Here is a 57,671-nt window from a genome sequence, read left to right on the forward strand (position 1 = left end):
CGCTACTGATTACGCTTGCGAGCTTTGCTCTCGGCCAGCTTGTCGCCCTTCCACTAGCTTTAGCGCTCACCTCTGCCTCGAAGTCGCTTCAATATTGTGCATCAACCTATACGTTCTTGGTGCGCGGTAGCCCGCTTCTGGTTCAATTGTTCATTGTCTATTATGGTTTTGGACAAGTTGAAGCTATCCGGGAAAGCATTTTGTGGCCTGTCTTGAGAAGCGCGCTTTACTGCTCAATCTTAACAATTGGATTAAATTCTGCTGCATACACATCTGAGGTCATCGCCGGTGCAATCCGTCAGCTTCCCAAAGGCCAGTTTGAAGCTGCGAGTGCATTAGGTCTGAAATATACAGTCTCCCTCATGAAGGTCGTACTTCCGCAGGTGTACCGATCGATACTGCCGGCGATCGGCAACGAACTTGTGCTCGTTATGAAGGGATCGACGCTTGCGAGTGCGGTGACTGTGATGGAAATGACTGGAGCAGCTCGCATTTTTGTCTCGAAGACATATGCTCCCTTTGAAACATTCCTAATTGCCGGCGCAATTTATCTGGTTATGGGAGCGATGTTCGGAAGGATTATCCGCTTTATCGAAAACCGTGTGTCTATTCCGGAAAGATAAACACCATCTACGGCTGGGATGGTTGCCAACAACGGACTGAGGAAGAATCTAGGATGATACAAGCAGCGAAAAAAGACACGTCGCCAAATCATGTTATAAGTATTGCCGGGATGCATAAGTGGTACGGGGCATTCCATGTGCTTAGAGACATTAATCTTTCCGTTGCTCAGGGTGAACGTATTGTCGTTGCCGGTCCTTCGGGTTCCGGCAAGTCAACCATGATCCGTTGCGTCAATCGTCTGGAAGAGCACCAGAAGGGCCAGATCATTGTTGATGGCATTGAGCTCACCAATGATCTCAAGAAGATCGACGAAGTGCGCCGCGAAGTCGGCATGGTGTTCCAGCACTTCAACCTCTTCCCGCATCTGACCATTTTGGAGAACTGCACGCTCGCACCGATCTGGGTTCGCAAAATGCCAAAGAAGCAGGCGGAAGAAATCGCGATGCACTATCTGGCACGCGTGAAAATTCCAGAACAGGCCAACAAGTATCCGGGCCAGCTTTCAGGCGGTCAGCAGCAGCGTGTGGCAATTGCCCGTGCGCTTTGCATGAGCCCGAAAGTCATGCTGTTCGATGAGCCGACCTCGGCACTTGATCCGGAAATGGTCAAGGAAGTGCTTGATACAATGGTGAGCCTTGCAGATGAAGGCATGACGATGATCTGCGTAACGCATGAAATGGGCTTTGCCCGTCAGGTCGCAAACCGCGTGATCTTTATGGATCAGGGCCAGATTGTTGAGCAGAATTCGCCAGCCGAGTTCTTCGACAACCCGCAGCATGAACGCACCAAGCTGTTTTTGAGCCAGATACTCCACTAAGGCCCTACCGGTGGCAGCGCCCGCGCATCGCGCGGCCACTTCAAGCTCGCAAAGCAGCGATCGCATTGGCGATCAAAACAGCGCAGACGCAGATTTTTGAATGGGAGCCAAAGTAATGAGGAAAGTCGCGCTACGAAGGATTGCGTTTATTTCCTCTATCTTGGTTGTGGGTATTTCCGTTACGAGCTGTGCAGAACGCTCGGGCAGGGATTGGCCGGGAAGCTGCATCATTCAGTGAACTTAAGCTGGGTCAACGATCAGGTTTTCTCTACCAGCGGGCAGGCCAGGACATAAAACTGCAGATCGATGATCTCCAGGAGAGATCTGCTTGTTACGCTGCGGCTCGGCCCGTTGATTGCTGGAAAAAAATAAGTCGACGCTGTTCCAAATCACTGCACGCGTTTAGGCTCGGCTCACTTGGCGACGATAGGGCTGCAGAGATACGAATATTCCCCGACCATGAGAACCTGGCAACATCTATTGCTGGATTGCCTCCTCACCCACGAAGACCTCTCGTCTGGACATTAACGATTTCTCTTGCCAACGCGATTCTGTCGCTTTCGGTTTCAGCACTTCTAGGTTGATACCAGATCGATAGCCAGTTGACCGCGCCCAAGACTGCCTTGGTCGCGATCGACACATCGACGTGGCGAATGCTGCCGTCTTCAATCCCCTCCCGAATGACTTGTTTGAACAAATCCTCGAAACGGCGTCTCACAGAAATAAGGTCGTTGAGCGTACGGCGCTGATCTGGGGTGGTCGCCGCGAGCTTATGCATGTGAACACCTTGCACCACGACCGCTTCGAAAGCGACGTTGTTCATCATGGCGAGCGCGTGCGCCATGAGCATCTCCTCAAGTCGGTGCAGGCCGGAACCGTTGAGCACCATGACGGGTTCAACGGCTTTGAACAGTCGATCCATGCCTTCACGATGAACGTCGAAAAAAAGATCTGTCTTTGATGAGTAGTAATGATAAATGCGCCCCTTCGTCGAGCCCATCCTGCGCGCCACGTCATCAATGCTAGTAGTTGAAAAGCCTTGCTCCATGAAGCACTGAGCGGCTGTTTCTAGGATGACGACATTCCCAGTACTGTCTGTTCGGTTACTTCGGCGGCTTTCAGCCATCTGCTACTCCAATTTTATGCGTCGATAAGCGGCACCTTAAGCCTAGCAAATTTCGACAGTAAAATGCCACTAGACAAACCCATGTTCAAGTGCATACTACTCGGTATGTTGTTGATTAGTGTGTCCATCGACCATTTTTCAACGCTCGGAGGATGATATTTTGGAACTAAGCCCGAATTCTGCAGCGTCGGCTTCCCCGGCAGGTATAGAAAGCGAAGTCCTTTATTCGGACTGGGTCAAGATCGATCAACAGCTTGTTGATCGATTTGCGGATGTGATCGATGATCAACAGTTCATTCATACCGACCCTGTGCGTGCAGCAAAAGAAAGTGATTTCGGAGGAACTATTGCACATGGTTTCCTGATCCTTGGTTTGTTGACCAAGCTCAGCCGCGCGGTTTTACCGGAAGCTACCACGGGTACTGTCGAAATCAATTATGGCTTCGACAAGGTCCGCTTCCTCGCTCCAGTGAGAGTGGGGTCATCTATCCGTGGTGTGTTCAGTTCGAAATCAATTCAGTCGAAGGGGAATGGTAAACTTCAGACCCTGAATGCGACTGTTGAAATCAAAGGCGAAGCCAAGGCGGCGCTGGTCGCTGAATGGCTTATTCTTACGGTAGGTTGAGGATCATAAAATGGCTATCTCCTTTGAAAATTCCGTCGCAATCATAACAGGCGCGGGAGGCGGGCTTGGACGTGCATACGCGCTCGAACTGGCAGACCGCGGCGCAAAAGTTGTTGTTAACGATTTTGGCGGTAGCCGCGACGGAAAAGGTGGCGCGTCTGAGGCCGCTGAAAGTGTTGTCGCAGAAATCAGAGCCAACGGCGGCGTTGCTATTGCAGACGCAGGCAACGTTACAAAATTCGAAGATATGCAGGCGCTGGCCAAGCGCGTAGTTGAGGAATTCGGACGCATCGATATCCTCATTAACAACGCGGGTATCTTGCGCGACAAAAGCTTTGCGAAGATGGAGATGGCTGATTTCCAGGCAGTGGTCGACGTGCACCTTTTTGGTTCAGCTAATGCAAGCCGCGCTGTTTGGGACATCATGAAGAGCCAGACCTATGGCCGCATCCTGATGACAACATCTACGTCGGGCGTCTATGGTAATTTCGGTCAGTCCAACTACGGAGCGGCGAAGGCTGGGTTGGTCGGCCTGATGAATGTCTTGCACTTTGAAGGCGAAAAGTACGGCATCCACGTCAACGCGATTGCGCCAACGGCTGCCACGCGCATGACTGGTGATGTACTTGACGAGGAGATGCTAGTACGTCTCGCACCCGAAAATGTCGTTCCGGCCGCTCTCTTTCTCGTCAGTGAACAAGCACCAAGTCGGACTGTTCTGCTCGCAGGAGCAGGTACAGTGTCCCGTATGGCGATTGTGGAAAGCGAGGGCATTTATCTGCCGAAAGGCGAGCGTACGCCCGAGGCGGTAGCCGCGGCTTTCACTAAAGTTGACGACTTGACCAGTTTTATTGAAACTGGGGCCGGGTTGGCGCATGTTGAACGCATCATCGCAAGGTCGAGGGCGCAAGAGGTTGTCAAATGACGACCTCACGACCCCGCCTGAAGGCCGAATCTCGTTCGGCTTTTCGAGAATTTTACGAAATGCAGACGCGCTGGAGCGATATGGACATTTATGGCCACGTCAATAACGTCGTCTATTTGCAATATTGTGATGCAGCATTGAACCGGTCATTGATCGCCGCCGGCGCTCTGGAGCTGAATGGTTCCACGCCAATTGGTGTAGTGGCGCGCAATTCAACAACCTATTTTTCCGAGATTTCATATCCTGGTAATATCGTCGTTGGGGTTCGCGTCGAGCACATCGGTAACACGAGTCTGCTTTGGGGCTTTGGCATTTTCAAGGATGGTGAAGAATTGACGGCTGCCGCAAGCGAATATGTGCATGTCTATGTCAACCGAGAAACCCGACGGCCAGTTCCGCTTACCACGGAACTTAAAGAATTAGCCGCAAGGCTTTACGTTCAAGGATCGGTGGAGGAATTGTGATGAGAGAAGCTGTAATCGTATCAACGGCTCGGACGCCTATTGGCAAAGCCTATCGCGGAGCTTTCAATGATACCACAGCTCCCGCGCTGGCGGGACATGCAATTGCGGCGGCTGTCGAGCGCGCAGGCATCGATGGAGCTGAGATTGAGGACGTCGTCATTGGCGCAGCGCTTCAGCAAGGAACGACCCACATGAATATCGCACGCACATCGTTGCTGCGGTCGGGTCTTCCTGCCTCAGTTCCTGGCCAATCGATGGATCGTCAATGCGCGTCTGGGTTGATGGCTATCGCAACTGCTGCCAAGCAGATTACGGGCGATGGCATGATGATTACCATTGGTGGCGGCGTTGAGCAGATATCCCTGGTGCAAAACGAGCATATGAACGTGCATCGCTGGAACGATGCGTGGCTGACTGAGCGTCTTCCTGCTACTTACATGAGCATGATCGAAACGGCTGAGATCGTTTCTGCGCGCTATGGCGTCTCACGTGAGGCGCAAGACGAATATGCACTGCAGTCACAGCAGCGTACTGCTGCGGCCCAGTTGGCGGGACGGCTCGACGCCGAGATTGTACCCCTTCGGTCGATCATGTCGGTCAAAGATAAGGTTTCAGGTGAGGTTTCGGCGAAACCCGTCGAACTGACCAGGGACGAAGGTAACCGGCCCGATACCACATTGGCGGGTTTGGCGGGACTGAAACCGGTTTTTGCTGGCGGCCAGACAATCAGCCAAGGTGGTTATGTTACCGCTGGCAACGCCTCGCAACTATCTGACGGAGCGTCCGCATCTGTTCTTATGGAAGCGAAGGAAGCGGAAAGACGTGGTCTTTCTCCGCTCGGCATTTATCGCGGGATGGCTGTTGCTGGATGCGAGCCTGATGAGATGGGCATTGGCCCGGTATATGCCGTTCCGAAACTTTTGAAGCAACATGGTCTGACGGTCGATGATATCGATCTGTGGGAGTTGAATGAGGCCTTCGCAGCACAGGTTCTTTATTGCCGCGATAAGCTTGGCATTGATAATGAGAAACTCAATGTGAATGGCGGCGCTATTTCGATTGGTCATCCTTACGGAATGTCTGGTGCGCGTATGACGGGGCATGCGCTCATTGAGGGCAAGAGGCGTAACGGGCATTATGTAGTAGTCACCATGTGCGTTGGCGGCGGCATGGGCGCTGCAGGCCTTTTCGAAATTTGTTGAGTCAAAAAAAGGCCGATTTATTCGGCCTTTTTACGGTATTAACGGCGGTTTTGATTAATATGCGGCCTGATAAATCGTCAGCGCATCAGCCTCAGTTACCTTGCGCGGATTGTTGACCAGAAGGCGGGTCTGTTTCATTGCATCGCGCGCAAGCTTGGGCAGATCATCTTTCGCAATATTCACGTCGCGCAATCGCTGGGGCACTCCAAGTTCACGGCTAAGCTCCGCCAGCCTTTCTACAAAAGCTTCTCCCCGCAATTCCGCAGATATAGCGCCGAGTTCGGGAAAGACATCTGTCGCAATTTCCGCGTAGACATGGCTCGCCTCCGGGAGATTGAACCGCAGCACATGCGCAAGCACGAGCGCATTGGATAAACCATGCGGGACATGGAAATGCCCGCCAATCGGATAGGCCAACGCATGAACAGCCGCAACCGGCGAATTGGCGAAAGCTTGGCCAGCGAGCAGTGAGCCGAGCAGCATGGCGGCCCGTGCGTCGCGATTTTGTCCTTCAAAGACCGCTGTACGGATATTGGCACCAAGCAGTTGCAGGGCATTGCGCGCCAATGAACGAGACAAAGGGTTATTGTTGGAGGAAGCAGACGTGTATGCTTCGATGGCGTGCACCATTGCATCAATGCCGGTGGCAGCTGTTACCGCTGCTGGCAAGCCGACAGTCAAGTCAGCATCGAGAACTGCCATATCTGGAAGCAGAAGGGGCGAGACGACCCCCTTCTTTTCGGACGCTCCAGTTGTGATGATCGATATGGGGGTAACTTCCGACCCTGTTCCTGCCGTTGTTGGAATTAAAACGAGCGGCAAGCGCGGCCCGCGTGCGATATTGACACCATAAATGTCGTTCAGCGCTTCACCGCTCTTTGCAAGCAGTGCCGCAACCTTTGCAACATCCATCGAGGAGCCGCCGCCGATGGCGAGGACGCCAGTAGTTTCATGCGCTACAATCTGATCCTTCAGGGCGATAACATTGCTTTCGGGCGGGTCAGCCTGCACATCATCAAAAATTGAAATGGCAATCCCTGCCTGCTCCAAGGCTTTTGTCGCAGGGGTAAGCAGCCCAAGGTTTCGCAACCCCTTGTCGGTCACGAGCACAACGCGCTTGCCCAACAGATGCCCGGCAATCTCGACAATCTTTGTCAGGCCGCCGTTTTGCAGGACGATTGATGGCGTTGTGTTGAATACGAAGTTTTCCATGATGTCTGGGTCTTTCGAATAATAGATAGTGGGCGTGCGGAGCTCAACTTGCCCGCGTCACTCTCAGCTCGCGATCGACCGTGTTTTCGGTAACTCCTTCGCTACGCAAAACATGTTTCTGGATTTTGCCACTGGAAGTCTTTGGAAGAGATTCCTCAATCCGTACATATCTTGGTACCATAAAGCGAGGCAGCCGGCCTGAAAGAAACTCGAGCAATTCATCCGCAAAAATCTCCTCCCCTTCCACCGGTGTAACGACGATCAGGACTTCGTCTTCGCTCAATTCGCTCGGAACAGCTATTGCTGCGCATTCTTTGACACTATCGTGGAAAAGTACTTCGGCCTCTAAAGCGAAAGACGATATATTCTCACCTCGTCGCCGAATTACGTCTTTTAGGCGATCAACAAAAAAATAGACCCCATTTTCGTCTTTGCGGAAGCTATCGCCGGTGTGAAACCAGCCGTTGCGCATGGCTTCGACTGTGGCTTTCGGATTGTTGTAGTAGCCCTTCATTAAAGCCCAGGGGCGGTCAGAGCGAATGACCAGCTCACCTGCATTGCCGTCGGGCACTTCGATATCGTTTTCGTCAACGACGCGTAGCTGATACCATGGACGCGGCTTGCCCGCGATGCCCTTTTGTGTAATGCCGGGCCCAGCAACCAATGGGCTCGCAATCTCGGTCATGTTGTAGATAGTCCATGCTTCTACGCCAAATCTCTTTGCGAATAATGGGCCATCTTCTCCAAATGGAGTAATGAAGGCGCGGCGCAGCGGGTGGTTCCGATCATCCGGTGATGCAGGCTGCTTTAAGAGGAAGCTGGCCATTACACCCAACAACAGACAGTAGGTCGAGTTCGTTTCCCGAACAGCCTGCCAGAAATGTTGGGTTTTAAACTCGCGCATCATGCCAATTGAAAGTCCGCGCGCCAGCATCGCATAGACATAAAGTGTAGAGCCGCAATGGAAGATTGGACCGCAAATCATACAGCGATCCGCTTCATCCACGCAATCAAAGGCGTCAGGCCCCATCGTAAAAAGCTGCACATACGAGGTTATGACACCCTTGGCATTGCCCGTTGTGCCTGACGTGTACATTATTGCAAGCGTGTCCCAGGGTTCAATCGGCGTTTCGAGGGAGAGCTCAGCCTCGCTGACCGTACTAACATCAGTCAGAGGTAGGATTTCCACATCAGCAATTGAGTGATTTTTCCAGCCTTCAACCACCAAAACTTTCTGTAATTTTCCAGGAGCGACGTCATGCAGCCGGTCTATCAGATCGGCCTGTGCGACCATGAGCGCCGCGTCCGCGTCGTTGAGAATATGCTCCAATGGACGTCCGAGGGCGGCGGTATTTATCGGAACATAGACAGCGCCAATATAGCAAATTGCAAACCATGTAGTGAGCAAGTCCGGACCATTGCCCATAAAGCAGAGGACGTGATCGCCACGCTTTACGCCATGGGATTGCAGAGTAGCTGCTCGTTGTCGAACGCGGTCTCGGGTCGTCTTGTAATCCCATTCTGTCGATGGCCAAAAATGTACGAATGGTGCCGTGGGGCGCTCCGTTGCGTGCTTATCGAGAAGATAGCGTAATACGCAATGGTTACGGTTAAGCGCGCGCTGGTCTGGCGTCATGTTGTGTGTTCCTCCTACCCTGGCCGGAACTAAACCTCAAAAGAGGCCAGTTGCAAACCCATTCGGAATATGCAACATACTCGGTAGTATGTCAAAGCGAAAACATCAAGGATGAGGGAAATGGCCATAGTCGATATCAAAAGCGAGGGAGCCATTGCGGTGGTGCGCTATGATCGTGGCGGCAAGGCCAACGCTCTCAATGAAGAATCGATTAATGAGCTCATACGAGCGGCGGATGGTTTATCGGCCGACGATAGCGTCCAGGTCGTTATCATTACCGGCACTGAAAGCCGTTTTTCAGGTGGAGTAGATCTTAAGGACGATAATCTATGGCGCAATGATGCCGATGCTACATCTCGTCATCGGGCTATGTCGCTCGGTGGCGTCATGTGTGATCGTTGGCGTTTGTTACCGCAAATCACAATTGCAGCTGTCGAAGGGCCAGCTGTGGGTGGTGGCGGAATTCTGGCCCTTGCCGCAGATTTTCGCGTTATGGCTCAGGGTGCCTTCTTTCAGTTTCCAGAAGTCCGACTGGGCATGACACTGGGCTGGGGCGGACTTCCCTTGTTGTCATCGCTTATAGGCCCGACACGCGCGAAGCGTGTGCTTTTTGCCAATGAGCGGATTGGCGAGCATGACGCGCTCAATATGGGTCTTTGCGACAAGGTTGCTCCATTGGGCGGTGCGGTCGACGCCGCAAAAATTTTTGCGCAGACAATCGCTGAATGCTCGCCGTTGGCTTTGCGGATGACAAAAAGGGCTATTGATCAGCAACACCGCGGCAACTGGGCTGCGCCTTATGAAGCAGATCAGTTTTATCTGGCGAGGTTGATTGCGGAAAGCAACAGCCAGTCGGGTTAACACCGTTATTACTTTGGGAGGAGGAAAACCATGATTATGAATTCAAGGATGCTCATTGGTGCGCTTGCCGCAATGATGCTTGCGAGCCCAGCTTTAGCGGAGCCCGTTCGACTGGGCGTACTGACCGATATGTCCGGTATGAACTTCGACCTTGCGGGGGACGGCTCAGTCGTTGCCGCTAAGATGGCAGTAGAGGATTTTGGGGGCAAGTTGAATGGCGAGCCGATTGAAATCATCGTTGGCGACCATCAAAATAAGCCGGATATCGGTTCCACTCTGGCGCGCAGCTGGATTGATGAGAAGAACGTAAAAGCCATTATCGACGTGCCAACATCGTCGGTTGCGATGGCCGTCCAGGAAATAACACGCAACAAGGATGTGGCATTTCTTGCATCTACTGCGGGCTCCTCGGATCTGACGGGGAAAGCTTGTTCTCCGACAACGGCGCAATGGACCTGGGACACTTATTCTCTGGCTAATGGCACTGGACGCGCCATGACGCAGGAGGGCGGTAAGAAATGGTACTTTATTACGGTCGACTATACGTTCGGTCATGCCCTTGAGCGAGATACCGCAGAAGCAGTCAAGGCAAGTGGCGGGGAGGTGGTGGGCTCGGTTCGTCATCCGCGCGAAACCACTGACTTTTCTTCTTTTCTGCTTCAGGCCCAAGCTTCAGGCGCTGATGTGATTGCGCTCGCAAACTCTTCGGGCGATACGATGACCGCTCTCAAGCAGGCCAGTGAATATGGCGTTACTGAGGGCGGGCAGAAGATTGCGGGTATGTTGCTCTTTCTCTCGGACGTCCACAGCGTCGGCCTCGAGACTGCAAAAGGCCTGACACTGACGACTGGCTTTTACTGGGATTATGATGACCAGACACGCAACTGGTCGAAGCGATTTGGCGAACGCATGAACGGCAAAATGCCGACAATGGTACATGCCGGAGTTTACTCAGTCGTTATGAATTACCTAAAGGCCTCTGAGGCGGCAAAATCGACAAGTGGTAAAGCGGTGCTCGACAAGATGCGCACGATGGATATCAACGATTTCTTCGCCCGCAATGCCAAGCTGCGAGCTGACGGCCGAATGGTGCACGACATGTATCTTGTTCAAGTCAAGTCGCCAGAGGAATCCAAGGGGCCGTGGGATTACTACAAGGTGCTTCGCACCATTCCGGGCGACGAAGCATTCCGTCAACTCGATAAGGGCGGCTGTCCTCTGGTCACGCAGTAAGAGGCTGATGGCATGAACACAGCAACTCAAAATACTACGGCTCTGCGAGAAGCAGAGCCGTCGAGGATTGTTCTTTCTGCTCGTGGGCTAGGCAAATCTTTTGGCGGCTTTCATGCGGTGAAGAATGTCGATCTTGATGTAGAGCACGCCCGCGTTCATGCCCTGATCGGGCCAAATGGTGCAGGCAAGACGACCGTTTTCAACCTGCTCACCAAATTCCTCCAGCCGACAAGCGGCGAGATTACGCTTCTTGGCGAAAACATCACCAAAACCAACCCTGCCAAGGTGGCGCGGATGGGTCTGGTGCGCTCGTTCCAGATTTCCGCAACCTTCCCGCATCTGACGGTGCTGGAAAACGTGAAGGTCGCGCTTCAACGCCCAAATGGTCTCGCAACGCAGTTCTGGCGTTCGCTGTCTGCACTGGATCAGCTCGACGCAAAAGCGATTGATCTTCTTGAGCGCGTGGGCCTTAGCGATGCCCGCCATGCGCTGGCCGCCGATCTTTCCTATGGCCGCAAGCGCGCGCTTGAAATCGCCACCACACTGGCACTCGATCCGAAAGTTCTGCTGCTTGATGAGCCAATGGCAGGCATGGGGCACGAAGACGTGCACATCATTGCCGCCCTCATCACCGATGTAGCAAAAGATCGTGCGGTGCTGATGGTCGAACACAATCTCAAAGTGGTGGCCGACATCGCCCATCACGTCACGGTGCTGCAACGCGGCGAAATCCTCGCATCGGGCAATTATGCCACCGTCGCACAAGACGAGCGCGTCCGCACCGCTTATATGGGAACTGAACATGAATAGAGGCCAACCCCTGCTCTCAGTGCGCGGGCTTAATGCCTGGTATGGCGAAAGCCATGCGCTGCACGGCGTCGATCTCGATATCTGGCCCGGTGAAACCATCACGCTTTTGGGTCGCAATGGCGTCGGAAAGACCACAACGCTGCGCGCGATCATGGGCATTATCCGCAAGCGCACTGGAACCATCACGCTTGATGGCAAAGATATTCTGCGCGTGCCGCTGCATCGCATAGCGCGCACGGGCCTTGGCTTCGTGCCGGAAGAACGCGGAATTTTTGCGACGCTCAACGTGCATGAAAATCTGCTGCTGCCACCCGTCGTCGGCAAGGGCAGCGGAGCCATGTCACTCGACGAGATTTACGAGCTCTTCCCCAATCTCTATGAGCGCCGCAACAGCCCCGGCACCAAGCTTTCGGGTGGCGAACAGCAGATGCTGGCGATTGCCCGCATCCTGCGCACCGGCGTCAAAGTTCTGCTGCTTGATGAGCCAACTGAGGGGCTTGCACCCGTCATCATCCAGCGCATCGGTGATGTGCTGGTGGAACTTAAAAAGCGCGGCATGACTGTGTTGCTGGTCGAGCAGAACTTCCGCTTTGCAGCCAAAGTCGCGGACCGCTTTTATCTGATGGATCATGGTGTGGTGACGGAAAACTTCCCAACCGCCGAGCTGCCAGCACGGATGGCATCGCTCACGCAAGCTCTGGGGGTTTGAATCAATGACAATGATTTTTGGAATACCTTTGCAAGCGCTTCTTGGGCAGTTGCTCGTAGGCCTCATCAATGGCTCTTTCTACGCCATGCTTAGCCTCGGCCTCGCCATCATCTTCGGGCTTTTGCGCATCATCAATTTTGCCCATGGCGCGCAATATATGCTCGGCGCATTTGTTGGCTACCTGCTGTTAAGCGGCCTTGGCATCGGCTATTGGCCAGCGCTTATTCTCGCTCCACTGATCGTGGGTCTGGGCGGTGCCATCATCGAGCGCGTTGCACTTTCAAGGCTCTATAATCTTGATCCGCTCTATGGCCTGCTGTTCACTTTTGGTCTGGCGCTCGTGATCGAAGGCACTTTCCGCTATTATTATGGTGCTGCCGGTCAACCCTATGCCGTCCCGCCATCACTTGCAGGCGGCAATAATCTCGGCTTCATGTTCCTGCCCAACTATCGCGCATGGGTGGTGGTGGCGTCACTCGTCATCTGTATCGGCACATGGCTGCTGATCGAGAAGACCAAGCTTGGCGCTTACTTACGCGCCGCAACCGAAAACCCGACACTGGTCAAAGCCTTCGGCATCAATGTGCCACTGCTGCTCACCTTCACTTATGCGCTCGGTGCAGCTCTCGCTGGCTTTGCCGGAATTCTGGCGGCTCCCATCTATCAGGTCAGCCCGCTGATGGGGTCAAACATCATCATCGTGGTCTTTGCCGTGGTCGTGGTCGGCGGAATGGGTTCGATCCTTGGCGCCATCATCACCGGCTATGTGCTGGGGCTGGCAGAAGGTTTGACCAAGGTGTTCTATCCCGAAGCTTCCAGCATCGTCATCTTCGTTATCATGGCTATCGTCCTTCTGGTGCGACCCGCCGGACTGTTCGGGAAGGAGGCCTGATATGACTGATACTGTTCTCAAAGCAACGGCGGCAAACCATCAGGCAAAAGCGCCAGCCCTCAACAGCCTTTCGGCGGTCGTTCTGGCGATTGCGGTGGCTGGATTGATCGTAGCACCCTTCATGGTCTACCCGATCTTCCTGATGAAGATGCTGTGCTTTGCGCTCTTTGCCTCCGCATTCAATCTGCTGCTCGGCTATACCGGCATTCTATCATTTGGCCATGCAGCCTTCTTTGGCGGTGCTGCCTATGTGACGGCTCATGCGGTCAAGGAATGGGGTGTAACGCCCGAAATCGGCATCCTGCTTGGCGTGCTGGCCGCGGCATTACTCGGCCTGATCATCGGCTATCTCGCCATCCGTCGTCAGGGCATCTATTCAACGATGATCACGCTTGCGCTTGCGCAGATGTTCTTCTTCTTCTGTCTGCAAGCGGCCTTTACACACGGCGAAGATGGTCTTCAGGGTGTGCCACGCGGCTATCTCTTTGGCTTCATCGACCTTAATCAGCCGATGAATATGTATTATTTTGTGCTGGCTGTGTTTGTGATCGGGGTCTTTGCGATCTGGCGCATCATCAATTCGCCTTTCGGCATGATCCTCAAATCAGTCCGCGAAAACGAAAACCGCGCCGTATCGCTGGGCTATTCCGTCAATCACTACAAGCTTGCAGCCTTTGTCATGTCGGCAGCGCTTGCAGGCCTTGCAGGCGGCATGAAGGCACTTGTCTTCCAGTTTGCAACACTCACCGATGTGGGCTGGCAGATGTCGGGCGAAGTGATCCTGATGACGCTGCTTGGCGGCATCGGTACACTGATCGGCCCTATCGTCGGCGCAGCCTTCGTAGTCGCTCTTCAGAACTATCTCGCAACCTCGGACTTCCCCGTGACAATCGTCACTGGTGTCATCTTCATGGCCTGCGTTCTGCTCTTCCGTAGAGGCATCGTAGGCGAGTTTTATGCTCGGTTCGAGCGAGGCAGAAAGCAATGACAATTGGAAAGCTCATCTACGGCACTCGCGTAGCAAACGAATGGATTGACTATAACGGCCATATGGCGGATTACGCCTATGGCATCGTATTTTCGCACGCCGCCACCGCTTATATGGAGCGAATTGGCGTTGATACAGCATATCGTGAGGCGACGGATGCCACGCTCTATACCTTAGACAGTCGTATCGGTTATTTGAAAGAATGCCATATCAACGAAGCGTTAAACGTTGAAGTGTCTATCCTGGATGCTGACTACAAACGTATGCATGTGTTTATGCGGCTGTTCAACGCGAATGGAGAAACATTAGCGCTCTGCGAGCAGCTTTTGATGCACGTGAGTAGAGCGAACGAAGTTCCACGGGCTGTCGATCTGCCGCAAGAAGTGCTTGATTTTGTATTGGCGGACATGGAATATTCGAAGACCGTGGAAAAGCCGGAGTGGCTTAAAGGGCGTGTCGGTCTGCGAAGAAAGCAGTTTTAGACGTTTCATCGTCAGACGAACGTATGGCGATGGGAAAGCGAGTTTATCCGTTCGTGATCCTTCAAAGCGGAGAGCGAATGTTAGGGATGGCGGTCCGCGGTGTTTCTTATTTGCAATCGGCACCGCTGGTACCTCCTAATTAGTAGAAGTCAGGGGCGGGCTTTCTATTTAGCTTTCTTCGCTACAGTATCAGCGCTGTTGCGTTTTGGTCTGCCCAAAAGGTTGTTGAATGCTGCATCCTCAACGATATAGTGGGGCAAGCTTTTTGGTGGAATCGCGAGTGGAAGAGTATTCCAGTAGTGTCGTAGGAGGTTTCTTTGGGAAAGAATCCACCAGATCGAGGCGATAAGCCGCTTCCACATCGTAGGTCGCCTTCTATATGGCCCTATATCGTTCTGCTAATCCTCGCATTTTCAGGTGTATACGCGTATCACCAAATAACGATGATGATCGCAGATTTTGGGAGAATGGCGAATGACTTCGGCCAATTGTTCAAGTGGTTGTGGTCGTTCATTGGCGAAAAAGATGGTATGTAGATTCATTATCCCGGTACAGCGCTAATCTGAAAAAGAGAAACGCCTGCAAATCAGACCCCGATAGCTTAACAATGCTATCGCCAGCGGAATAAGAGATGCGTGGCGTCCGTCCCTGAGCCTGGTTCTTGTCGGGAATGGGACTTGATGGCGGTGGTCGGGCACATCATACTTCGTCAGTACGTCGGTACTCCGCTGTACGATGCCTGTCTGAAGAGTTGACCAATAATGGCAATACAGTCGTTCATCAAATACTAATACTTCTTGTCGCTATGAAGCTGGGAAGGTATCGCTCGATCTTAAATCTCGGATCGGGATGCCGTTCCTCGAAAAAGTGCGTCATCATGAAGCCGGCGGCGAGTTGCGCACCGATCTGAGACTGTAAGTCGTGCCCGAAAATAATTGGCTCTTTCCGTCTTATTTTCTCATTCAGCTCACGCGGGCTTAAGTCAGTGAGGTCGGAATAGGGTGTTGGAAAGCGTAGACGAATGAGATCATTGTCATCGGTGGAGTGAGTGCGGTCGGCGATAAAAATCGCAGGATTAAAGAAACTGCTCATCAGCGCGCCCCCCGTGCGCAATACACGGCGGCATTGATGCCAGACTGGTTTGATATCCTGCACATACTGGTTCGATATCGGATGCAGGATGTAGTCGAAAGCACCGGTGGGGAGAGACGAGAGGTCACACATGTCGCCATGCACGATCGCGATCGACAGATCATCGCGGCGAGCAACGATCGCATCCTTGTTTAACTGCTCCTCCGACAGGTCAAAAACGGTTACTTCTGCACCCGCTGCAGCGAGCACCGGTGCCTGCTGACCACCGGCGGATGCCAGGCAGAGCACTTTCTTGCCTTTCACGTCACCAAGCCAATCGGAAGGCAATGGCTGCGGAGTGAGGTATATTTGCCAGACGCCTTGCTTTGCAGCCGCGATGACATGTTGGCTTACCGGTTGAGACCAGGGGCTGCCCTGTCGAGCCTGATGATCCCAGGCAGAGGCGTTGTGAGCGAGAATTTCAAAATTATTGAATTTTTGTTCCATGAAATCCATTCTTGCTCATCAAGGAAGTCGAAACTACCTTGTCTTTGCCAAAATATACCGTGGAATTGCCATGTCGGAACCTCATCTCACTCTTGCCGATGTCGCAAGCGTCACGCAGCCAGATAATATCCGGGCGATAGAATGGCAGGAGGAGCAGCCGCGCACCACATTATTGCACTCACATTCGCAAGGGCAACTCATCGGCAGTCTTGCGGGCATGTTGTCAATCAGCACGCCGCTCGGTTGGTGGGTCGTGCCTACCTCACATGCAATCTGGATCCCACCTAACATCTCGCATGCGGTGTGCTCTCATGGGCCGTTCAGAGGATGGAGTGTATATGTCAGCGAACCTGATTGTAAAAAATTGCGTTCAACACCTCAAACACTGCGTGTCACAACCCTGTTGAAGGAACTTGTTCACCGAGTGGCGTTTTGGAATGAAAAGCCTCGGACGGAAAAACAGAAGCGGTTAGGGAGAATTGTAATTGACGAAATTGGCGATCTGGTCGAGGAGCCCTTAGGGCTTTCCAATCCAACCGACCCGCGTCTTCGACGGATAGCCGACGCGATATTGGCCGATCTCGCAGACACGCGATCAGTCGAAGATTTGGCGAGGTGGGGAGGGATTTCCCCACGTACGTTGGCGCGGCGCTTTCAAGCTGAAACCGGCTTGGGTATTGTCGCCTGGCGACAGCGAGCACGCACGCTAAAGGCGGTCACGATGCTCGCCGATGGCCTTGGGGTCACCACTGTCGCTTTGGATCTCGGTTATAGTAATGTCAGTGCGTTCATTGCGATGTTTCGCCGCGTAACTGGGCTGACACCTGGGGAGTATCACCATCGTCAACGGTGAATTCGATGGTCATCACCGCGCTTCCAACAATTTCCAGCCATTACCAGATGGGTCGCGAAAGCTTGCGTCGACGCCGCCGAAGCGGCTAATGGGCTCCTGGGTGAATTCGACGCCTTTTGCCGTCAAAATTTCATGCGCGGCGCGACAATCATCGACCACCATCACCAGCGGCGGCATTGCACCCTTAGCGACGATCTCGTCAAGCAGATCTGAAGTTGCGCCGTTTACTGTGGGCGGTTGCGGCCGGAACAACCCGAGTTGGAAGCCGGGCTGGTCTGGAAGCTGAACTGTCAACCAACGATAGTCCCCGCTTTTTGCATCAGTGTGAATTGTAAATCCTAGTTTCCCGACATAAAAATCGAGCGCCTCTTCCTGGTCGCGTACATAAATGCCCGCCACCGCTATTGCTTGATTTGTAATTGCTCTGTCCATGACTGCTCTCCTGTTTGTCATAGACCGCGTTTAGCAGCCTTATCCTGTCGCCGCTTCTCCGAAACTGCTATTGTGAGGTCGGGACGTTGAGCCGCACTGACGAAGCAGTGTGGCACACGATTGAGTGGGGGCGTGCCCGCTCTTTCGCTGCTGCGGTGTTCGGAGGGGTTTTCACCTGTGATGTCGTGGAAAACGCGACCGAATGTGCCTAGGCTTGCCCAGCCAGTCTGAAACGCTATTTCGGTTACCGGCTCTTCGGTATCCCGCAGCATTGCCTTCGCGCGCTCGATCCGGCGGGAAAGAAGATAGCGATGCGGTGGCACCCCAAACGCCGTCTTGAACGCGCGGGCGAAGTGAGCCTCTGAGACACCGCTTACCTGTGCTAATCGTCGAACGGACCATGACTCATGCGATGCAGCATCCATTCTGTCCTTAGACCTCAGCAGGCGACGCAAGAGGGCTGGATCTTGTCTTTGATAATTCTTTTTCACCATTTCGCGACTTGCCGAGACCCGTGGTTGAAAATTCTGGTATGATAAGAAACTCGTACTTAATTACACGATCTCCCCTATAAAGACGTTCTGAATACATTTTTCAACGGACTTCCGTTTATTTGAAGCATGAAGATACGCGATAATTCGCTTGTCTTGGCGTCCGTACTCATGATTGCCATCAACGCTGATAATTGGTGATGATGTGCGGTCGTGCTGGCTGATTGGAGGATATTACGGCCGGTGGCGCAGTGCTGTCAGGAAATCTTGGACAGATGCTCGTAATGGCTCGTTTCGTCGATGAAAGGCGATTATTGAGACCGGCGGCAGATCGGAAATTGGCACTGAAACCAGACCCTGCATCGCGTAGTCTTTCGCGGTCATGGCATCCACTATACCAACTCCGCCACATGCGCGCACTAGGCTGCATACTGTCCCACAGAAAGGCACGACACAAACTGGGTCATAATTTAACCCTTGAGCGGCAAAAGCATTGCGAATAGTGCCCCCCATGGGTGACCAATCGGCATTATAACAAACAAGTGGATTTTTCGCGAGAATGGAGCAGCTAAGCGATTTTGACGTAGCCAGCGGATGGTCAGACTGCAGAACCGCCACCAACTGTGTCTGCCCCACGATATAGGAATGAAACTCGGCCTTTGGTGGTAAAGCCATTTGTAAACCGATGTCAGCTTCCTCTTTGCGTAAGTCCTCCTCAGGTGTGTGAACCCTTAAAAGCAGGCGCTGTTTCCAGTTATGATAACCAGCTTTCAACAGAACGGGCCCAATAAAACTCTCGACGAGCGCTGGTGTTGCCGAAACTGCGACTGGCCGTGACGCGCGATGGCGTAATGTCGATAGTTCAGAGCGCACGAGGGTATGCGTCGAAAAAATCGGCATGGAGAGCGCAAAAAGCTCATTTGCCTCGCGCGTAGGCTCAAGCCGATTACCGGTCCGATGAAACAGAGAGAAGCCTAGTCTGCTCTCCAGGCGTTTCAATTGTCCGCTGACACTGGGCTGAGATATTCCTAGTAAACGGGCGGTTTCTATCGTCGTCCCGACACGCATAAGCGTTCCAAACAGTTCCAGCTCGCGTAAATCCATTATCAGCCTATTAATAAGAGGTAGCTGATTTATTATTATCCTTACATGTGGTTGTTGTCTAATTTCTTCAGTAACGAAGCGGCGGCTATAAAAATAAGGGGACGCCGCTTTAGTGCAAGCAAATGGTGTAGGAGCACTCTCATGCTTTTCAAGATCAGCCTAAAGGGCTTTTTCCTTGCGTCTGTTTTTTCGCTTTCCGCCTTCACGGCACAAGCTGATCCACTGCGTGTCGCAATCGGTTTTGATCCCATTACACTCGATCCGATTGCAACCAGCGATAATGGTTCGATCTGGACCCAGCTGCTTATTTTTGACACGCTCGTTCGTCCGGATAAAACAGGCGAGAAGCTCGAACCAGGCCTTGCGGAAAGCTGGACTGTTTCACCAGATGGGTTGACGCTGAACTTTAAGTTGCGAGAAGCAAAGTTTTCTGACGGCACTCCAGTAACTGCTGAAGACGTCAAATTTTCTATTGAGCGTGCGGCCTCGAAAGAATCCGGTTGGGGCCGATTTTATCGCCCGATTACTGGTTTTGAAATTGTCGGCCCCCGTGAAATCACGATGAAGCTCGCCGAACCCTTCACACCGGCCTTCAACAATCTAGGGCTATTTGCGGCTGCTATTTTGCCAAAGGCACAGGTGGAAGCCAAAGGAGCAACTTTCTTCGATACGCCGGTTGGCTCAGGTCCTTTCATGCTGAAATCCTGGGTACGGGGCTCGAAAGTGGAACTGGCTAAAAATCCACATTACTGGCAGCAGGGCAAACCTTTTGTTGAGGAGGCACGTCTTGACGTCGTCACGGAACCTTCAGCGCGCGCCATCAAACTTGAGGCAGGCGAAGTTGATGTGGCGCTGGATCCACCGGTTAATCAATTAAAGGAGCTTGGCAATAAGGAGGGTATCAGTGTTGGCCAGACTATCCCTTATCGCGCCGACTTCGTACAGCTCAACACGACACGCAAACCTTTTGATGATGAACGTGTGCGTCAGGCCCTCAACTATGCGATCGACAAGAACGCACTGGTACAGGGTGTGCTTTATGGGGCTGGCAAACCCGCTGCATCGGCCATGCCTGTCATGGCCTATGCCGATCCGAACCTTGCTCCTTATCCCTATGACCTTGCCAAAGCCAAAGCGCTTTTGACGGATGCAGGTTATGCAAGTGGTTTTGAAGCACAGCTTGTTGTTGATTCAGGCGCTGCAACCAGCCGAAACGCGGCCATTGCGCTTCAAGCAATGCTGCAACAAATTGGTGTGAAGCTTAAAGTTCAGATGCTTGAGGGCGGCACGCAATGGGAAACAACCAAAGCAGGCAATTACGACATGTCGGTGTCTTACACGACATCTGACACGATTGATCCCGATCAAATCATTGGGTTTGTAGCCGTTAACCCGGAACGCGCCAACGCTTACCACACCCAGTGGAAGAACGATCGGCTCAATGAACTTTACACGGAAGAACGTAAGACCGTCGATGGTGAAAAACGCGGCGCAATGTTTAAAGAAATGATCAGTATTCTGCATGACGGAGCGCCATATATTTTCCTCTATCATCCTGCAACCGCTTGGGCGGCCCGCAACAATGTAAAAGGCTTTGAAGTATTGCCTACCTCAAATTTCCGTCTTGAGGATGTGAAACTGGAAAAATGAGGGATCAATATTCCTCGCGTTTCGCCCCTGCTGTCCGCGTTAAGACAGCAGGGAGCAATAATCCTGACGCGCAAAAAATGAACGGCACTTCGTAGCCTAGCCGCCGGCAATTAGGCAAGGTCTGACACTTCTAACGAGTTGTGCCATCCGCATCACGAAAGTCACTTTCGAATGCGGATCGACGCCAAAGTCAAACGTTAGCGAACACCATGATCTTTTCCATCTTAAAACGTCTGCTGATGCTGATCCCGGTTCTGTTAGGGATTACACTGATCAGCTTCCTGCTTTTGCAGATCGTGCCAGGTGACCCGGCGTCACGTGCAATGGGAACGCGCGCCAGCGCCGAGGAGTTGCAGGCAATGCGAGAACTCTGGGGGCTCGATAAGCCGATATGGATGCAGTATATCTATTTCCTGCGTGATTGCTTGACGGGCAGCTTCGGCGTTTCGATCTTTCACAAGCAACCAATTATTACGCTGGTAATGGAACGATTGCCTTTCACACTTGCGATTGTGGCTTACTCAACCATTATCGCGCTTCTGATCGCACTACCATTTGCCATCACTGCCGCCATTTACCGCGGCCGCTTCATCGACAACGTCATCCGTCAGGTCTTTGTTGTGCTCATAGCTATGCCGCCGTTCTGGCTTTGCTATATGCTGATTATCTGGTTGGCACTCGGCATGGGCTGGTTTGCTACGGGCGGTGTCGGAACCGGCTTCTGGACCAATTTGAATAGGCTATTTCTGCCTTCTCTGGTTGTGGGCCTTTCAACTGCTGCTCTTATACAGCAGAGCTTGCGCGCAGCCCTGATTGATACGATGAAAGCAGACTATATCGACACCGCGCGCGCAAAAGGTCTTCGGCGTTCGGAACTTTTTCTCCGGCATGTTTTGCCCAACAGCCTTATTTCTACGATATCCATTATTGGGGTTCGGGTAAGCTGGATCGTCGGGGGTACTGTCGTAGTCGAGAAAATCTTTTCTGTACCAGGTCTCGGAAGCCTGTTGATCGACGCTATCGTTTCTCGCGATTTGCCAGTGATCCGGGGGCTGACTGTCTTTTTCGCCATCATGGTTGTGATTGTCAATCTGATCACCGACATCTGTTACGCGCTGGCCGATCCGCGCGTCAGAATGGAGTAGATCATGTCCATGCTCCGCAAACTTCTGCATACCTGGTCTGGGGCGATTGGCATCCTTATGCTGCTCATAACACTGGCAGCTACAATCGTGACGCCGATATTGTCACCCTACGATCCCTTCGCACTCGATTTTGCGGGGGCAATGCAACCACCGTCTGCGCTCCACTGGTTCGGTACTGATAATTTTGGGCGCGATATTTTCACGCGCGTTCTGGCTGGGGCCGTATACGATCTGCGACTAGCGCTCATCTGTGTCTTTGGACCCATGATCATGGGTATTATGATCGGACTGGCTGCTGGCTATTTCGGTGGCATTGTTGATGCAGTTTTGATGCGGGTCACAGATATTGTTTGGGCATTTCCGTTCTACGTCCTTATTCTCGCGATAGTCGGGGTGCTCGGACCCAGCGAAACAAATCTCTATATCGCATTTTTCATCGTTAACTGGATCGGTTACGCACGCATTGTGCGCGGTGAAACTCTTCTCGTCTCGCGGCTCGAATATGTCGACGCCACCCGGGTTCTGCGGTTTGGAAAATTGCGCGTGATGCTGCGCCATATCATGCCGAATGTCGTTACGCCGGCGATCGTCTATTCTATGTCAGATGTTGTTCTCACGGTTCAGGCCGTGGCAGCAATGTCCTTTTTCGGGTTGGGTGTGCAGCCTCCCGCTCCCGAGTGGGGGCTGCTGATCGTAGAAAGTATCGACTATATGCGCGAGGCACCTTGGATGACCATTTTCCCAGGTTTGGCGATCGTCTGGATTGGCATTGCGTTCTCGCTGCTGGGCGAAGGATTGGCCACAACATTGAAGCCGAAGGGGTAGGTCATGAGCCTTCTTTCTGTCCGTGATCTCATGACCGAGTTTAATAGCCCATCGGGTGTCGTGCGTGCTGTCGATGGCGTCAGCTTCGATGTCAAGCCCGGCGAAATCTTCGGAATAGTGGGAGAATCCGGCTGTGGAAAATCAGCCACCTGCCGCTCGATACTGCGTCTTTTCGGTGGAGCTACAGCTCGGATCAGTGGTGGTCAGATATTGCTTGAGGGTGCTGGCGATCTGGTCGTCAGAAATGAAGGCGAGATGTCAAAAATCCGCGGACGCGATGTCGCCTTCATTTTTCAGGATCCGCTAACTGCTCTTAATCCTACAATGCGCGTCGGTAAGCAGATCAGCGAAGTTATACGCCGTCATAGAAATGTCAGTAAAAAAGAGGCCCGAGAGGCTGCGCTGCAGTTGTTGCGGGATGTTCACGTAACGTCGCCCGAACGCCGACTTGACGCCTATCCCCATGAGCTTTCCGGAGGCTTGCGCCAGCGTGTGGTTATTGCCATGGCGCTGGCGCTGCGGCCGCGCTTGATCATAGCGGATGAACCGACAACTGCTCTTGATGTTACGGTGCAGGACCAGATACTGCGGCTCTTAAAAGAGCGCCGTGACAGCCTTGGTGCTTCAATCATCCTGGTCACCCACGACCTCGGTGTCGTCTCGCAGATATGTGATCGTATGGCTGTGATGTATGCAGGGCGTATCGTGGAAACGGGCAAAGTTCGCGATGTCCTCGACAATCCGTCACATCCCTATACCAAGGCATTGCTTGCAGCACTTCCGGGGCAGGCCGCCCGTGAGCAAGAGCTCATCCCAATCCAGGGAACCCCACCAAGCCTCGTCAATCCACCTGATGGTTGCCGGTTTGCACCCAGGTGTTTCCAGGCTCAACCCCGGTGTGCTGTCGGTCAACCGCCGGCGTTGGAGTTACGTGGCAACTCAACGCCGAGCCATCTTGACGCATGCGTTTTGAACGAGGTTGCCAATGTCAGTGCTTGATTTTCGAAATATTGAAAAAAAGTTTCCAGTCAAACGCAGTCTCCGGGATATCATTACGAACCGGCCGCCAGTCAGTTTGCACGCTGTGCGAGGTGTGGATCTTGCCATCGAGCAGGGCGAAATACTGGGCATTGTCGGGGAATCGGGATGCGGCAAGAGCACTCTGGCGCGGTTAGGAGTCGGACTTCAGCCAGGCAGCGCAGGTGAGGTGCTGTTTCATGGCAAGCGGCTTGAGGGGCCAGACCAAGATGGCAGGATCCAAATGGTTTTTCAGGATCCGTATTCTTCGCTAAATCCCCGCATGACTATCGGCGCGCAACTCGAAGAAGTGATTTCACATTATAACCGCGATATTCCAGCAAGAGCGCGAAGGCAGCGGGCGCTTGATGTTCTTGGGGAGGTCAATCTGGTAGTTGAGACGGCGCTGAAGTTTCCGCATGCCCTGTCGGGTGGCCAAAGACAGCGTGTCTCTGTGGCACGGGCATTATGTGCCAATCCGCAGGTTCTGTTTGCCGATGAGCCAGTTTCGGCCCTTGACGCCTCGGTTCAGGCGCAGATCATAAATCTTATGAAACGGCTCAACAAAGAGAAGGGCCTGACCATAATTTTCATTTCCCATGACATGAATGTGGTGCGCTATTTGTGTGACCGTGTTGCAGTCATGTATCTGGGCGAAATTGTTGAATTGCAAGATAGTGCCGCTTTGTTTGCATCACCCCGCCATCCATATACAAAGGCATTGATTGCTGCGGTGCCGGACGTGCGTCGACCGCAGCCAACGGGTGAGCCAATCAGTGGTGAGATCCCTGACCCCTTCGCTGTACAGCAGGGGTGTCGTTTTGCGACCCGTTGTCCGATTTCCGAGAAAAAATGCGAGCAAAATCAAACTATGCATCTTCTTTCGAGTGGCGGGTCGGTTCGCTGCTGGAAAGCTGAGCGCATCTAAATCTTGAATGTTATGATAGGAAGAATATCCAGTGTTCTTTGAAGATAATTCTGACTGGTCCCGTCGGTGTGAAACCATTGCCAGCCGCCTGACACACACGTTCACTGACCGCGGATTGCGGGCGGAAAATTTTGGGTTTGTCGCATTGCGTCAAAAAGGAGCCAATGAAAGGCCTGATGGCTTTTCATATCGTGGTGACTGGCGTTGCTATCCGTGCAGCCTCGTGAAGGCTTTCCATCTTGTCCATGTGCTCAACGCCATTGATCGCGGAACTGTCGCAGATCATGCAGAACTGTCGCGCGCCATGCGCGATATGATCTTGTGGTCATCCAATACTGCAACCAATTATGTTATCGATATTATTACCGGTACGACCGGCGATACGTTGCTTGAAGGCGGTCAATTTGACGAGTGGCGTGGAAAGCGCGAGCAACTTAACCACTTTTTCTCACAACTGGATTGGCCCGAATTTGAAGCGTGCAATATCTCACAGAAATTGATGGACGATGTGCGTTATGGGCGTGAGGCACAATACGCAGGACGTGGCGGAGAAAACCTGAACGCGCTGACGCCGCTCGCGGCGGCACGACTGTTCAGCGCGCTTTTTTCAAGCGAAGCTCCGCTCTCCGCATCTTCCGAAAAAAGGGCTCAGCAGATTCTGCTGCGCGACCGCAGCAGTGCTGAAGCAAAACAGCCACATTTTCAGGTTGAGGAGTTTCTTGGCGGCGGAATCCCTGCGGATGCACAGATATGGAGCAAAGCTGGGAAGAACACCTGGACCGGTGATCCGAACGCCTCCTATTACAAACATGATCTGATCCGTGTCGCAATTCCTGGAAGCGCACCTGTAATTGTTTGTTTGATGACGCAAGGCAAGGAAATATGCGAAGAGTTCCCCGAGGCTTTCCCGGCAATTGGGAAGCTGATGTTTGAAACTTTGCTCAACAATTGATGGGTTGAGCAAAGGAGACCGTGCTACGCATCGTAGGGCGCTACAAATGCCGACAGTGTTCGTTTAAATTCTTACCGGCTACAACAGAAGACTTATCGATTAGGTAAGCCCCTTCAGCGCTAGTAGTTCTTGTGCTGTGGCCTCGTCAGTGATGAGCACCTTGGCCTTCGTCGTTAAGATGCTGGCCCGAATGATCTGGGCCTTACGAACGCCGCCAGCCGAGATGATTACTTTTGGCACTTTGCGTAGTTGCGTTGGGTTGATCGCCATGGCGCGTTTGTTGATAGGATGGTCAACGATATCGCCATCCTCATTGACAAATTGGCACAAAACATCGCCGACAGCGCCTGCATGCTGCAAGCTCTCAGCATCTTGCGACGTCAACAAGCCGCGTCGGAAGATCGATGCCTGTTTGCTGACGTCAGCAACGCTCAAAACTGCGAGGTCAATATCTGAGACCTTACCTTTGAGTGCTTTCAAATCTTCGATCTCCCACAGCTCATTGGCCAGCGTTACATTGGGAACAAAAACTGGCGCAGTAATCTGAAAGAGCTCGGTCTTATAAAACTCAGCCAAGCGCCAAGCAACTGCAGAGGGGTTGTCCGCCATGGAATGTGTCAGCCCACCAAGTAGCGAAATAACTGTCAGGTCGCTTATTTCACGCCATTTTAGATGACTCATGCAAGCTTGCAGCGTCGCGCCCCAGCCGACGCCAATTGTCAATCCGTCCTGCAGGCGGTCAGAAAGATAACGCCCAGTGGCATGACCGATCACGGCAGAGATGCTTGCCTCAGCCTGATCGGACGATGGCACCACGATGGCTTCAAAAAGCCCAAGGTGCTTCTCCAGTGCACGTTGGAGGCGGATGAGTGGTTCGGCGTGAGAGTTCAGAGAAATCTGGACAATGCCCTCATCACGGGTAGCGGCCAAGAGCCTGAAAGCCTTGATCCTGCTGATATCAAGGTGCTGTGCGACCTGCTCTTGCGTTAGCCCTTCAATATAATAGAGCCACGCGGCCCGAAGTTTCAGCTCGTCCTGATCTGCCTGAAACTTAGTTTTCGCCTTAGTGCTGCGGGCCATTATCCTACCTTTTTCGTCTTCCATTCCGGAAGGCTTATCCACTCATCTATAGGCAATAATGATGCAATAATAACCTTCACGTCAAGAATTGTTTGAAACCAGAAATGAACAAAAATATTGTTCTTGCAAAGAATGTACACATAAATCATATGTCTCGACATAAATTGTCGGCCTCTCCGTAGGAGATGCGTTTTCAAGAGGTGGAAAATGCGAATACTGATTTCAAACGACGATGGCATCGATGCTTCCGGTATTGCGATACTTGAGAGTGCCGCCCGTCTGTTAAGTGATGATGTTTGGATCATTGCGCCGGATGGAAATCGTAGCGCAAACGCACACTGCGTGTCGCTGACGCATGGGTTTTCGGTCAACAAGCTTGCAAGCAGGCGTTACTCCTGTACGGGCACCCCGGTAGATTGTGTGATTGCCGCTATTCACTGGGTGTTCCGTGACCAGCAAATGCCAGACCTTATATTGTCAGGTATCAATGCGGGACGGAATGTCGCCGAAGATGTATCATACTCAGGAACAATGGCGGTGGCACGTGAGGGCGCACTGAACGGAATAGCCTCGGTAGCCTTCTCGGCACCACGCGATTGCGAGGCGTTCGATGCGGATGCATTGGCATGGCTTGCCAGCCATATCCGTAATTTTTGGGAAACTAGAAAAGAATGGTCGCATGATGGTCACTGGCTGAACGTAAATCTGCCTCGTAAGCTGCCGGCTCCATTGGCAATGGCTGAAATTGGCCGCGACAAAAACCTGAAATATGTAAATCTGTTTGAGGAAACGGAAAACTCGGTCAGGATACAGCCACTGGCCGATCGTGATTACACATCGAACGGTCTAGATGAAAATGCGCTGATTGATGCCGGCAAGGCCAGCGTAACCAATCCGAATTGGTTTGGTCACTCGAAAGTGCCGGAGTCAGTAACTGCGCACAAGCCCCGCTGATATCGAACCTAGAAAAATGCCCCCTAGCAGAGACTAGAGGGCATTTCTTTTTTACATTTAACCTTCTGGATTTGAGCGCCTATCCACCAATAAGCGGATATACCTCCCTAATCATCTCTTCGAGGTGGTCGTTGGCAAAGCCTTCGTGCTTAAGCACCTTACTTTCAACGCGCCCATCATCAAAAAAATGATGTTCCATATAGCCGACTTCGCGTGTCCCGCCCATTTCTGGGACAAGTTCGTCTGTTGTTGTAAACGCAATGGATGAGCACCATTCAAGATGAACATTGCCGCGCTTTGATGAACGCTGCTGATGCAGATGGCCGCTCGCGATCAGGCGCAGCTTCGGATGATTTATTAGGTCTGCGAGCCGACCCCAGCCCTTAGGATCGACAGTCCAATAAGTAAGTTCAGCGATGTCTGTGTTGTCGATATAGATCGGCTGATGCGAGAATACGGCGAGGTAACGGTCACCCGATGTTGCGATCTGCTCATCGAGCCATGCATACTGTTCTGTTTCCTGTGGCAGGCCGGAGCCGATCAGCATTGAACTTATGCCAATGATCCGCCAATTGCCTTGATCGATCGTCCAGCGGTCGGCACCGAAAAAATCTGCAAACCGCGCATAGCGCGCCTGATTGATTGCGCTGCCATTTTCACTCTCGGGTTTTGAAAGCTTTGGATTGTCGCCGACGTCGTGATTGCCTGCGAGAAAATGGATGGTTTTGCCGGATTCTTTGAAGAAATCCCTGCATAGCGCATAGTCCTCGACGTACCGAATGCCGTCCAAAGTGACGTCACCAGTATGGATGATGAAGTCATGGTCTGATTCTGCAAGCGGCTCTGCAAGCAAGCGGTTGTTTTCACGGAAATGCTCGGTCCGCGGTGATAGATGCGTGTCTGAAATCTGTAATATGCTGAATTTGGACATGTTCGCTTCCTGAATGAATGACTCTTGGCCTTATAAAACCAATTTCGTACAAAAGTATTGACGGAGACTAAAAAGTTCAATAATTTTTTTGCTGGAGGAGATTGGTTTCCTAGGTTTGTGCCAAAGTGTCGCCAGTCGAGAGCTGCCTATATCGATCCGGTATCAAAGGCAGGTTTATGCATTGCATCGGGAGGAACTCGAATGTCGGGAATTGAGATCGTTAATCTCAACAAGAAGTGGGCGACATTCCATGCGGTTAATGATGCCAACTTCACCGTGGAGCCCGGCACGCTAACTGTCTTGCTGGGGCCGTCGGGTTGCGGAAAGTCCACCTCTTTGCGACTGATCGCAGGGCTGGACACGGTAACATCAGGCCAAATTATCATCGGCGGTAAAGACGTCACCAACGCTGCGCCGGCAAAGCGTGGTCTGGCTATGGTATTTCAGTCCTATGCATTGTTTCCGCATCTCACCGTTGCAGAGAACATTATTTTTGGCCTTCGGGTCCGTAGAGTATCTGCTGGCGAGCGTGACCAGCGACTGAAGCGCGCTGCGGATATACTGGGTTTATCACATCTTCTTCACCGACGGCCGTCGCAGCTTTCAGGTGGACAGCAACAGCGTGTTGCGTTGGGCCGCGCGATTGTCGCCGAAGCCTCTGTTTGTCTGATGGATGAACCCCTTTCCAATCTTGATGCACAGCTGCGTCACGATATGCGCAAAGAAATTCGAAACTTGCAGCAGCAACTCGGCATGACGATGGTCTACGTAACCCATGATCAGATTGAGGCGATGAGCCTTGCTGATCAAGTCATTCTGATGAAAGGCGGCAAGATCGAGCAGAAGGCTAAGCCTTCGGAGCTCTATTTACAGCCTGCGACCACGTTTGTTGCCCGCTTTATCGGGACGCCGCCAATGAACATCATCCGCCTTGGAGATTATGACGGTAAGGCTGCAATCAGCGGGGATCCAAAAGGGCCTGCGATTTTGAGTGAGCCGGCGAAGGGCGTTGTAGTTGGATTGCGCCCAGAAGAAATTCGTGTGGCGGAGAATGGGGGCGTGAAAGCTTCTATTGAAGCGATCGAGTATCATGGAGCAGACAGCATTCTCGAGTGCCGGGTGGGGGATCAGTCTTTACAGGTGCGTATTGAAGGTATCCGTCGCTTAAATCGGGGCGACAGCGTCGCTCTGACATGGGCGCCGTCCGCAGTGCATGTGTTTGATGAAGCCGAAGGCCATCGTGTCGAGCGGACAGCATTAGCCATTTAATCAGAAAATGATCGGGGAACGATCATCCCTTGGGAGGAGAGAATTATGAATTTGCGGGTAAAACGATCGCTAACGGTCTTCGCTACATCTGCGATGCTGTCGGTTGCTGGTGGGTGGGGGAGCGCTCAGGCTGAACCTGTCGAGATCAGTTTTTATTATCCGGTCGCCATCGGTGGTCCGGTGACGAAAATCGTGGAGGATTTGATCACCCGGTTTGAAGGACAGCACCCGGACATCAAGGTGAAGCCAATTTACTCCGGTACTTATCCGGAGACATTGAGCAAATCTCTGACGGCATTCAAATCCGGTCAGGCCCCTGAAGTTGCAGTTATGCTCTCTACGGACATATTCACTTTAATTGATGAAGATGCCATCGTTCCGTATGATGATCTTGCGACCACTGAGGATGACAAGGCTTGGCTCACGGGGTTCACGCCAGTTTTTATGGTCAACAGCAAGAGTGACGACAAAACATGGGGCGTGCCTTTCCAGCGCGGAACGACCGTGTTTTTCTGGAACAAGGAAGCTTTTAAGGAAGTTGGGCTAGATCCGGAAAAAGGTCCACAGGACTGGAAAGAAGTTGTTGATTTCGCAACGAAGCTCACAAAACGTTCCGCTGATGGAAGCACGGCGCGATGGGGAATGCAGGTACCGTCATCGTTGACGTCGTATTGGCTATTACAAGGATATGTCGCCCAAAATGGCGGTAAGCTTGCGGAGCCGGATGGGAAGACGGTCTACTTCAATGCGCCAGAAGTTGTCGAGGCCATGCAATATTGGGTAGATCTCGCTCAAAAACATAAGGTGATGAAGACAGGCGTGATCGAATGGGCGACCAACCCGAAGGATTTCTTCGAAGGCCGCGCTGCTATGATCACCACCACCAGTGGCAATCTTACCAATGTGAAAAACAATGCGCCATTTCCGTTCGGTGTGCAGGTACTGCCAAAGAACAAATCCTTTGGTGCACCAACCAGTGGCGGCAATGCGTACATTTTCAATGTAGATGATAAAGCAAAGCAGCAAGCCGCGTTCCAGTTTGTGAAATGGCTGTCGTCCGCTGACCAGGCTGCGGAGTGGAGCATCAAGACAGGTTATATAGCGGCCCGTGATGATGCATGGGAAACGGACGCCATGAGGAAATATGTAGAAGAGTTCCCCAGCGCAAAGGTCCCCCACGACCAGATTCCTTACATGGTCCCAGAACTTTCGACTTATGAAAATCAGCGGGTCGCTCGCGTCATTGACGATGCGATCGAGGCTTCGCTAACGGGTAATAAGAGCGTCTCGCAAGCGCTCGATGATGCGCAGGTCGAGGCCGAGCGGATCCTCAAGCCCTACCAGTAACTCTGTCGGAATGAGAGCTTCGTATGCCAATCGCTTGCGAAGCTTCTATTTAATCAAGAATGACAATGCGTTGTGTGCTGACAGAGCCTGTTTCCATAGACGCAAGAAGACTGGAGAAATCGCGTGAATCAGGCGAAAAACCAGATAACCCCATGGCTTCTGCTGCTACCGGCTACTGTTTTGCTGGCAGTGTTTACGCATATTCCTGCGGTGATGACATTCATCAACAGCTTTTACCAAACGCCGCGCGGTAAGCGCCCCCCGCGCTTTGTCGGGGTTGATCATTATACGACTATGATCAACGATCCAGTTTTCTGGGCAGCTCTTAAGAACAATGCAATATACGCGCTTGGTACCGTGCCGGCATCCATTGCGCTCGCAATGCTGATGGCGATCATCGTGAATTCGTCGATACGCGGTCGATCGTTGATGCGGATGTCATTCTTCATGCCAACCGTGCTGCCGATGATTGCGGTCGCTAATATCTGGCTGTTCTTTTACACACCGGGCTATGGTTTGATCGATCAGTTCCTGGGCTTGTTCGGCTTCCACGAAACAAACTGGCTGGGAAATCCTGACACCGTGCTTGGTAGTCTTATGTTGCTCGCCATCTGGAAAGAGGCTGGGTTCTTTATGATATTTTATCTGGCTGCATTGCAGCAGATCAGCCCGAGCCTGTCCGAAGCAGCGGCGCTTGAAGGCACGGGTCGCTGGTATTTCTTCCGCCGCGTCACCTTCCCGTTGCTGATGCCAACCACCTTGTTTGTGCTCATCAATGCGGTGATCAACGCGTTCCGTCTGATCGACCATGTCATTGTCATGACCCGTGGCGGGCCTGACAATGCCAGCACTTTGTTGCTCTACTACGTCTATAATGTTGCATTCCGTTTCTGGGATACTGCCTACGCATCCGCGTTAACTGTTGTGCTGCTGCTGGCGCTGGCTGTTATCGCATTCGTCCAGTTCGGAGTTCTTGATCGCAAGGTGCATTACAAATGAGTGCAATGACATTACCTCATCAACCGCGCGAGGTTTCTTTCTGGCGGGCACTTGAAACCTTGGGCTGCTATCTGTTGGGCTTGCTCTGGATTATGCCGTTACTTTATGCTGTTTGGATGGCATTTCACCCCGCGCAATACGAGGCACGTTTTGATCTCCTTGCCCCATTGACGTTCGATAACTTCACACAGGCTTGGAATGCCGCTCCCTTTGGACGCTACTTTCTGAATACATTTATGCTGATTACAACAATCCTGATCAGCCAGTTCATTATATGCACGCTTGCGGCCTATGCTTTTGCTCGTTACAATTTTCGCGGCAAAACAATTGTCTTCATGCTGGTATTGGTCCAACTGATGATCATGCCTGAAGTGCTACTTGTCGAAAATTACCGGACCATCGCCAAATTGGGACTAGTGGACACAGTCGTGGCCATGGGGCTTCCCTACATGGCGTCCGCATTCGGCATCTTTTTGCTGCGTCAGACCTTCCTCACTGTTCCCAAAGAACTTGATGATGCGGCGCGTGTCGAAGGCGCGGGTGCACTCACCACCCTTCTCAAAGTCTATGTGCCATTGGCCAAGCCAATCTATGTCGCCTACGGCTTGGTTTCAGTTAGTTATCATTGGAATAATCTCCTCTGGCCGCTGGTTATTACCAACTCAGTTTCTACCCGCCCGCTAACGGTTGGGCTGCAGGTTTTTTCCTCGCCGGATCAAGGCGTACAGTGGAGTATCATTTCAGCCGCCGCATTGATGACGTCGGCACCTTTGCTCATCGGATTTCTCTTGTTCCAGCGTCAGTTCGTGCAGAGCTTCATGCGCGCTGGTATCAAATGACGCCTGGAAACGGCGTTCATAACGGTGGGAGCAATCCGACCACGACGCTGAACTTACGGCTCATAGCAAAGCCGTAAGTTCTTTGTTGTTCCTTACGGCTAGTTATTCTGGCTTCGTATTGTTCACTTTGGACTGGCCCGTCTTATTTCCCAATATTGGCCTGTGATGGGAATTGATCAGATATTAGCAATCCAGCGCCATTTCTCAATAAGAATAGCGAAACGTATCTTCGTTTCATCACGCGAGCCCAGCTTCGAATATCGCGCAGCGAGATCGGTGTCGCTTTTTATGAAGAACGTCGATGAGTGCAACGAAAAATCAGCTATTTCGCGCCTAGCCAATGGTCGAAACTTCCTTAATGAGCCAGTCACGAAAGAGTTGTAGGGCCGTATTAGAGACGATGTCATCGTGGCTACATATAAATTTGTAGGATTCCTTAGGCTCAAAATACCGCTCGGAGACAATGCAAAGGCTTCCACGCTGCACGTCGCTTTCCACGAGTGGCCGATGAGAAAAACCTATGCCTTGCCCGGAGCGAGCAGCCGCCAATAATGTATGTTGATCGTCAAAAAACAGGTTCGAATTCGCGGGTAGGTCATCATACCCGTTGTGAGCTAACCACTTTTTCCAGTCGCTTACGTCTCTATAGTGCAGCCGAGGAATCTCAGGGTCCAAGAGTAGGTCATGTGGGTTCTTCCTACTATCCAGTAACGAAGGGCTGCAGACAGGTACGAGCCTTTCTTTAAGAATTTCAATGTTGTACATACCGGCCGGCGGATGTAGGCAGTATTTGATCTGAGCATCTTCTCTATCGTGAGCGATGGAATCTATATCGAGATTGTTTAGATGGAGCTGGATGCCTGGATTTTGCTTCAGGAAGCCAGCAATCCTGCTGGCTATGACTTCCATTGAAAAGAAGGGGCCAGCACGGACCCGAAGGATTTGGATGTTCTTGTCCTGCCCGATCAACGTCGTAACAGCGCCGATTTCGTCGAATGCACGGGCGCAAACTTCGAGCAGCAAGGCGCCTTCGGGCGTTACAGTCACGCCTTTAGGTCCCCGAACAAGCAACTGACAACCCAAAGTTTGTTCCAAAAGCTTTATTTGATGGCTTACAGCGCCTTGGCTTACTGCAAGCTCTTCTGCAGCGGCGGTAAAGCTCTGACAATGCGAAACTGCTTCGAAAGCCCGTAGAGCTCTCAAACTTGGTAGCTTTCTTCGTCTCGCTCTTGAAGTCATTGCCCTATGAATTTTTCTAATGGCGCTAAATAGTTCTTTTGCATTGATTGACATTCGGCACAAGCCTAATCGTCAATCAACAAGAATTCCTTCGCTGCTCGACCTCGCCTGATTTGAGTGGCAACGCACGCCGATGCTGAAGGAGAAAACAGGGGTTCCAAAGGAGGACGACAGTTGCGGAAGCTTCTAAAAATGGGGACTATAGCCGCTCTATTTGCAGTGTGCGGTACCCTTTCAGCTGGTGCTGAGGAAATACGGATGGGAGCGGAGGGGGCTTATGCACCCTTTAATTATCTGGATCCAAGCGGGCAGTTGAAAGGCTTTGACATTGATGTTGGCAATGCGATTTGTGAAAAATTAAAAGCCAATTGCGTATGGAGCGCCAACGAATGGAGCGGGATTATTCCAGCGCTTCAGTCAAAGAAGTTTGACGTTATGGCCTCATCGATGGCGATTACTGAATCACGTATGCAGCAGGTCAGCTTCTCTAATCCCTATTACTACAACACCATGCGGTTCGTTGCTTTGAAGGAACTTGGCCTGAAGGACGTCACACCGGAAGGTGCGAAGGGTAAAGTTATTGGTACGCAAACCGGCTCCGTTGCAGTTGATGCGTTGCAGCGTTTTTTTCCCGATAATGAGGTGAAGCTCTATCCGACTTTGGAAGAGGCTTTCTTGGACATTGAAAACGGCCGTATCGACCTGTTGCTTGAATCCAAATTTGCGCTGAGCGACTGGATTAAGAAAGGGGCCGATTGCTGCGAATTTGTCGGTGACGAATTCCTTCTGGACGGTACTGTGGGTGCCGGAATGGCTTTCCGCAAAGATGATGACGAACTGCGCACACGCGTCAACAAGGCGCTTACAGAGATTATCGCGGACGGAAGTTACGACAAGATCAGTGCCAAGTACTTTGATTTCGACATTCGGGAGAAGCCGAAATTCGCGAGTGAGATATTCGGGAAGTAGTCCGTTGCTTCCCCGTGCACCTGATTCAAAACACCACATTGGCTCAGGTGCGCGCGACTCACTGCTAATATTTTGGCCGGCCGCTATTTCGTTACGACGGAATGCGATTGGTATTCACTAGAGAAGAAAGAGCGCTCCGTGTCCTATCGTGTTGCGATCATCGAACTCATCAATGAAAGTAATACATTCACGCAAAATCGCACGAGCATCAGCGATTTCCGTGCATCGCATTATTTCAAGGGCGATGAAATCCCATCTAATTTCCGAGGCACCGGTTCTGAGGTCGGTGGCGCGATAGCGGTTGCGGAAGAGAAGGGGTGGGCGCCCGTTTACATCGTCGCAGCCCATGCGGAGCCAAATGGGCCGGTTCTTGAAACTGCTCGGTTCGAAATTACCGAGGAATGTCTGCGTCGATTAAAAGAAGCGGGGCCATTAGACGGCATATTTGTTGCTCTGCACGGTGCAATGGTAACGGAGACAGATCAGGACGGCGACAGTCAGTTCCTACGGGAAATCCGGTCTTTAGTAGGGCACAATGTTCCTATCGCTATCACCCTTGACCTTCACGCGAACATTTTCGATGAGTTGGCTGATCTTGTACAGATCGCGGTTTCATTCCGGACTTATCCTCATATTGATATGAAAGATGTTGGGGCCGAAGCCTGTGCGCTGTTGGACCGAACGATGAGGGGCGAAATCGAGCCTGTCCTCGCCATTTCGCGTCCCCCAATGCTTCTGGGTTGTGACGATGGGCGCACCACAGATAATGGGCCAATGTGTCGTCTGCTCGAAAGTGCTGATCGAGAAATGCAGCAACTAGGCATCCTGAATGTAGCGATCAATGCTGGTTTCACTGATGCCGATGTTTGGGCGGCTGGGCCGAGCGTTATCGTGACTTTCGACCAAAAGGTCGTCGAACAGAAAGCCGCTTTTGAGGTTGCCAGCAGGGTATGCGACGAGATCTGGTCCTATAAAGATCAGTGGTCTCAGCCAGTGCCACTAAATGAATGTATCCGGCAACTTGACGAGGCCCGGGGCATTGAGGGGACTGTTGTCGTTGCTGATTTTTCCGATAACCCAGGATCGGGCGCTTACAGCGATTGCACCGCACTCATTGCGGCCATGCTCGAGGCCGGTGTGACGAATGCTGCTGCTGGCGCTCTTCTCGATCCTGAGGCGGTGGCTGAGATCGCAACCAGTGCGATAGGAGAGACTGTAACCGTAACGATTGGCGGCAAATCGGACCCATCTATTGGCGGTGGTCCCTTGACTGTGACCGGCCGCGTTATGTCCATCCGCGATGGTAGCTTCGTGTTTGAGGGGCCGATGTTTACTGGTTTACCCGGAACGACAGGGAAGGCGGTGTGCCTGCGTGTGGACGGGATCGATATCATGATCGTGTCGGAGCGTATGCAGATGCTTGATCAGAACATTTTTCGTATCGTTGGCATCGAGCCAAAGGACAAGTCTGTTCTGGCGGTTAAGTCAATGCAGCATTTCAAAGGCGCCTTCGGTCCGATTGCAACGCGGATCATCGTAACTGATGCAGGTGGTTTGAGTTCGCCTGATTTATCAAGACGAGCTTATTCCAGGTTAAGGCGTCCTGTTTTTCCGTTGGATACATTGCCTGAGCAGTAACACACGTGGTGCTGAGGCAGCATCTCATTTTAGACATTGATCTGGATATTCCGGTTGAGCGGAACAGTTAGGATGACGTTTCGCATCGCTAAACTTCGCTCCAGATCGGTCTTTGGGCCATGGATGGAGGACCGATGACGACATCGCCAATTTTTGCCGGACTGACAATCGAAGCTGCCGAAATACGGATCATACGGCTGCCGCTACTTGTGCCTTTTGTGATTTCAACCGGAACAATGACCGAAAAGGTCATTCCAATCCTCACGTTACGAGCCGGCGGCCTCAACGGCTACGCTGAAGGTGTGATGGATCCATTTCCAGATTATCTGGAGGAAACTATTGCCGGCTCCGTGTCGTTCTTGCGCGATGTCCTGCTGCCTCAGATTGTTGGAAAGCGCTTCGCTAGCCCGGCGGATCTTTTAAAAGTGCTTGATCCATGGCGCGGACACAGAATGAGCAAAGCAATGGTAGAGATGGCCTTGTGGGATCTGTGGTCCAAAGCACTCAACCTGCCTTTGAGTGTCGCGTTGGGTGGCGTGCGAGATTCTGTCGAGGTGGGCGTTAGCATCGGGATTGCCGATATTGCAACGACCATCGAGCGGGTCGCAGTTTCACTCGATGACGGTTACAAGCGCGTTAAGTTGAAGATCAAACGTGGGCACGATCTTGCCTTGGTAAAGGCGGTGCGAGAGAATTTTCCTGAGGCGCACCTAACTGTCGACGCCAACACTGCTTATCGGCTTTCCGATCTGCCGCTCCTTAAGGCGATGGATGCTTTCGCGCTTGACTACATTGAACAGCCGCTGGCGTTCGACGATATTACCGATCATGTGAAAGTTCAGGAAAAGCTGGTGACGGCTATCTGCCTGGATGAGAGTATTCGTTCTTCAGCAGATGTGCGCAAGGCGCTTGTAGCGGGCGCATGCCGTGTCATCAACATCAAAGTGGGGCGTGTCGGTGGCCACAGCGCCTCCCGCGCAATTCACGATGTTTGTGCAGCGTTCGACGTGCCTGTCTGGTGCGGCGGAATGCTTGAGGCAGGTATTGGTCGGGCACATAATATTCACCTGTCGACGCTGCAAAATTTTAGCAAGCCGGGAGATACATCCTCTGCAAGCCGCTACTTCCCGCGGGATATCGTCAATGAGCCGCTGGAGGCAGAAAATGGATGCATGGCCGTTCCCAAGAACGGTCCGGGTATCGGAGTGACGCTGGATCACCAATTTCTTGATACCGTTACCAGCCATCGTGAGGATTTCCGCGCATGAGCGACGTGTTAATCCGTGAGCTCGACTCTATTGCAGAGATGAAAGTTTCCGAGGAAGTGCAAAGGCTGGTTTGGGGTGAGGACGACCCTGTCGACGCTTCCGATCTGCTGCTTGCCATTCAGCATGAAGGCGGTCTTGTCGCGGGAGCATTCTCCGGTCAAAAGATGGTAGGTTTCCTCTTTGGTTTTCCAAGTTTGACAGCGGGTATTCAGCATTCTCATCGCCTGGCTGTACTACCGGAAGCCAGAGGTTTAAAAATCGGAGCTCAAATGAAATGGTTCCAGCGCAATTGGTGCCTTTCACGAGGCATCACTCATGTCCGCTGGACCTATGATCCGATCCGGGCAGTCAATGCCAAGCTGAATATTGCAAGGCTGGGCGGCACTTCGTCTACTTACCACGTCAATTATTACGGTCCGATGGTAGGTATCAATTCCGGTTTGCCGTCCGACAGAATAGTTGTCGACTGGCAGTTAGACGATCCGGATGTAGAAGCGCGATTCCATGACCAGACAGTTCATTATCCGGCTGATGCTCGACGTGTGAAAATTCCGGCTGACATTGATCATCTACTCGCCCATGACCGGTCAGCTGCCATGAGCGAAAGGCTGTTGTTGCGTCAAGAGCTGTTAACGGCCTTCAACGAAGGAAAGCGCATTGTCGGCTTCGATCCCCGAAAAGCTGATTACTTGTTGCTTTGAAGCCGGAAGCTCAATTTTCAAATGATGGGGATGCAACTGCGCTTCTTGACAACAATCATGTCAGAGCGTCTATGATCGGTCTTAAACTGCTCTCCAAGGACTTCCGGCGGGATGACATAGATCATTTTGCACTCTCGGCTCCTTTTGAAGGCCTATCAAGCTGATATAGCACTCGTTTTCAAGTCGATCTAAACTGAACATGAACGATGTTGTATGCAACGCGTAATTGCGCGGTTCTCGAGACGCTTTTAGTTAATTACATGGATTGGTCGTTCTCAATTAAATGGGAAAGTAGGTCAGTACCCTATTATTTCCGCGATTGCTCGGGTAGGAATTCGTCATGGACACATTTAACGTCATGCGTACCTTTCGACGCATTGTAGAGATTGGCGGACTGGCTAAAGCAGCGGAAGATTTGGGCATATCTCCTGCTGGCCTAAGCAAGCAGTTGCGTGCGCTGGAGGCGCATTTGGATACAGTTCTTATTCAGCGCACCACACGCAGTATGAGCCTCACCGAAACAGGCCGTACCTACTATGCTGAGTGCTGCCGGTTATTGGATGAATTGGAAACGCTGGAACGTTCTGTAAAGCAGCAATCGGACCGCGTGACTGGTAAGTTGCGGGTCAATGCACCGTTGTCTTTTGCGCTGAGTGTCCTGTCACCGCTAATCGCGGATTTTCTTCTGAAATATCCGGATTTGACGCTTGAACTGGTAATGGAAGATCGACTTGTTGATGCTGTTTCCCACGGGTTTGATGTGTCAATTCGATTGCGCGCTGGCCTAGAGGATTCCACACTTATTGCTCGTCGTCTTGCGACTATTGAGCAGAAGTTATGTGCTTCTACGAGCTATGTTAGAAAATACGGAGAGCCAATTACGCTTAGCGATTTGAAAAAGCATAAAATGATCAGTTACAGTTTGGCGCATACGCCGGGCGTCGTTCTTGAGGACAAGCCAGACGGCAATCCACAAAATCCAAACGGAGTGTTGTTTTACGGAGAATACAGCGAAGTCAACAACAGTCTTATGTTGCGTGATCTCCTGATTGCAGGGCTTGGGATTGGTGCACTGCCTTCATTTCTGGCTGATCCTGCAATTGAGGCAGGGCAATTACAACGCGTATTGCCATCAATCGTCAACGAACACCGTCACATCTATGCGGTTTATCCGACCAACAGGCATTTACAGCCAAAGGTTAAAGCGTTTGTTGAATATCTGGCGGCTCGATTACCCTCGATTATTTAACGATGAAGCCTGATAGGTCATTTCTGAACCCAGAGTAAAAACTGTCTGCACTGCCACATACTTATTCCCGGTCGATCGGGAGGCTATCGTGATGTCTGAAATACAAGGACAGCACAATGACACTTTACTCAAAAAGAGATGACGAAACCACTTCGACAGCCACACCACTGATCATTGACTTCTTTCACGACGCCGTTTGCGGATGGTGTTATGTCATGTCACCGCGACTTCGAAAAGTTGCAGAGGAGATCGGGGTTCAGGTTCGCCACCGAACCTATATCTTGCAGGATAGCCGTGAGCAAATGGTGCAGGTATTCGGCTCCATGGCTCGTGCAAAGCGTGAAATTCTCACCCATTGGGAGGCTTGCGCTAAACAAGATGATTCACAGTCGATTGATATTGAAGGTATGCGTCAGCAGGGCTTCGAGTATCCAAACGGCTTGTTGGCAGCAATTGCTTGTCAGGCAGCACATATACTGGCCGGAAATCTTGGACATGGCGACTACTTCGATGCGGTTCAAAGAGCGCACCTGACGCAGAGCCGTAATATCGGCGATCCTGCCGTCTTGCAGGATATTGCCGTCGCACAAGGTTTTGACAGTGAGGCGTTTCGCGCAGCGTTCAAGAGTGAAGCGGCCTATCAACGCGTTATGACGGATCGCGAAGAAGCGCAAAAGCTCGGAATCCGATCCGTTCCTACATTGATCGTTTCTTCTCCCCGGAGCGGTGATGTGTTGGGGCAGTTACAGACCACTTCAACGGAACAGCTCAAGAGCAGTTTGCAGGCGATGGTGCCTGTCTCTCCGCGTTCTAAAGCATAGTAATTATAAAGGAAAAACCATGTCACTTAAACTTGCAAACCGTCTCTTCGGTTTATTTTTGCTCGCTACAACCAGCACATTTGCGGCATTTTCCGCTTCTAGCGCTGATGCAGATAATCGAGCTTCAAATTCGTTTGACAGCCAACAGGTTGGTGTCAGTCCGTGGGGGCCTGCGGATGAAATCGGCCGTCTTAACCTTATTACACCCGCTTCGCGCGCAGCAATTCTAGCCCGGCTGGACGGTAGCAAGGTATATGATCTTGCAACAGAATACTATCTCGGCATGCCGAGCTGGCAGGATGCCGGAGATCCGCACTACCAGTTCTGGATGACCCATACGCCACGCGGCACTGCCATCGATGACCCGATGGGCGTTGGCGAAGACATGAATGCCACCCGAAGTTATACCGGGACAGCCTTTTCAATGTACAGCCACACAGGGACGCATATTGATGCACTCAACCATTTCGGGATTCACGGCAAAATCTGGAACGGGTTTAAGGCTGACGAACATCTTGGAGATCGAGGCTGGAACAGAACCGGCATTGAGAAATTTCCGCCATTGATCGCGCGCGGTGTCTTGATCGACGTCGCAGCCGCCAAGGGTGTGGAGATGTTGGCTGATCAATATCGCATTACGCGGCAGGACCTCAAAGACGCGCTGGCCCGGCAGAAAACTGTCCTGCAGGAAGGCGACATTGTCTTGATCCGCACCGGCCGCATGAAACTCTTTAATGACCCGAAAGCTTACATGAGTGCACCTCCAGGAATGGGATTGGATGCGGCGCGTTATCTCGTCGAGGAAGGCGGTGCAATGATTGTTGGTGCAGACAATCTCAGTTTTGAGACTTTTCCTTCCGAAGTGGAGGATGACTATGTTCCCTTGCACACCTACCTACTTGCCCAACAAGGTGCTCCAATCATTGAGTTGATTGCACTTGATGAGTTATCAAAGGACAAGGTTTTTGAATTCGCATTTATAGGAGGGCCTCTGAAAATCCGGGGAGGTGACGCAGCGCCTTTACGTCCGGTCGCAGTTCCTCTGAGGTCATCTTCCCAATAAGCGGAGGAATGAAGTCTGGAGATCGTGCTTCGCCTTGGACCTGAATTTTCAGACAAGCAATTTGTTTCCGGTTCAAACTGGCAGTTCTCACCTAATTAAGCCTTGCGCAATCGGGCGGCACTTTCGTAAGTGCCGCCCGAGTAATATTTCAGCCGAACGATATGCCGTAATCCCAAACTACAGTTTCATTGCTAAGTCTAGCGCGACAGCCTTCCTAAGATATCCAGCCTTTGGCTAGGGAAAAATCTTGCGGCCACCTGATAAGCTGCGGCTTGAGACCGTGGTCGACGCTCACCACAATAGACTGATACGTAAGGCGCGATTCGTTTTACCTCGGAAAAGGAACCTTACTATGTTGCCACTGACAATAGTAAACGTCGGTGAGATACGGCTCCAGGGCCCTGAATAATAAGGCCGCGTTGAGGTCACCAAAAAAAGAATGATTGCCAACTCTTCGCGGGCCGTCTATTTAGCAAGAAAAAGCTTGGAAAAAGGTTTGTGACATGGCAACGACGGCGCTCATTCTCGCTCAGGCTGTAATTGTATTTGGCTTTGCTCTTTGGGCTACGATCGCCACAGCCAACAATTTTCGAGATTTCAAAGGATCAGCATTTGTCATAGGCGCTACGATGAGCATGAGCTTGCTGGATGAGCATCCCATGGTGGCAACACCTCTCAAACGTCGTCGCATCACAAATCCAGTTTGGTCGCGACTTGCCGTTGCTCTGATCGCCGCGATCCAGCTGTGCATTGCAATTCTGCTCTGGACCAGTACGGCGTTTTTTGTTTTTGGGGAGCCGCAATCGGCAAGAATCCTGGCTACGCTCGGCTTGGTCGGCTTGATAGGACTATGCTTCATTTTTTTGCTGGGCGGCATGTGGTTCGCATACTGGATCAGGCAGGATGTATTGCAGCTGACGCATATCGGTCTCCTTGCGAGTGCGCTGGTGGCTGTGATGATGATGCAACTTTGAATGCCTCATCCATCTGCGATACAGCGACTGATTTCGCCCTGGAAGGGCAATTTCACTGCATTCAAAGATTGCAAGCGGAGCGCTCGGAGCCTGTTTGAACGTGTGCGATATTGAGACTTGACCACCGGCGGATTTAAACAAAACTCGGCTTATCGGGGAAAGTATTATATGGGACGTTTCTCATTAGAAGTCGTTGCAGATGTGATTGCTGGCAGGATGAACGTCGGCAAACGACAGCTGATCGCTTTTTCCGCTCCATGGGTCTCAGGTGGTCGGCAATTTGGGACCCTGAGAGCTGTGATCTCGTCGTGCTTTCACGGTAATTTCGAAGCTTTGGCCATTTTAGCACCGTGGATTTTCTCATTGAGGTGTCGGCGCTACGATCCGACGCTGAAGGTGGCCGAAGCTGAGGAATTAGGCTGTATCTCAGACATGTCGATCCGGACGAAAAACTGGAGTGATCCGCAATGAACGCTGAGCCAAAAAGTCTGCGGGAGAGGCTTGAAATCCAATTGGCCGACGGTCGGGATAACGCATTGCTCCGTTTCGCGCTCGGTAGTGCGCTAATAAAGGACGGTGACGCTAGTGGCGCGTTGTTACACCTCGATAAAGCCATACAGCATGATCCCAGCTACTCGGCAGCATGGAAGTCGCTTGGATTAGCGCTACGCGCGCTTGGTCGCTTCGATGAAGCCGAGACGGCTTGGCTGAAGGGTGCGGAGGTTGCTCAACGGCGGGGCGACATCCAGGCTGCACGGGAGATGAGCGTTTTCATCAAACGTCTTCATCGCCAAAAGTCCGCGAATGCGGGATAAGCTCTGTTGCAATTACCATGGAGCAAAACCTTTTAGTCCGGTAACAAAACACCTGCCGCCGCGCATGTGAATGCTGACTGGCGGTCAATTGATTATCTCTCATAATGCCAAACCGCAGATGGCCATACCGGCACAGAAATCAGTTGGCATTGCGTTCGGATCCTATAATGGTATGTCGGGATAAATTGCGCGCAGAGAGAGTGAACCGTGATGGATTCTCAGTATCGGACAGGCTGCAGTGAGGAGTTATTGTAGAATATGATGCTCTGCAGAACACTGGGCGGGTGGCCCTTTATTAACGCTTTGAAATTTCTGTCAGCGTTACTACTTTCCTTTTTAGCGGCAAGCTCAAATGTTCATTCAGACGTCCTGCCGCCGCATCAGCCCATTGGGATTAGACATGTTTGTGCGTCTGTTCCAATAAGTGCTCATCCAGGTAAATCAAGTGAGCGTTCGCTTCGTCCAGGAGATGAGGTCCAACTGAAAGACGTCACTTTTGGGCCGGATAATAAGCCCTATTTCGCAGTAGATTACGCCACTGGGGTTGGCCTGCAACGTTCGACGGGGTTTTTGCCGATCGATCAGGTTTTTAATTTCTGTGATTTCGAAAAGCGAGCAGCAAACGGTCAAAGCTTCCTTGCTCCTCCAAACACTTGCCATCTTGTTGCCGTTGAAACGACCACTCTTGATACCTTGAATAAAGAAGCGAGGGCATTAGAGAAATATCGCGCATCCATGGCTGCATACAGAATGACCAACGGGAAATTCGCACTTTCCCTTAGCTTGCTCAACACTCGGGCAAGTCAATCGATCTTGCGTCAGGCAGAGGGACTTCCAAAGACTAGTCAATGCTTAAGCGGTGCCGATTTTGTTGAGGCGATGTTGAAAACAGAGAACGCCTTTTCAAAAGCAGAAATCGGAGGCTTTGCTTCCGACGCTCAACGTCTGGCCACCGCGCGCGATCTGTTGCAACAGGCAGAGCAAGCGGCCGACACAGCTATTTTCAAGCAGGCTTGTGACCTTGGTGCGTCGGAAGCCTGTAGTCGCTACGCTGAAGCGATCTACAATATAGATGATCCGAGGGGTACTTTACCCGCATCTGTCACACATTATGCACTTATGGGTTGCATGGGCGGAAGTGTGCTTGGTTGTCAGCTAGCAATTAATCGCGCTGAAAACACTCTGGAAAATGCACAATTTCGTTCCATTGATGGTGGAACGCAGAATCCGGATGATCTCGTAGTTCTTGAACTGTCAAAACCGGGCTGCGATGCCCGTCGGGCGGTTAGTTGCATATTGTTAGCGCGTGGTACCGCGCCGTATAAGAATCCGACACTTATTCAAGCAGCATCGAATTTTGCTGCAAAACTGACCGCATGCAGAACGAGCATTGCGTGGGCGTGTGAAGAACTTCAGGATGCGTTCTCACAAGTTGTTCAGGCGCGCAATGAATATGCCTCAGCATCTGCCGACGAAAATTATGCACTTGGTTCTCTGGTTGAGGAGTACTGTACTCCGGGACCACGTAAACCCAACGTTCCGCAATGCAAGCCCGCTTATTTGAAGTACCGGGACTTTCTTCAATACACAAAGTCTTCAGCCTCTGGTGATGAACGAATTGCAAAAGCAAAAGGCTTTCTCGATCGGGGTTGTTCGGCTGGCGATCCTTCTGCCTGTGCCGCTCAAACCAAGCTAAGCGCCTACTGGTCCGCTGAAATTCGAAGCAAGGCTGCGGAACGGGCCATCAAATTATGCGCTCAGCAAACCGATAAGGACAGCATCTGTGATGGATTGGCGGCGTCACTTGACCCCGAGCTCAATGGAGCGAAGCCTGCCCAACGCGCGATTTACGACGCTTTTGTAGCGAAATGCATGACCGGCAGCACCTCAGAGGGGCCGCAAGCCTGCAGTTCCGCTGTCTCGACATATAAGTCGGTGGCTGGAGACCTTCAGTCGCCAGATATTGAAGCGATGCTCTCTGAAGCTTGTAAGGATGAAAATATAAATGGCTGCGGTTCATTAGCTTCTCTAATTGCCGAGAAATCCCACAATAGCCCTGAAGACAAAAAAGAAGCGCTTCTGCCTGTCCTGCGCTCCGGTTGTCGCTTTGATGACAGTCCCGCGAGCACATGCCTCTCGTTGGCAGATACTCTGGCCTCAGGCGGTGATATTGAAAACGCGGCTGACGTTTATAGCAAGACTTGCGAGTACCAGATCAAGCACGCTGTCGGGCGCCTAACGGACGTCAGCATCTGCTATAATGCCGCCAAATTCGCACTGGCACAGAAAATTCAATATACGGATGCGCTACGTTGGGCCGAGTTTTCATGTAGTACTGAAGACCTTGGACTATCGCCATACGCATGTAAACTTGCCGGAAATATTTACGAGTCTGGGCTAGGTGTTGATATCAACCAACAGGAAGCCGTGATTGCGTATCAAAATGGCTGTTTCCATCCATATGTAAAAACCACTGATGGTGAATCCTGCATTAAGTATGGAAATATCCTTCTGGATGCGCTCAGTCATCTCAACGAGACGGGATCTCCTAAATTGATCCTACCGGGCAATATGTATGACAACACGGAAAGCCCAATTGACATTGGTTCTGAAGCATCACGTGCATATGACATGGGGTGCATGGACAGTATTGAACAGGCTTGCCAGTTAAATCGCGAATTGCTCGATGATTGGAGCAAGGGGCGATATTTGCATAATCGCGTTCAATGTCGAGTTCTCAATGACAAGGGAACTGTCTTGTCTGACAAGGTTTGTCGCGAGTTTCCTTTCTATCAAGCTGCAGGCCAGGCGAAGGAGCAGCGTCATCAGATACGATTAGAAGTACATGTCTGGCCGGATGGTGACCGAACGGTGGTCTATCAGAAGGAGGGGAAATGGCTCTTGAACGAGCTAATAACCGATGGCATTCGTCGTGAAGATGAAACCAGTTGCTGGAGAAATCCGGTTTCGAAGAAGAGCTTTTGCGTAAAACCGCTGGAACAATAGTCAAATTGACCTCAGTGAACGGTTACAGCTCATATCTTCGAAGCGTGCTTTTGCATACGAGCGATACGCTCGTAACCTAATTTTTCCTAAGGCTGAATAGATAACAGACAGGATCCTGAGTTGCCTCATCGACTGCTCGGCATTTTGCTATTTAAGGCACTGAGCAGTGTAGAGGCTTGTGCGTTCAGGAGCCGGCGGGAAAGAATGCGGTCTGATTAATCGGGTAGCCGGGTATATGTGAACTTTGGCGGGGGATGCAAAGCAGCAAGAAGTTTAGGATCAGTCAGGCTTTGACTATAGCCCTGAAATCCGTTTTCTATCTCTGCGTCAGAATCTCGTACGTCTGGCACGAGGCTTTTCGGATGTAAGACTTGCAAGGACATCGAATGATCGTAACCCGCCTTCTCATCGCGTCGCGATACCACGCAATATTGCTCACAACGGCCACTTTTTTTATGGCGCAGGAGGGGCATGCGCAGACCGCGAAAGATATTCCCGCGATCCCGGCGATCGTCGTACCCGACTTTATTGGTGTAGAGCTCGCGCAACAAACGTTTCAAAATGCCATTGGTGATAAACTGTCTAATATTCAGGGCATTCGTATCGCGCCTGCGCGATGCGACGATCATGGTGCATTAGTGTCGCGGAACGGTATGGTGCTTAGGGACGATACGGGTATCACTGCCGAGTTTGCTGACCAAGGTACCTATGTCATTGAGCACGGGGGCGCGGGGGTCGCTGAGGTTAATGGTGTACAATTTATTGTGGAAGAGGATGGGTCGGGTGCTATCAACCGAAAAGGTGAGGGGGGAGAGCAGATCACGATCGAAGCTGACGGCTCGGGGAGCTATAATAGTGCGCGCGAACAAATAACCCTTGACGGTCAAGGCGGTGGAACTTGGAACTCCGACCAAATGGGCCAGGTGGCAATTGAGCCAGATGGCAGTGGGGTCTGGAACGGTCCTCTTGGCCAGGTCGTCAACGAGGGTAATGGCAAAGGATCGTGGAAAGGCGAACATGTTGTTATCAATGACGGGAATGGCAGCGGCACAATCGACGGAAAGGAAGTCGAGATGGCGCCGTTGTCCCCACTGCCGCTGGCGGGCAAATTCCCGTTGCTAACAAAGTTCCGTCTCCCCTCGGCAGCATGCGGTTATCTGATCACGCTGGAAGACCGCATTCTTTTCAACTTTGACAAAGCAGACTTGCGCACTGACGCGGCTGAAACCGTTGATGCGCTGGCAAGGGCTTTAAGTACCGTCGCTCCTAAGCGCCTGGAGATTCGAGGCCACACAGATGCTAAAGGCACGGAGGAATATAACTTAGATCTATCGAAACGCCGTGCATCGACAGTCAAATCAGCGCTGAAAGATCGAAATGTCAGCAGTGAGATGGAAGCTAATGGCTTAGGTGAAAGTCAACCCGTTGCATTGAACGAAATCGACGGCAAGGACAATCCGGTTGGTCGCCAGCTTAATCGGCGCGTTGAGATTTTCGTGCCGAATTGAGAACGCCGGAAGTGTCGGGCGCAATCTTAGCCAAGCGCTGGTAAAGGCACTTGGCTCGGCCTAGTGATGCAGTGTGGCTTTTATAATTTGGTCGTCTGTAAGACAACATTCACGAACGGTGAGACAGAGAGGTTGGGCTTGTGTTATGGGACTAGGGAAGCATTCGCTAGAAATTGAATGGTATATTCCTTGCATGCATGAACGCTTTGCCCTTCGCGTCTGCTGAAGCGATCAACGCGCTATCTTAACCATCCTGCACTCTGTCATACTGCGAATGTGACGTGTCCATTCTCGTCAATGAGCCAACTCGGATTCCAGGCAATCTCCCAAGCGTGATCGTCAGGATCAACTACGTAGCCTCGAAAGCCGCCATGACGCGGGGTGTCTGCAGGTTTGATCAGACATCCACCCGCCTTGACGAGTTGTTCAATCAAGATTTCTACGTCTGCTTGGCTTGGTACGTTATGAGCCAATGAAAATGCGCCGGGAGAACAGAGCCCAAAGCGGTTCATATCTTTTTCAAGCGCAGACTTTTCGAAGGTCCCGAGCACAAACCCGTTCATCTGGTAAAAGATAATTTCATCATTCTCGAAGACCGGTTTCCAGCCAAATCCTTCAACGTAAAATCGCCTCGAGCGCGGTAAATCATTAATCCCGATTGTTATGACTGAAATCTGCTGTTGCATGTCAAAAACCATTCATTCTTCGGAGTATTCAGCTAACGGAATGTTTGACCTTGGATTTCTTATGAAGGCTTTGGAAACGTATTCTCATATACCATAGGGAGGCGGATTCTCTATCGTTGAATTAAATGGTTCGAGGAAATCGAAATTAGACGAAAACGTTCAATGTAACTGACGAAGAAATGCAGTGGAATTGCGGGGAGAGTTCTTAGAATTGAAAGGGCCCTCTTTTTCATTCCAAAATGACATCCCTGAAGTGCTGTAAATGGCGATTGCTGATTTTCATGCCTTCAAAAGTAGTCAAACAATTGAGCTGTCATGGAAATTTCGCGACAGAACAAAACCAAGATTGTACGATTGCAAGCGACTCATTCACGCCGCTGGAATTGGCAAATTTCTTGATTTGGGCGGGACAAGGAAATTTGGAATGCCATTTAGTGCGCTTGCAGCCGGTATAGTTTTGCCCGCACCTATACTCCTCGTTGAAGACGATATCGCCGTCCGACGTCGGCTGGAAGACATTTTACTCCAGTTTGGATACAAGCTCGAAACAATCATTTTTGCGACCACTCTCGCTGAGGCGCGAGGTTGTATTGCGGAGCGACCGATCGCCCTTGCCCTGGTTGATATAGGCCTGCCGGATGGTAGCGGAATTGATTTGATCAAGGAGCTACATTTGAAGGATCCGGCATTAGCAATATTGGTGATCTCTGCTTGGTGCACGCAGGATGTCATTCTCTCGGCCTTAAGGGCTGGCGCGGTGGGATATGTGTTGAAAGAGCGTGACGATCTTGAAGTTGCGATCGCTCTACGAAGTGTGTTGCGCGGCGGGGCGCCTATTGATCCCTTTGTAGCAAAGCGCATTATTGAAGAGTTGCCGGCTGAAACCCATGAGGTCAAATCAAATCCGGAGCATTTGCAAACTCTGACGAGCCGAGAAAGCCAAATTCTCCAGCTCGTAGCGGAAGGCCTTGGCAACCGCGATATCGCCGATAAGCTTTTCTTGTCCCGCCACACTGTTGAGTGTCATATAAAGCGGATATATCGAAAGCTTGCTGTTTCTTCGCGTACACGAGCCATTCACACCGCACGGCAACATGGCTTGCTGCTGTGAATTGGTTCGGAGCATTTTTTCTTTTTGCCATGACTGTCTTTACAGCAACGCAGACGTTTGCTGCTCAGCCACAATGCAATGTTCACATAACTGATATTCGCACGGCAGAATCCGCTGAGGATGGCAAACGACCACTTTTATCGGGCGACTGGGCAGCTGTGACGCTTCCTCATGATTGGAACTGGCACACCGACGCGGCGGCGGACGATGTCTGGTATCGTTTGGATTGGATACAGGACTGCCCTTCAGGTAGTCGACAGTCAATAGCTTTGCTTTTGCGTTCAATTGTTATGGCCGGCGAAGTATACGTCAACGACCATTTTCTTTGGCGTGATGATCATCTTGTCGAACCAATTTCGCGCAGCTGGAATATGCCTCGGTACTGGATGCTTCCAGACGTGTGGCTAAATGATGGGGTCAATACCGTCTGGATCAGGGTTGTTGGGATCAAACATCAAACGATTGGTCTGGGCGCAGTTCAAATCGGAAATGCGGGGAAACTCAACCAAGAATTTGAAAACTTATGGTGGCGTAACCGGACGTTGTACGTCGCAAACTTAATCGTTTCCGGGGTTATTGGAATATTGTTTTTCTGTATCTGGATCGTTCGCCGAGATCAGACTGCCTATGGATGGTATGCCCTTTCAACCCTTTTTTGGGTCGTATTTATATCAAACGCATTGTTGACGACGCCTTGGCCGTGGCAAGACTCCATGGTTGCTGCAAAAGTGAATGCAATTGCCCTGATGTTATCGGTGTCGGCTTTCTGTATTTTTACGTTGCGTTTTAGCCAGCGAGTTCGCAAACGATATGAACTCACAATTTGGACTTCTACCGCGTTATTTGCAGGCCTATTAGTAGTAACTCCACAAATTTATATCGGCTATATTCAAATCTTGAGCCTATTGGTAGCAACAGCGTTCTTTCTGCACAATTGTATTGAATTTCCTATTTATGCCTGGAGGACTAAGCAGAGAGAGCATCTTTTGCTCGCCTTCTGCCTTCTGGTTCTTTTCCTGACAACGCTTCACGATTTTCTGTTTATTTTTGCGCTCATCCCAGGGAAATTTCCTGTCCTTCCCTATGCCAACATCGCAATAACACTGAGTCTATCTGGGATTTTGGGATTGCGCCATGCCCATAACGTACGCCGTATCGAGCAATTCAATGTCGAGTTGGGTCGGTCCGTAGAGGATGCACGTGCGGAACTTGCGACAACGCTTGAGCGCGAATATACACTTGAGTTGAGCAATGCTAGATTGCGTGATCGAATTGAAATTGCACACGATCTGCACGACGGAATTGGCGGCTCACTTGTGCATATGATGGCGACTATCGAAAAAGGATCGGGCGCTGTGAACCGGCCCCAAGTGATTTCAATGCTCAAATTGATCCGTGACGACTTGCGGCAGACGATCGATAGCAATTCCAGTCCAAGTATCAAGGTTCCAGCGACTCCAATCGACTGGATAGCTCCGTCGCGTCACCGTTTCACAACGCTTTTTGATGAGCTGAATATACAGTCAAGGTGGGTGTTCCCCGATAATTGGCGGTATACGCCAAGTGCACTGCAATGTCTTGCAATGACACGCATTGTCGAAGAGGCATTAACGAATGTCGTCAAGCACAGTCGCGCAGATTCTGTCGGGGTTACGCTGATGCAGCCACTACTGGATGAATTAGTGCTGGAGATCGAAGACAATGGCCTTGGCTTCAATGTAGAAGCCGTTCGGCAAGCCGGTATCAGTATCGGAATGCGTAGCATGGCCACACGCATCGCGCGGGTTGGCGGAAGTCTCCAGCTCAGCTCATGTCCCGGCAGGACTGTCTTGACCACTAAACTTAAGCTTTTGGAACGGCAGCCCTAGCAAAAATATCAAGCGCTCATGCCTGTTATCAAGCCATTGAAATCCCACCCGCTATGATCTGTCGCGCAATAGGGGAGCGGTTGCCGGAACTGATCGCATCCGTTGATGGAGACGAGCGCAACGTGCTTTTGACACTGGCACGGCTGTGGAGAACGCTAGTAATGGGTGATTTCGCCTCCAAAGATGATCCGGCAGACTGGTTTGTATCCAAACTATCAAAGTGCTCAGCGGTCATCCTGTATTTGGCTCGGAATGCTTACAACGGTATCGGAGATGATCAACTTCACCTTTATCCAAAGGATGTGTCACATGCGGTAGAGGAGTTGAAAGGGAACAATACTAGCGCTCTGCCTGTGCCATACCCGGTGTGATTGGTCCCAATTACTGGTCTGCCAAAATTGCGAAACCAATTTGCTAGCGCATTGAAAAAACGCGGGACATTGGCGTAGCAATCGAACTCGCTCAAAGCGGTTGTGTTGTTTTTCATGTATTTCAGCGCTCTCCCGGACATTCGATCATGCATGCTCTGTATATTCACAAAGTGGAAGGCGAGCGGACGTTATCGCGCTGGTGGACGACCATTTCACACACAGACTATCGAGAGTGGGCACGCGTCCAGAATGAGCTTTAATCAAGCTGTCTCGTCATCGGGCCCGCTGTTACCGTTCAGATAATTGTAAACCGTCGCCCGACCCATTCCCAACAAACGACATATATAGCCTGCCGCATTCTTGCCGCTAAAAGCACCGCTATCGGCGAGCGCCTGTACGAGCTCTTTTTTCTGACTGCGCGACAGATCTGAAATATTGAGACCGCGCGCCGCCGTCCAGTGCTGAATATAGTTGTTGATGCGCTCGAACCAATCGTCACGAAAAAGGCTTTCCATTTCTCCAGATGCGGAGGGTACGGAAACGAAATTCTGCAATGTTAGCACCATGCTTTCAAATACAGACATATCTGCATTTATGCACAACACTCCAATTTCTTTCCCCTTGGAAGTCCTCAAAACGGAGCTGATCGACTTTATCCTTCGTCCGTCCCAATTGGTTTTCGCGTAAGGACCAATCAATCGATCCGCAGGCGTAAAGTTGATCTCGTCAAGATTTGACGGATCGCCAAGCTCTCTTTTTGAAAAATTTCCAGCGATATGGACAACTGATGCGCTCGGGAGATCGTGCAAAACGACCTCGGCAAAAGGCGCAAACAAAGTCGCTATTGCGTCGCAAATTGGGACGTAGGGCAACAGGTTCGGGCTGATGTTATGGCTCAAAGGGCTGTTTTCCTTGATCAAAATTCTATTCATTTTCCAAACTATACCCTCAGTTCAGTCTGATTGTATAGTCGCAATGTGTGAGAAAAATGGACTAGACAGTCTAAAATAGATATAATAGTCTAAAACTAATCACAGCGCCTGGACGCGCTTTCCCAGCGATACGAACGTACCGCCGATTGCGCGTTGAAGCCAAAAAACAAGGGAACAAATAGCATGAAAATGTGGAAGTCAGCCTTTTTAGGTGCCGTCACAACCATACTTATCAGCGCGTCTCTCTCTCATGCTGAGACTTTGCGTGTGGGGCTAGAATGTACTTATCCGCCATTCAATTACCGCACGGCAGAAGGCAACCTTGAAGGCTACGACGTTGATGTCGCCAAGGGAATTGCAGAGATCACCGGCTACGAACTTGACTATGTGTGTCAGGGCTTCGATGGGCTCATCCCGGCGCTGCTGGCCAACAAGTTTGATCTGATCGTCGCTTCCATGTCGATTACTGACAAGCGGAAACAACAGATCGATTTTTCTATTCCCTATCGTAAGTCGGTAGGGCATTTGGTGGCGGCGGCAGGAACGGGCGCGGACATGTTTGACGCGAGTGGCCAGCCCATCCCTGAAAAATTCAAAGGTGTACGCATAGGTGTTGAACGGGCTTCAACATATTTCGATTGGTTCAAAGCAAAGCTGCCTGACGCCGATCTGGTTATGTATGATGGTGTCGAACCAATGTATCTCGATCTGAAGAATGGCCGGGTCGACATGATCATGACCAATCCGATGAAGGCTTATCTCTCGTTCCTGCAGGGAGAAGGGAAGGGCAAGTTTGAGTTGGTTGGGCCGGAAATCAATGAGCCAAAATATTTTGGCCCCGGCGTTGGTGTAGGCCTGCGCAAAGGTGAGGACGAACTGCGTGGAAAGATTGACGACGCCATCCGCCAACTCATCCGCGACGGTAAACTCAAGGACTATGCGCTAAAGATATTCCCGTTCCCCATCCATGATGATGCATGGGCTAACAAATAATCCGTCAATAGTGTCTTCTTGAAAGACGGAGAAGCAAATTGGAAGCCCTTAATGGTTGGTGGGATAATTATCTTTTCGCTTCTGTCATCGTTGCGAAAGTCTTTATCTGCTCATTGGTTCTGACGGTAATTTTTGGATTGCTTGGCGCTGCAGCCAAGCTATCCTCGAGCCGCTTGCTGAATGAGATAGGCAATATCTATACGGTCTTCTTTCGTGGCACACCTGAAATACTTGTTATCCTGTTATTGTATTTTGGTTCGGCTGTCACATTGACGACCATTGCCCGGTTGTTCAATCCTTCGGTGAAATTTGTGGACCTTCCGCCGTTCTGGGCGGGCTCGATAGCCATTGCTCTGGTTGTGGGCGCATATGCTACCGAAACGTTCCGCGGCGCATTTAAGAGCGTTAAGCCAGGTAGTGTGGAAGCAGCACGCGCTTTGGGAATGAATTCTCTGCAGACATTTGTTTACATTCGTCTGCCGGAGATGTGGCGAACGGCTCTACCAGCGTTCGGCAACCATATGCTGTCGCTTATCAAGGATACGGCGCTGATTTCGATCATAGGGCTCAACGAGACCCTTTTTGTTGCCAAACAGGCTGCAGGTGTGACCGGGAAGCCATTCACAATGTATATTGTCGTGGGATTGATATACCTGTTCTTTTCCAGCGTCATAACACTCTCGGTTAATCTGCTTGAGCACTTAGCCAACAGGCATATGCAGCGGAGGGCGTCATGAATATGAGTATAGTCCTTGATGCGTTACCACGCATGCTTGATGGATTTACAATGACGTTCCAGTTGATGGTCATCTCGCTCGTCAGTGGAACTCTGATTGCTGTTATCCTGCTATTGATGCGACTGAGCGGCAAATGGTGGCTGTCCTGGCCCGCGCAAGTATACATCTATATTTTTCGCGGCACCCCTATCTTGGTTCAGATATTCATCATCTATTATGGTCTTCCCCAATTGGATTGGGTGCGAGACAGCATATTCTGGCCAATACTAAGAGATCCGTTCGGCTGTGCCATTGTGGCACTATCGCTTAACGTCGGAGCATATGTGTCTGAGGTTTTCCGCGGTGGGGTTCTGGCAGTCGAGCGCGGGTTGAACGAGGCTGGAGCAGCTCTTGGGATGAGTGCTGCGCACCGCTTTATCTACATCACAGCTCCGCTTGCGTTTCGTGTGTGTCTGCCAGCATATGGTAATGAAATCATCAGCTTGATGAAATCGACCGCGCTTGCGAGCACAATTACTCTGGTCGATATGACCGGTATCGCGCGTACGATCGTCGCTGAAACATTCGCTCCTTACCAAGTATTTTTGTCGTTGGCCATCGTCTACATTATCCTTACCTGGATTTTGCAGACCGGGATCAAACGCCTTGAGGATTATCTTGGCCGCCACATGGTGCGCTGAAGCGAAACAGTATCTTGAAGGTGACCTTTATGAATGAAGTCAAAGACACCATGATTGAACTTGTCAATGTCAACAAGACTTTTGGGAAGTTCCAAGCACTCAAGCAGGTTAATCTCAAAGTGCAGCGAGGCGAGAAGATAGTCTTGTGCGGTCCATCCGGATCAGGGAAATCAACTTTGATCCGCTGCATCAATCGAATGGAAGAGCATTCAAGCGGCGACATCTTCATTGACGGACACAAGCTTACAGAGAAGACAAAGGATATCAATGCTGTTCGTCGTGAAGTGGGTATGGTTTTCCAAAGTTTCAATCTATTTCCGCACATGACCATTCTGCGCAATCTCACTATTGCCCAGCGACTTGTCCGTAAAACGCCCCTGAAACAGGCTACCGAAATTGCCATGCATTATCTGGAGCGTGTCAAGATCCCAGAACAGGCGCATAAATACCCGATCCAGCTGTCGGGCGGCCAACAGCAGCGGGTAGCGATTGCACGTGCGCTTTGCATGAAGCCGCAGATCATGCTGTTCGATGAGCCAACCTCTGCTCTCGATCCTGAGATGATATCGGAGGTGTTGGACGTCATGGTCGATCTTGCGCAAGGTGGAATGACAATGATTTGCGTAACCCACGAAATGGGCTTCGCCAAATCTGTTGCTGACCGGGTCTTGTTTATGGATCGTGGTGAATTGATCGAGGAGGCCGATCCGCAAGCTTTCTTTGGTAACCCAAAAAATGAACGTACGGCGCTGTTTTTGCGCCAGATTTTGAGGCATTGACGCGACCTCTGCCCAGACCTCTCTGGAAACAAAAGCAGATCGTCACATAGAATCTGACTCAAGCACCGCAGCTATCTCACAGATAGGGCGAGAGAAAACCTGTGTCCAAAATCATGCGAGGCAATCCATGACTAGCGTTTATCAAATCGAAGCGATCCGCTCTGTGGTCGAGAAATCGGATCTGACGCCGCTCATTGAGGCGGGGTTCGTTGCTTATTCGGATGGCAAGGTCGTCGTTCCACCCGTGGGCGAATTATTGTTTGACCATCCTCCAGGCGATACCCACATCAAATATGGCTATATTCGCGATGACGATATATTTGTCATAAAGATTGCTTCCGGGTTTTATGACAATCCATCCCTTGGCCTCGCGTCCGGGTCGGGCCTCATGCTGGTTTTTTCCCAAAAGACTGGCTTTCTTCAGTCGGTTCTCCTCGATGAGGGCCATCTTACGAATATCCGCACGGCGATAGCAGGGCGTATTGCTGCACGCTATCTTGCGCCAAAAAAAATTCATGCAATCGGTGTCTATGGTACTGGTACCATGGCCCGCTTGCAGATTACTCATCTTGCTAGCGAAACAGACTGTCGCAAAATTGTCGTTTGGGGGCGTTCTGATGATAGCCTCAGCCGCTACTGCGAAGACATGACCGCACTTGGCTATGAGGTTACTCCTACACGGCAGAGCCGCGACGTGACCGATGCTTGCAATTTGATCGTGATGACGACGCCTTCCACCCAAGCCCTGGTTACTGCCGAGCAAATCCGGCCAGGTATGCACATCACTGCAGTCGGATCGGATACCCCTGAGAAGCAGGAACTTGAGAGCCGCGTGCTGAGCCGCGCCGATATTGTGGTTGCAGACAGTATCGAACAATGCCGGACGCGCGGCGAGATATTCCATGCGATGCGTGACGGCTATCTGGCCGAGCACAAAATCCTGGAACTGGGTAATGTGATCCGAGATGGCGTGAAAGCACGCAAGAATGAAAACGATGTCACAATCGCAGATCTGACCGGGGTCGCAGTTCAGGACATCCAAATAGCTAAGGCGGTTTGCTCCCAACTCATGGCAAGCCCGCTTTGATCATACGGAACGTCGCTGACGCTGAAATAAAGGAGGAAAATGATGGTGCAATTCATTAGTACAACAGGTGGTATCGATCCTGTCGGCTTCGACGATGCTGTTCTTCAAGGCTTCGCAGCAGATGGTGGTCTGTTTGTTCCTGACACAATCCCGACGCTAAGCGAAGAGGCGCTTAA

The 57,671-nt window shown here is 51.4% G+C and carries 58 protein-coding genes (2 of these 58 running past the window's edge); 46 read left to right on the top strand and 12 right to left on the bottom strand.

Going from position 1 to position 57,671, the window contains the following annotated elements:
- On the top strand, positions 1–623 hold the 3' portion of the coding sequence (locus KMS41_24425) for an ABC transporter permease subunit (protein QWK81844.1). The gene continues 61 nt to the left of window position 1, outside the view; the window shows 623 of its 684 coding nt (coding positions 62–684); its start codon lies beyond the left edge, outside the window; the stop codon is at positions 621–623.
- 53 nt (positions 624–676) lie between these two features.
- Positions 677–1,441: an amino acid ABC transporter ATP-binding protein gene (locus KMS41_24430; GenBank protein ID QWK81640.1), complete on the top strand. Its 765-nt coding sequence runs from the start codon at positions 677–679 to the stop codon at positions 1,439–1,441.
- Between the two features lie 496 nt (positions 1,442–1,937).
- Here the strand turns inward: KMS41_24430 and KMS41_24435 are convergent, their stop codons facing one another.
- On the bottom strand, positions 1,938–2,567 hold the full coding sequence (locus KMS41_24435; GenBank protein ID QWK81641.1) for a TetR/AcrR family transcriptional regulator: 630 nt from the start codon (positions 2,565–2,567) through the stop codon (positions 1,938–1,940).
- Between the two features lie 160 nt (positions 2,568–2,727).
- Here KMS41_24435 and KMS41_24440 point away from each other — a divergent pair, with 160 nt between their 5' ends.
- Genes KMS41_24440 through KMS41_24455 form a run of 4 tightly spaced genes read left to right on the top strand, consistent with a single transcriptional unit; the run spans position 2,728 to position 5,783 of the window.
- A complete protein-coding gene (locus KMS41_24440) occupies positions 2,728–3,192 on the top strand; it encodes a MaoC family dehydratase (GenBank protein QWK81642.1) in 465 nt (154 codons plus the stop codon).
- 10 nt (positions 3,193–3,202) lie between these two features.
- A complete protein-coding gene (locus tag KMS41_24445; protein QWK81643.1) occupies positions 3,203–4,117 on the top strand; it encodes an SDR family NAD(P)-dependent oxidoreductase in 915 nt (304 codons plus the stop codon).
- Complete coding sequence (locus tag KMS41_24450) at positions 4,114–4,581, top strand: acyl-CoA thioesterase (GenBank protein QWK81644.1); 468 nt, start codon at positions 4,114–4,116, stop codon at positions 4,579–4,581. The genes KMS41_24445 and KMS41_24450 overlap by 4 nt, the downstream gene beginning before the upstream one ends.
- Positions 4,581–5,783, top strand: a complete 1,203-nt coding sequence (locus KMS41_24455) for an acetyl-CoA C-acyltransferase (GenBank protein QWK81645.1) — start codon at positions 4,581–4,583, stop codon at positions 5,781–5,783. Before KMS41_24450 ends, KMS41_24455 begins: the two co-directional genes overlap by 1 nt.
- A 54-nt stretch (positions 5,784–5,837) precedes the next feature.
- Here KMS41_24455 and KMS41_24460 read toward each other — a convergent pair whose 3' ends face one another.
- A complete protein-coding gene (locus KMS41_24460) occupies positions 5,838–6,995 on the bottom strand; it encodes an iron-containing alcohol dehydrogenase (protein ID QWK81646.1) in 1,158 nt (385 codons plus the stop codon).
- 43 nt (positions 6,996–7,038) lie between these two features.
- On the bottom strand, positions 7,039–8,631 hold the full coding sequence (locus KMS41_24465; protein QWK81647.1) for an AMP-binding protein: 1,593 nt from the start codon (positions 8,629–8,631) through the stop codon (positions 7,039–7,041).
- Positions 8,632–8,751: 120 nt separating this feature from the next.
- On the opposite strand from KMS41_24465, the gene KMS41_24470 reads away from it, so the two are divergent.
- From KMS41_24470 to KMS41_24500, 7 genes are read left to right on the top strand one after another with little or no spacing between them, the layout of a single operon-like run.
- The gene (locus KMS41_24470) at positions 8,752–9,492 is read left to right on the top strand and encodes an enoyl-CoA hydratase/isomerase family protein (protein ID QWK81648.1); all 741 of its coding nucleotides are present in this window, start codon (positions 8,752–8,754) and stop codon (positions 9,490–9,492) included.
- A gap of 30 nt (positions 9,493–9,522) precedes the next feature.
- Complete coding sequence (locus KMS41_24475; GenBank protein QWK81649.1) at positions 9,523–10,725, top strand: ABC transporter substrate-binding protein; 1,203 nt, start codon at positions 9,523–9,525, stop codon at positions 10,723–10,725.
- Between the two features lie 12 nt (positions 10,726–10,737).
- Complete coding sequence (locus tag KMS41_24480; protein QWK81650.1) at positions 10,738–11,535, top strand: ABC transporter ATP-binding protein; 798 nt, start codon at positions 10,738–10,740, stop codon at positions 11,533–11,535.
- Positions 11,528–12,244 (top strand): ABC transporter ATP-binding protein, encoded by a 717-nt coding sequence (locus KMS41_24485; protein QWK81651.1) that lies wholly within the window; start codon positions 11,528–11,530, stop codon positions 12,242–12,244. Before KMS41_24480 ends, KMS41_24485 begins: the two co-directional genes overlap by 8 nt.
- A gap of 4 nt (positions 12,245–12,248) precedes the next feature.
- Positions 12,249–13,136, top strand: a complete 888-nt coding sequence (locus KMS41_24490) for a branched-chain amino acid ABC transporter permease (protein ID QWK81652.1) — start codon at positions 12,249–12,251, stop codon at positions 13,134–13,136.
- A 1-nt stretch (position 13,137) separates the two neighbouring features.
- Positions 13,138–14,124: a branched-chain amino acid ABC transporter permease gene (locus tag KMS41_24495; protein QWK81653.1), complete on the top strand. Its 987-nt coding sequence runs from the start codon at positions 13,138–13,140 to the stop codon at positions 14,122–14,124.
- A complete protein-coding gene (locus tag KMS41_24500) occupies positions 14,121–14,606 on the top strand; it encodes a thioesterase family protein (GenBank protein QWK81654.1) in 486 nt (161 codons plus the stop codon). The genes KMS41_24495 and KMS41_24500 overlap by 4 nt, the downstream gene beginning before the upstream one ends.
- 780 nt (positions 14,607–15,386) lie before the next feature.
- On the opposite strand, the gene KMS41_24505 is transcribed toward KMS41_24500, so the two are convergent.
- Positions 15,387–16,193 (bottom strand): class I SAM-dependent methyltransferase, encoded by an 807-nt coding sequence (locus tag KMS41_24505; protein QWK81655.1) that lies wholly within the window; start codon positions 16,191–16,193, stop codon positions 15,387–15,389.
- On the opposite strand from KMS41_24505, the gene KMS41_24510 reads away from it, so the two are divergent.
- Positions 16,183–17,037, top strand: a complete 855-nt coding sequence (locus tag KMS41_24510) for a helix-turn-helix transcriptional regulator (protein ID QWK81656.1) — start codon at positions 16,183–16,185, stop codon at positions 17,035–17,037. The two genes, KMS41_24505 and KMS41_24510, sit on opposite strands and share 11 nt — an antisense overlap.
- Positions 17,038–17,049: 12 nt before the next feature.
- Here the strand turns inward: KMS41_24510 and KMS41_24515 are convergent, their stop codons facing one another.
- The 3 genes from KMS41_24515 to KMS41_24525 form a co-directional block, all read right to left on the bottom strand.
- Complete coding sequence (locus tag KMS41_24515) at positions 17,050–17,469, bottom strand: VOC family protein (protein ID QWK81657.1); 420 nt, start codon at positions 17,467–17,469, stop codon at positions 17,050–17,052.
- A 17-nt stretch (positions 17,470–17,486) separates the two neighbouring features.
- Positions 17,487–17,963: a helix-turn-helix transcriptional regulator gene (locus KMS41_24520; GenBank protein ID QWK81658.1), complete on the bottom strand. Its 477-nt coding sequence runs from the start codon at positions 17,961–17,963 to the stop codon at positions 17,487–17,489.
- Between the two features lie 231 nt (positions 17,964–18,194).
- The gene (locus KMS41_24525; protein ID QWK81659.1) at positions 18,195–19,064 is read right to left on the bottom strand and encodes a LysR family transcriptional regulator; all 870 of its coding nucleotides are present in this window, start codon (positions 19,062–19,064) and stop codon (positions 18,195–18,197) included.
- Between the two features lie 141 nt (positions 19,065–19,205).
- Here KMS41_24525 and KMS41_24530 point away from each other — a divergent pair, with 141 nt between their 5' ends.
- The 6 genes from KMS41_24530 (at position 19,206) to KMS41_24555 (ending at position 25,581) form a co-directional block, all read left to right on the top strand.
- A complete protein-coding gene (locus KMS41_24530; GenBank protein ID QWK81660.1) occupies positions 19,206–20,714 on the top strand; it encodes an ABC transporter substrate-binding protein in 1,509 nt (502 codons plus the stop codon).
- A 209-nt stretch (positions 20,715–20,923) separates the two neighbouring features.
- Positions 20,924–21,859: an ABC transporter permease gene (locus KMS41_24535; protein QWK81661.1), complete on the top strand. Its 936-nt coding sequence runs from the start codon at positions 20,924–20,926 to the stop codon at positions 21,857–21,859.
- Between the two features lie 3 nt (positions 21,860–21,862).
- Positions 21,863–22,684, top strand: a complete 822-nt coding sequence (locus tag KMS41_24540) for an ABC transporter permease (GenBank protein QWK81662.1) — start codon at positions 21,863–21,865, stop codon at positions 22,682–22,684.
- A gap of 3 nt (positions 22,685–22,687) precedes the next feature.
- Positions 22,688–23,683 (top strand): ABC transporter ATP-binding protein, encoded by a 996-nt coding sequence (locus tag KMS41_24545; GenBank protein QWK81663.1) that lies wholly within the window; start codon positions 22,688–22,690, stop codon positions 23,681–23,683.
- Positions 23,670–24,629, top strand: coding sequence for an ABC transporter ATP-binding protein (locus tag KMS41_24550; GenBank protein QWK81664.1), 960 nt, complete (start codon positions 23,670–23,672; stop codon positions 24,627–24,629). The genes KMS41_24545 and KMS41_24550 overlap by 14 nt, the downstream gene beginning before the upstream one ends.
- Positions 24,630–24,660: 31 nt before the next feature.
- Positions 24,661–25,581 (top strand): class A beta-lactamase-related serine hydrolase, encoded by a 921-nt coding sequence (locus KMS41_24555; protein QWK81665.1) that lies wholly within the window; start codon positions 24,661–24,663, stop codon positions 25,579–25,581.
- A 99-nt stretch (positions 25,582–25,680) separates the two neighbouring features.
- Here KMS41_24555 and KMS41_24560 read toward each other — a convergent pair whose 3' ends face one another.
- Entirely contained in the window at positions 25,681–26,664 is a 984-nt protein-coding gene (locus KMS41_24560) for a sugar-binding transcriptional regulator (protein QWK81845.1), read from the bottom strand.
- 204 nt (positions 26,665–26,868) lie between these two features.
- Between KMS41_24560 and KMS41_24565 the strand changes: the two genes are divergently transcribed.
- On the top strand, positions 26,869–27,615 hold the full coding sequence (locus KMS41_24565; GenBank protein QWK81666.1) for a 5'/3'-nucleotidase SurE: 747 nt from the start codon (positions 26,869–26,871) through the stop codon (positions 27,613–27,615).
- Between the two features lie 79 nt (positions 27,616–27,694).
- Here KMS41_24565 and KMS41_24570 read toward each other — a convergent pair whose 3' ends face one another.
- Positions 27,695–28,546 carry a metallophosphoesterase gene (locus KMS41_24570; GenBank protein ID QWK81667.1) on the bottom strand — a complete coding sequence of 284 codons (852 nt, stop codon included), beginning with the start codon at positions 28,544–28,546 and terminating at the stop codon, positions 27,695–27,697.
- A 201-nt stretch (positions 28,547–28,747) separates the two neighbouring features.
- On the opposite strand from KMS41_24570, the gene KMS41_24575 reads away from it, so the two are divergent.
- The 4 genes from KMS41_24575 to KMS41_24590 all read left to right on the top strand — a co-directional run bounded on the left by KMS41_24575 (position 28,748) and on the right by KMS41_24590 (position 33,000).
- The gene (locus KMS41_24575; GenBank protein ID QWK81668.1) at positions 28,748–29,815 is read left to right on the top strand and encodes an ABC transporter ATP-binding protein; all 1,068 of its coding nucleotides are present in this window, start codon (positions 28,748–28,750) and stop codon (positions 29,813–29,815) included.
- Between the two features lie 45 nt (positions 29,816–29,860).
- Positions 29,861–31,162 carry an ABC transporter substrate-binding protein gene (locus KMS41_24580; GenBank protein QWK81669.1) on the top strand — a complete coding sequence of 434 codons (1,302 nt, stop codon included), beginning with the start codon at positions 29,861–29,863 and terminating at the stop codon, positions 31,160–31,162.
- A 123-nt stretch (positions 31,163–31,285) separates the two neighbouring features.
- Positions 31,286–32,161 (top strand): sugar ABC transporter permease, encoded by an 876-nt coding sequence (locus tag KMS41_24585; GenBank protein ID QWK81670.1) that lies wholly within the window; start codon positions 31,286–31,288, stop codon positions 32,159–32,161.
- The gene (locus KMS41_24590) at positions 32,158–33,000 is read left to right on the top strand and encodes a carbohydrate ABC transporter permease (protein ID QWK81671.1); all 843 of its coding nucleotides are present in this window, start codon (positions 32,158–32,160) and stop codon (positions 32,998–33,000) included. Before KMS41_24585 ends, KMS41_24590 begins: the two co-directional genes overlap by 4 nt.
- 333 nt (positions 33,001–33,333) lie before the next feature.
- Here the strand turns inward: KMS41_24590 and KMS41_24595 are convergent, their stop codons facing one another.
- Positions 33,334–34,239: a LysR family transcriptional regulator gene (locus KMS41_24595; GenBank protein QWK81846.1), complete on the bottom strand. Its 906-nt coding sequence runs from the start codon at positions 34,237–34,239 to the stop codon at positions 33,334–33,336.
- Between the two features lie 192 nt (positions 34,240–34,431).
- Between KMS41_24595 and KMS41_24600 the strand changes: the two genes are divergently transcribed.
- The 12 genes from KMS41_24600 (at position 34,432) to KMS41_24655 (ending at position 48,251) form a co-directional block, all read left to right on the top strand.
- On the top strand, positions 34,432–35,208 hold the full coding sequence (locus tag KMS41_24600; protein QWK81847.1) for an ABC transporter substrate-binding protein: 777 nt from the start codon (positions 34,432–34,434) through the stop codon (positions 35,206–35,208).
- A gap of 138 nt (positions 35,209–35,346) precedes the next feature.
- Positions 35,347–36,846 (top strand): M81 family metallopeptidase, encoded by a 1,500-nt coding sequence (locus KMS41_24605; GenBank protein ID QWK81672.1) that lies wholly within the window; start codon positions 35,347–35,349, stop codon positions 36,844–36,846.
- Between the two features lie 134 nt (positions 36,847–36,980).
- Entirely contained in the window at positions 36,981–38,114 is a 1,134-nt protein-coding gene (menC, locus tag KMS41_24610) for an o-succinylbenzoate synthase (GenBank protein ID QWK81673.1), read from the top strand.
- Entirely contained in the window at positions 38,111–38,815 is a 705-nt protein-coding gene (locus KMS41_24615) for a GNAT family N-acetyltransferase (GenBank protein QWK81674.1), read from the top strand. Before menC ends, KMS41_24615 begins: the two co-directional genes overlap by 4 nt.
- Before the next feature lie 340 nt (positions 38,816–39,155).
- Entirely contained in the window at positions 39,156–40,064 is a 909-nt protein-coding gene (locus KMS41_24620) for a LysR family transcriptional regulator (GenBank protein QWK81675.1), read from the top strand.
- A 116-nt stretch (positions 40,065–40,180) separates the two neighbouring features.
- Positions 40,181–40,885, top strand: a complete 705-nt coding sequence (locus KMS41_24625) for a DsbA family protein (GenBank protein ID QWK81676.1) — start codon at positions 40,181–40,183, stop codon at positions 40,883–40,885.
- Positions 40,886–40,904: 19 nt separating this feature from the next.
- The gene (locus tag KMS41_24630; GenBank protein QWK81677.1) at positions 40,905–41,948 is read left to right on the top strand and encodes a cyclase family protein; all 1,044 of its coding nucleotides are present in this window, start codon (positions 40,905–40,907) and stop codon (positions 41,946–41,948) included.
- A gap of 503 nt (positions 41,949–42,451) precedes the next feature.
- Complete coding sequence (locus KMS41_24635; GenBank protein QWK81678.1) at positions 42,452–42,922, top strand: DUF2165 domain-containing protein; 471 nt, start codon at positions 42,452–42,454, stop codon at positions 42,920–42,922.
- A 168-nt stretch (positions 42,923–43,090) separates the two neighbouring features.
- Positions 43,091–43,393 carry a hypothetical protein gene (locus KMS41_24640; protein ID QWK81679.1) on the top strand — a complete coding sequence of 101 codons (303 nt, stop codon included), beginning with the start codon at positions 43,091–43,093 and terminating at the stop codon, positions 43,391–43,393.
- On the top strand, positions 43,390–43,737 hold the full coding sequence (locus KMS41_24645) for a tetratricopeptide repeat protein (protein ID QWK81680.1): 348 nt from the start codon (positions 43,390–43,392) through the stop codon (positions 43,735–43,737). Before KMS41_24640 ends, KMS41_24645 begins: the two co-directional genes overlap by 4 nt.
- 258 nt (positions 43,738–43,995) lie before the next feature.
- The gene (locus KMS41_24650) at positions 43,996–46,743 is read left to right on the top strand and encodes a hypothetical protein (GenBank protein ID QWK81681.1); all 2,748 of its coding nucleotides are present in this window, start codon (positions 43,996–43,998) and stop codon (positions 46,741–46,743) included.
- 386 nt (positions 46,744–47,129) lie between these two features.
- Entirely contained in the window at positions 47,130–48,251 is a 1,122-nt protein-coding gene (locus KMS41_24655) for an OmpA family protein (protein ID QWK81682.1), read from the top strand.
- A gap of 263 nt (positions 48,252–48,514) precedes the next feature.
- On the opposite strand, the gene KMS41_24660 is transcribed toward KMS41_24655, so the two are convergent.
- Positions 48,515–48,937, bottom strand: coding sequence for a VOC family protein (locus tag KMS41_24660; GenBank protein ID QWK81848.1), 423 nt, complete (start codon positions 48,935–48,937; stop codon positions 48,515–48,517).
- Positions 48,938–49,361: 424 nt separating this feature from the next.
- Here KMS41_24660 and KMS41_24665 point away from each other — a divergent pair, with 424 nt between their 5' ends.
- The 3 genes from KMS41_24665 to KMS41_24675 are packed head-to-tail and all read left to right on the top strand — an operon-like array spanning position 49,362 to position 52,287.
- A complete protein-coding gene (locus tag KMS41_24665; GenBank protein QWK81849.1) occupies positions 49,362–50,048 on the top strand; it encodes a response regulator transcription factor in 687 nt (228 codons plus the stop codon).
- On the top strand, positions 50,045–51,916 hold the full coding sequence (locus tag KMS41_24670; GenBank protein ID QWK81683.1) for a histidine kinase: 1,872 nt from the start codon (positions 50,045–50,047) through the stop codon (positions 51,914–51,916). The genes KMS41_24665 and KMS41_24670 overlap by 4 nt, the downstream gene beginning before the upstream one ends.
- Positions 51,917–51,969: 53 nt before the next feature.
- Positions 51,970–52,287, top strand: coding sequence for a DUF4111 domain-containing protein (locus KMS41_24675; protein ID QWK81684.1), 318 nt, complete (start codon positions 51,970–51,972; stop codon positions 52,285–52,287).
- Positions 52,288–52,547: 260 nt separating this feature from the next.
- Here the strand turns inward: KMS41_24675 and KMS41_24680 are convergent, their stop codons facing one another.
- Complete coding sequence (locus KMS41_24680; GenBank protein ID QWK81685.1) at positions 52,548–53,219, bottom strand: PAS domain-containing protein; 672 nt, start codon at positions 53,217–53,219, stop codon at positions 52,548–52,550.
- 183 nt (positions 53,220–53,402) lie between these two features.
- Here KMS41_24680 and KMS41_24685 point away from each other — a divergent pair, with 183 nt between their 5' ends.
- The 6 genes from KMS41_24685 to KMS41_24710 form a co-directional block, all read left to right on the top strand.
- Positions 53,403–54,212: a transporter substrate-binding domain-containing protein gene (locus KMS41_24685; protein QWK81686.1), complete on the top strand. Its 810-nt coding sequence runs from the start codon at positions 53,403–53,405 to the stop codon at positions 54,210–54,212.
- 38 nt (positions 54,213–54,250) lie between these two features.
- Positions 54,251–54,949: an ABC transporter permease gene (locus KMS41_24690; protein QWK81687.1), complete on the top strand. Its 699-nt coding sequence runs from the start codon at positions 54,251–54,253 to the stop codon at positions 54,947–54,949.
- Positions 54,946–55,629, top strand: a complete 684-nt coding sequence (locus KMS41_24695) for an ABC transporter permease (protein QWK81688.1) — start codon at positions 54,946–54,948, stop codon at positions 55,627–55,629. Before KMS41_24690 ends, KMS41_24695 begins: the two co-directional genes overlap by 4 nt.
- Positions 55,630–55,679: 50 nt before the next feature.
- A complete protein-coding gene (locus KMS41_24700) occupies positions 55,680–56,408 on the top strand; it encodes an amino acid ABC transporter ATP-binding protein (GenBank protein QWK81850.1) in 729 nt (242 codons plus the stop codon).
- A gap of 127 nt (positions 56,409–56,535) precedes the next feature.
- Positions 56,536–57,495 (top strand): ornithine cyclodeaminase family protein, encoded by a 960-nt coding sequence (locus tag KMS41_24705; protein QWK81689.1) that lies wholly within the window; start codon positions 56,536–56,538, stop codon positions 57,493–57,495.
- A 42-nt stretch (positions 57,496–57,537) separates the two neighbouring features.
- Positions 57,538–57,671 carry the 5' portion of a threonine synthase gene (locus KMS41_24710; protein ID QWK81851.1) on the top strand. Its footprint extends 1,321 nt past the window's final position, so only the first 134 of its 1,455 coding nucleotides appear in the window; the start codon lies at positions 57,538–57,540; the stop codon falls past the right edge of the window.

Origin of the sequence: Ochrobactrum sp. BTU1 (assembly GCA_018798825.1) — a bacterium.
Lineage (GTDB): Bacteria > Pseudomonadota > Alphaproteobacteria > Rhizobiales > Rhizobiaceae > Brucella.

Excerpts from the sequence above, each read along its gene's own strand:
- KMS41_24430 (QWK81640.1), top strand. The coding sequence starts at position 677 with ATGATACAAGCAGCGAAAAAAGACACGTCGCCAAATCATGTTATAAGT.
- KMS41_24435 (QWK81641.1), bottom strand. The coding sequence starts at position 2,567 with ATGGCTGAAAGCCGCCGAAGTAACCGAACAGACAGTACTGGGAATGTC.
- KMS41_24445 (QWK81643.1), top strand. The coding sequence starts at position 3,203 with ATGGCTATCTCCTTTGAAAATTCCGTCGCAATCATAACAGGCGCGGGA.
- KMS41_24450 (QWK81644.1), top strand. The coding sequence starts at position 4,114 with ATGACGACCTCACGACCCCGCCTGAAGGCCGAATCTCGTTCGGCTTTT.
- KMS41_24455 (QWK81645.1), top strand. The coding sequence starts at position 4,581 with ATGAGAGAAGCTGTAATCGTATCAACGGCTCGGACGCCTATTGGCAAA.
- KMS41_24460 (QWK81646.1), bottom strand. The coding sequence starts at position 6,995 with ATGGAAAACTTCGTATTCAACACAACGCCATCAATCGTCCTGCAAAAC.
- KMS41_24465 (QWK81647.1), bottom strand. The coding sequence starts at position 8,631 with ATGACGCCAGACCAGCGCGCGCTTAACCGTAACCATTGCGTATTACGC.
- KMS41_24470 (QWK81648.1), top strand. The coding sequence starts at position 8,752 with ATGGCCATAGTCGATATCAAAAGCGAGGGAGCCATTGCGGTGGTGCGC.
- KMS41_24475 (QWK81649.1), top strand. The coding sequence starts at position 9,523 with ATGATTATGAATTCAAGGATGCTCATTGGTGCGCTTGCCGCAATGATG.
- KMS41_24480 (QWK81650.1), top strand. The coding sequence starts at position 10,738 with ATGAACACAGCAACTCAAAATACTACGGCTCTGCGAGAAGCAGAGCCG.
- KMS41_24485 (QWK81651.1), top strand. The coding sequence starts at position 11,528 with ATGAATAGAGGCCAACCCCTGCTCTCAGTGCGCGGGCTTAATGCCTGG.
- KMS41_24490 (QWK81652.1), top strand. The coding sequence starts at position 12,249 with ATGACAATGATTTTTGGAATACCTTTGCAAGCGCTTCTTGGGCAGTTG.
- KMS41_24495 (QWK81653.1), top strand. The coding sequence starts at position 13,138 with ATGACTGATACTGTTCTCAAAGCAACGGCGGCAAACCATCAGGCAAAA.
- KMS41_24500 (QWK81654.1), top strand. The coding sequence starts at position 14,121 with ATGACAATTGGAAAGCTCATCTACGGCACTCGCGTAGCAAACGAATGG.
- KMS41_24510 (QWK81656.1), top strand. The coding sequence starts at position 16,183 with ATGAAATCCATTCTTGCTCATCAAGGAAGTCGAAACTACCTTGTCTTT.
- KMS41_24505 (QWK81655.1), bottom strand. The coding sequence starts at position 16,193 with ATGGATTTCATGGAACAAAAATTCAATAATTTTGAAATTCTCGCTCAC.
- KMS41_24515 (QWK81657.1), bottom strand. The coding sequence starts at position 17,469 with ATGGACAGAGCAATTACAAATCAAGCAATAGCGGTGGCGGGCATTTAT.
- KMS41_24520 (QWK81658.1), bottom strand. The coding sequence starts at position 17,963 with ATGGTGAAAAAGAATTATCAAAGACAAGATCCAGCCCTCTTGCGTCGC.
- KMS41_24525 (QWK81659.1), bottom strand. The coding sequence starts at position 19,064 with ATGGATTTACGCGAGCTGGAACTGTTTGGAACGCTTATGCGTGTCGGG.
- KMS41_24530 (QWK81660.1), top strand. The coding sequence starts at position 19,206 with ATGCTTTTCAAGATCAGCCTAAAGGGCTTTTTCCTTGCGTCTGTTTTT.
- KMS41_24535 (QWK81661.1), top strand. The coding sequence starts at position 20,924 with ATGATCTTTTCCATCTTAAAACGTCTGCTGATGCTGATCCCGGTTCTG.
- KMS41_24540 (QWK81662.1), top strand. The coding sequence starts at position 21,863 with ATGTCCATGCTCCGCAAACTTCTGCATACCTGGTCTGGGGCGATTGGC.
- KMS41_24545 (QWK81663.1), top strand. The coding sequence starts at position 22,688 with ATGAGCCTTCTTTCTGTCCGTGATCTCATGACCGAGTTTAATAGCCCA.
- KMS41_24550 (QWK81664.1), top strand. The coding sequence starts at position 23,670 with ATGTCAGTGCTTGATTTTCGAAATATTGAAAAAAAGTTTCCAGTCAAA.
- KMS41_24565 (QWK81666.1), top strand. The coding sequence starts at position 26,869 with ATGCGAATACTGATTTCAAACGACGATGGCATCGATGCTTCCGGTATT.
- KMS41_24570 (QWK81667.1), bottom strand. The coding sequence starts at position 28,546 with ATGTCCAAATTCAGCATATTACAGATTTCAGACACGCATCTATCACCG.
- KMS41_24575 (QWK81668.1), top strand. The coding sequence starts at position 28,748 with ATGTCGGGAATTGAGATCGTTAATCTCAACAAGAAGTGGGCGACATTC.
- KMS41_24580 (QWK81669.1), top strand. The coding sequence starts at position 29,861 with ATGAATTTGCGGGTAAAACGATCGCTAACGGTCTTCGCTACATCTGCG.
- KMS41_24590 (QWK81671.1), top strand. The coding sequence starts at position 32,158 with ATGAGTGCAATGACATTACCTCATCAACCGCGCGAGGTTTCTTTCTGG.
- KMS41_24595 (QWK81846.1), bottom strand. The coding sequence starts at position 34,239 with ATGACTTCAAGAGCGAGACGAAGAAAGCTACCAAGTTTGAGAGCTCTA.
- KMS41_24600 (QWK81847.1), top strand. The coding sequence starts at position 34,432 with ATGGGGACTATAGCCGCTCTATTTGCAGTGTGCGGTACCCTTTCAGCT.
- menC (QWK81673.1), top strand. The coding sequence starts at position 36,981 with ATGACGACATCGCCAATTTTTGCCGGACTGACAATCGAAGCTGCCGAA.
- KMS41_24615 (QWK81674.1), top strand. The coding sequence starts at position 38,111 with ATGAGCGACGTGTTAATCCGTGAGCTCGACTCTATTGCAGAGATGAAA.
- KMS41_24620 (QWK81675.1), top strand. The coding sequence starts at position 39,156 with ATGGACACATTTAACGTCATGCGTACCTTTCGACGCATTGTAGAGATT.
- KMS41_24625 (QWK81676.1), top strand. The coding sequence starts at position 40,181 with ATGACACTTTACTCAAAAAGAGATGACGAAACCACTTCGACAGCCACA.
- KMS41_24630 (QWK81677.1), top strand. The coding sequence starts at position 40,905 with ATGTCACTTAAACTTGCAAACCGTCTCTTCGGTTTATTTTTGCTCGCT.
- KMS41_24635 (QWK81678.1), top strand. The coding sequence starts at position 42,452 with ATGGCAACGACGGCGCTCATTCTCGCTCAGGCTGTAATTGTATTTGGC.
- KMS41_24640 (QWK81679.1), top strand. The coding sequence starts at position 43,091 with ATGGGACGTTTCTCATTAGAAGTCGTTGCAGATGTGATTGCTGGCAGG.
- KMS41_24645 (QWK81680.1), top strand. The coding sequence starts at position 43,390 with ATGAACGCTGAGCCAAAAAGTCTGCGGGAGAGGCTTGAAATCCAATTG.
- KMS41_24650 (QWK81681.1), top strand. The coding sequence starts at position 43,996 with ATGATGCTCTGCAGAACACTGGGCGGGTGGCCCTTTATTAACGCTTTG.
- KMS41_24655 (QWK81682.1), top strand. The coding sequence starts at position 47,130 with ATGATCGTAACCCGCCTTCTCATCGCGTCGCGATACCACGCAATATTG.
- KMS41_24660 (QWK81848.1), bottom strand. The coding sequence starts at position 48,937 with ATGCAACAGCAGATTTCAGTCATAACAATCGGGATTAATGATTTACCG.
- KMS41_24665 (QWK81849.1), top strand. The coding sequence starts at position 49,362 with ATGCCATTTAGTGCGCTTGCAGCCGGTATAGTTTTGCCCGCACCTATA.
- KMS41_24675 (QWK81684.1), top strand. The coding sequence starts at position 51,970 with ATGATCTGTCGCGCAATAGGGGAGCGGTTGCCGGAACTGATCGCATCC.
- KMS41_24680 (QWK81685.1), bottom strand. The coding sequence starts at position 53,219 with ATGAATAGAATTTTGATCAAGGAAAACAGCCCTTTGAGCCATAACATC.
- KMS41_24685 (QWK81686.1), top strand. The coding sequence starts at position 53,403 with ATGAAAATGTGGAAGTCAGCCTTTTTAGGTGCCGTCACAACCATACTT.
- KMS41_24695 (QWK81688.1), top strand. The coding sequence starts at position 54,946 with ATGAATATGAGTATAGTCCTTGATGCGTTACCACGCATGCTTGATGGA.
- KMS41_24700 (QWK81850.1), top strand. The coding sequence starts at position 55,680 with ATGATTGAACTTGTCAATGTCAACAAGACTTTTGGGAAGTTCCAAGCA.
- KMS41_24705 (QWK81689.1), top strand. The coding sequence starts at position 56,536 with ATGACTAGCGTTTATCAAATCGAAGCGATCCGCTCTGTGGTCGAGAAA.